The organism is Sphingomonas sp. YR710, from assembly GCF_900101455.1.
Lineage (GTDB): Bacteria > Pseudomonadota > Alphaproteobacteria > Sphingomonadales > Sphingomonadaceae > Rhizorhabdus.
This window is the reverse complement of record NZ_FMZJ01000009.1, coordinates 115,343-172,266: the sequence shown is the minus strand read 5'-3', so window position 1 is coordinate 172,266 and position 56,924 is coordinate 115,343. Positions and strand designations below refer to the sequence as shown.

Below are 56,924 nucleotides of genomic sequence, written 5' to 3'. Positions count from 1 at the left end.
CTGGCGGGTCTTCCAGTTGTAGCGCAGGGGCCCCGCGCCATAGGTGGTGCCAAGGCCCCAGCCCACATGGGCCGAGATGATGTCGAGCGTCGACAGCGGCCCCTTGACGATCGGCACGATCGCATCGCCGACCGCGACATCCTCCCACCAGCGCGGGGTGGCACCGCGGATTTCCTCGGCGGCATAATATGCGTCGATCTTGGCGATCTCTTCGGGCGTATAGACGTGGCGCTCGGTCTTGGCGTGCTTGCCGACCTTCTTCGAACCGCCGCGCTCGGCATTGATGAAATTCTCGTAGCGCACCGCGACCGGCACGCCGTCGCGGTCGACATAGAGGTGCCGGATCGTATCGAGCACGGTGCGGGCGCCCGAAAAGGAGGATTGCTGCTTCACCTCGACCTTGGAGACGGCACTGTCATGATAGATGACGTCGCCGGGCCGGATCGGGCGGAACAGCTCCCAGTTGGTACCGACATTGTAGCGGCCGACGCCGCGGTACAGACCCTTGAACAGCGCCTTCAGCTCGGGCGTGTCATATTTGGGGGTTTCGTTGATCCCGGCCGTGGTCAGGAAGAGCGGCGGCGCGATCAGCCCGCGCCAGCGCGTCGTCTGGCCATAATCGGGCTCGTGCCAGAGCGGATTGTCGTCGGCCACGAAGCCGAAGGCGAAATGCCGGATGCCGTCGTCCGACACGAGCCGGTTGAAGCAAGGGCCATGCTCATATTGCGAGACCCCGATCTGCCGGCGTTCGCGCGCGATATCCTCGTCCGTGATCCTCGCATTGTCGATCTCGGCCGGGGGCTTCGTGGTGGCGGCGGTGGACATGGAACTTCTCCTTGAATGTGTTTTGTCGGGCCCTGGCGCGGTGTTTGCCGGCAGTGTCAGCCCTTTGCGATGGCCAATATGTCGGGCCGGCTGATTTTCATCGAAACGGTACGCGGAAGCTGGTCGACAAATTTGAAGGCGACCGGCACCTGATAGGGGGTGAGATGCTCGCGGGCGAGCTGCTTGAGCTCGGCCTCGCCGGGCACGGTGTGCCCGGGCCGGGTTTCGATCACCGCGACCGGCACCTGGCCGAGGCGGTCGTCGGGGATGCCGATGACGGCGGCGTCCTGGACGGCCGGGTGGCGGCGCAGCACGCGGGCGACCTCGTCGGGCAGCACCTTGAAGCCGCCGCGGATGATGGCGTCGTCGGCGCGGCCGCGGATGAACAGGAAGCCGTCCTCGTCGATCGTTGCCAGGTCGGTGGTCGCCAGCCAGCCATCGGTCTTGTTCTCGACCTGGACCTCGAGGATGCCCATCCGGCCGTCGGTGACGGGCTCGCCGCTCTCCTGGTCGACGATCCGCAACTGCGCACCGGCCACCGCGCGGCCGACGCTGCCGCGCTTGGCGGCCGCAAAGCTCTTATGGTCGGGCAAGGTCCAGCATGCAGCCCCACCGAATTCGGTGGCGCCATAGTCGACGAGGATCGGGATGCCGTAGCGTTCCTCGAAGTCGGCCTGGAGCTGCGGATCGAGCGGGGCGGTGCCGCTGCGCACCGCGAGCAGGCTCGACAGCGCCTCCTTCGGCACATCGGCTTCGACGATCATCCGGATCATGGCGGGCACCAGCGACATCACCTTCGGGCGGTGGCGGCGGACCGCGTCGATCGTGTGCTCGATCGAGAATTTCTGCTGGAGCGCGACCGGGCGCGCGGAAAAGAGCGCGAGCATGACGCCGAACGAGCCGGCATGCGCCAGCGGGCGAAAGATGATCGACGGCGAACTCTTGATGCGCAGTTCCCCGCCGCCCGATTTTTCGGAGCGCTGGCCGACCGCGAGCGCGCTCACAATCGCCTCTTCGGATTGCGGCGAGCGCTTGGGCGGGCCGGTCGTGCCGCTGCTGAGCCGCTCGATGGTGATGCCGGGCATCGGATCGCGGTGCGGGCCGGGCACCAGCTTTTCGAGGCCGGGGATCGCCGAGACGGTTCCGCCGGCCGCATCGAGGGTGACGAGCAGGCCGGCGGTGCCGGCGGTCCGGGCGGCATCGACGAGGCCGTCGATATCCCAGAAATGCCGGCTGCCGACGATGACCGGGAAACGCTGCTCGCGGATTTCCTGCGCCAGGATTTTCGGCGCCATATGCGGATTGAGCAAGGCGATGCAGTGGTGGTGCAGGACGAGGCCCGCCATCGCCGCGACCGCGCCGGGGGTGTTTTCGGCCGCCCAGCCCACCACGTCATGCTCACAGGCGCCGGCATCGCGGATCGCAGCCCCGATCGCATCGCCGAGCGCCTCGAGCTGCGCCCAGCTGAACTGGGTTCCCTCGAATTCGAGGGCCCAGCTTTCAGCGCCCAGTTTCAGAATCTGGCGAAGTCGTTCGGCTAGCTGCATCAACCATCATCCTCACATGACCGGGCCACTTCTGGTTTTCGGCCTGCCGTCCGGACGCGAGCCCGGACTTTTCGGAGCCGTGCGGAGATTTTTTTCCGCAAACGCCCGGACAGGCATGGGGCTCGGATCGAATTCCATCCTCGCGCGACCATCATGGAAATAGCCGCACGAGTATAATCCCGCTTCACGCCATGGGAGGTTTGACGGCAAGTGAGAGTATCGCATGCCATCAGGGCGAATAAGGTATGGTGTGCAGATTGTCCTGTGGCGGTCGGTGCCGTAAATGCTTCAGCCCAAGCAAACGATTGGTCAAGCAAATGATGGTGCGGCAATCACCGCATCCATGATGCCGCCAACTAAGGGGTATGGCGATGTACGAGGGTCTCGACGCGATCAGGGTCGAGCGTCGCGGCTCGGTGCTGTGGGTCAGCATGGACAAAGAAGAGCGTCCCAATGCCGATCTCACGCGCATTTTCCGCGAGGTCAACAATGATCCGGATACGCGGGTCGTGGTGCTCACCGGTGCTGCGGAGAAGGTGTTTTGCGTCGGCGCCGGCGGCGGCGGTCACCTCGACAACAGCGAGGCGGGCCGCAACGCCTATTGGTATCATGGCATGCAGCTTGCGCGCGACGTGATCGTCAGCGCACTCGAATGCGAGAAACCCATCATCGGCCGGATCAATGGCCATGCCGTCGGCAAGGGATGCTCGATCGCCTTGTGCTGCGACATCACCGTCATGGCCGAAGAGGCCAAGATCGGTGACACGCACGTCAAGGTCGGGCTTGCCTGCGGCGACGGCGGATCGCTGCTGTGGCCCTATATCGTCGGGCCGCTGCTCGCGCGGCGCTTCCTGCTGACGGGCGATCTGCTGACGGGCCGGGAAGCCGAGCGCATCGGGCTGGTCACCGAGGCGGTGCCGCGTGCCGAACTCGACGCGCGCACCGATTATTGGGCAGGCCGCCTGATGGAAGGATCGCCTTCGGCGGTCACGATGACCAAGCGCGCGCTGAGCGCCTGGATCCGCAGCCAGGCCGGCGAACATCTCGATATGTCGCTCGGTCTCGAAACGCTGAGCTTCCTGACCGAGGATCATCGCGAGGGCGCGGCCGCGCTGGGCGAACGGCGTCCGCCCAATTTCACCGGCCGCTGAAAGCCGATAGGTTGCACAAGCGATGACAATGTCTGGCGATAAGGTGTGTGAATGAGCAAGCTTGACGGCCCGCTCGAGGGTGTTCGGGTTCTGGAAATGGGGCGGCTGATCGCAGCGCCGTTCTGCGGGCAGACGCTGGGCGATCTCGGTGCCGATGTGATCAAGATCGAACGCGTCGGGGCCGGCGACGACATCCGCGGCTATGGCCCGCCCTTCCTGGGCGGACGCGAGGGGCCGGGCTCGGAATCGGCGTCCTATCTGACGTTCAACCGCAACAAGCGCTCGATCGCGATCGACTTCGCTCACCCCGAAGGCGTCGAACTGATCCGCCGCCTGGCCGCCGAATGCGACGTCTTCATCGAAAATTTCAAGGTCGGCTCGCTTGTCAAATATGGCCTCGACGAAGCCAGCCTGCGCAAGGTGCGCCCCGACATCGTCTATCTCTCGGTCAGCGGTTTCGGACAGTCCGGCCCTTATGCCGGCCGGCCGGCAACCGACGTCGTCGTCCAGGGGATGAGCGGGCTGATGAGCGTGACCGGCGAAGCCGATGGCCCGCCCAATCGGGTGGGCGTGCCGATCGTCGACATGTTTACCGGGCTCTATTCGGCGATCGCGGTCGTATCCGCGCTGCTCGGCCGGGCCAAAGGCGAACGCCATGGCGATTGGGCGCGGGTGTCGCTGCTCGATGCCGGCATGGCGATGATGGGCATGCAGGCGATGGTTGCCGAACTGAGCGGCACGGTGCCGCTGCGCACCGGCAATGACGGACAGGGCTCGGCGCCTTCGGGGCTGTTTGCGTGCCGCGATGGCCAGGTGTTGCTGCAGGCCGGCAAGGATGCCGATTTCGCCAAGCTGTGCGCCGTGCTCAAACTCGAACATCTCCTCGACGATCCGCGCTTCGCCCTGCGCTCGCGCCGCGTCGAAAACTACCTGGCGCTCCAGCCCATCATCAACGCCGCGACCAGCCAGTGGGGACGGCAGGCGCTGTACGATGCGCTGGTCGGCGTCAGCGTGATCTGCGGCCCGGTCAACACCATCACCCAGGCGATGGCCGATCCGCAGGTGGTCGCCAACGGCGCGGTGGTGCCGGCCGGCCATCCGGTCAATCCCGAGCTGACGCTGATCGCTTCGCCCATCCGTTTCGGCGATGCGGTCGTGCCGGTCCGCCGTTATCCGCCGCGCATGGGCGAGCATAGCCGCGAGGTGCTCAAAGAACTGCTCGATATGGATGACGACCGGATCGCGCAGCTCGCCGAGATGAAGGCGATCCAGCTCGGTTGAGGGGTTGGGAGCGGGCCGGTGCCGCACATGCGCCAAAGGCGCATTCTCACACAGGTCGATTGACAAAGCGGGCCGAAAGGGCCGCTAAGTCAGACCGACACATGAAGTCATGTGTGACTCCCCCTAGAGAGGGGAGGCGACATCCCCGACCGTCGATTGCGTGATACGCGATCATGTCGGCGATGGCCGGGGTGTGGATTTTGCGTGTTTTAAACAGGTCGAGAGGAGACCGGGTCGTATGGACTTGTCCTACTCCCAGGAGAATGAAGATTTTCGCGCCGCGGTTCAGGCCTTCCTGAAGGCGAACTGGCCGCTGCCCGAATCGCTTGGTGACATGGAAGCGCGCAAGGAGGAATTCCGCAGGCGCGCAACCGAAGCGGGGTACATGTACCGCGCGATCCCCAAGCAATATGGCGGATCCGAGCAATCGCTCGACTTCCTCAAGGGCGAGATCATCCGCGAGGAGATCAAGAAGCACGGCGCACCGACCGAGCCCGTCCACATGGGCACCGGCCGCGTGATTCCCGTGCTGCTCGAATGGGGCACGCAGGAACAGAAGGATTACTGGATCCCGCCGACGAAGAGCGGCGAGTATCAGTGGTGCCAGGGCTATAGCGAACCCAATGCCGGCAGCGATCTGGCATCGCTGCGCACCCGCGCCGAACTGGTCGGCGACAAGTGGATCATCAACGGCCAGAAGATCTGGAGCTCGGGCGCACACAAATATCCGTTCATGGTCGCTTTGATCCGCACCGAACCGGAAGATATCGCCCCGCGCCACAAGGGCATTTCCTATTTCCTGCTCGATCTGCGCCAGCCCGGCGTTGAAATCCGCCCGATCAAGCAGATTTCGGGCGAGCCCGAATTCAACGAGGTGTTCTTCACCGATGCCGAAGCCCCGCTCGATGCGATCATCGGCGGACGCGGCAATGGCTGGGCCGTCTCGCGCATGTTGCTGCGCTACGAGCGTGCAGCATTTTCGGGAATCAACTGGGCGGACTCGCTGATCCGCCGGCTGATCAAGACCGCCAAGGAAACCATCCGCGACGGCAAGCCCGCACTCGAGGAGCCGGCGCTGCGCGCCGACATCGCCCGGCTGCAGGCCCGCGCCATGGCGATGCGCTATTCGGCCTATCGCGACATGTCGATGGAAGCCGTCGGCGAAGCCTCGGGCGACTATATGATGCTCCAGAAACTCTATCTGACCGATATGGTGCACGAGCTCGACCGGCTGACCCGCGACCTGCTCGCCGACGACCTGATGATGCTCACCCCCGGCGAAGGCCGCGACGGCCTCAAGGGCAATGCCAAGTGGGCCGATGCCTCCTTGCAGAGCATGAAGATCGCCATCGGCGGCGGATCCTCGAACATTCAACGCAACATTATCGGCGAACGTGTCCTCGGCCTGCCACGCGATGGCGTCGGCGTGAACGCCCGTTCGACCACGGAGGCCGGACGATGAATTTTCGTCTCAATGAAGATGAGCAGGAGCTGCAGAACACGATCGCCCGCATCCTGGCGGCCGATCGCATCCAGCCCCGCGTGCGCGCCGTCCTCGACGGCAAGGCCCGCTGGGATCCGGAAACCTGGCGCGAACTGGTCGATTTCGGGCTGACCGCGCTCATCGTTCCTGCCGAATATGACGGCATGGGCATGTCGATGGTCGAACTCGCTCTGTGCGCCGAGGAACTCGGCCGCTCGGCCGCCGCCGTGCCGTTCCTCGGCCATGTGCTGGCGACGATCGCGATCGTCGAAGGCGGCAGCGACGAACAGAAGGCCCGGCTCCTGCCCAGGCTGGCCAGCGGCGAACTGCTCGGCTCGGTCGCGCTCTCCGACGCCAACGACAATTGGGCGCCGCAGGACTGGACGATGGCGCCCGACGGCACCACCATCTCGGGCCGCAAGCGCAACGTGCCGAACGGCGATCTGGCCGGGCTGCTGGTGGTCGGGCTCGCCGGCGGCCAGCTCGGCATCGTCGAGGTCGCAGCCGGCGGGGTCAGCGTCGAACAGTTCGAAGTGATGGACATGACCCGGCCGATCTGTTCGGTCGACTTCGACAAGGCCCCCGTCGAACTGCTCGCCAACGGCCCCGCCGGCGCCGAGCGCATGTGGGATGCAGCGCTCGCGCTGCTCGCCGCCGATGCCTATGGCGGCGCCTGGCGGATCCTCGCGATGACGCGCGATTATGTGCAGGTGCGCGAGGCGTTCGGCGCCAAGCTCGCCGAATTCCAGGGGATCAAGCATCAGCTCGCCAACCTCGTCCTCGAGGTCGAGCCGACCCGCGGCCTCTATTGGTATGCAGCCTATGCCTTCGCCCGCCTGCCCGAGAAAGCCGCTCACGCCGCCTCCCTCGCCAAGGCGCAGACCGCCGAAGTCTATATCCAGACCGCGCGGCTGTGCACCGAGCTGCACGGAGGCATCGGCTTCACCTGGGAATATGACTCGCACATCTGGCTCAAGCGCGCGATGTTCGACCTCGCATGGGCCGGCCGCCCGCAGCGCCTGTTCATGCGCGCCGCGGATCTCGCGGGCTTGTGAAATGCGCCTTTGGCGCATTTGGAGTGGACCGGTGCCGCCTCGAAATGCGCTCTTTGGCGCATTTCGAAACACCATCAGGATGACACGACACGATGAGCAATTGGGACGAAACCGCTGACTTCGTAATCATCGGCAGCGGTGGCGGCTCGATGTGCGCAGCACTCGCCTGCCTCGATCATGGGCTGCGCCCGCTCATCCTCGAAAAGGAACCGCTGGTCGGCGGCTCAACCGCCATGTCGGGCGGCATATTGTGGATCCCCGGCAACGCGCTGATGGCCGAGGCCGGGGTCCCCGATTCGCCCGAACTCGGTCTCCAATATCTCCAGGGCCTCGTGCCCGACCAGCCCGGCTCGACGCTCGCGCGCAAGCAGGCCTATATGAACACCGGCCCCAAGATGATCGACTGGCTGCGCGCCAAGGGCATACCCTTCGTCTATTGCCGGGGCTGGCCCGATTATTATGACGAACGTCCCGGCGGGCAGCCGCAGGGGCGCTCGCTCGGCATGGCGCTGTTCGACGTCGCCAAGCTCGGCACCTGGAAAGACAAATTGCGCCGCAACTTCCTGCGCCTCCCCGTCCAGGGCGTCGAAGGCCACAAGATGACGCTCGCCGCGCGCACCCTCACCGGCTTCTTCACCGCCCTCAAGGTCGGCGCACGAATGCTGCGCATCCGCCTGCTCGGCACCGAATATGCCGGCAGCGGCGCCGCCATCCAGGGATGGATGCTCCACACCTCGCTCAAGGCCGGCATCGACATCCGCACCGAATGGCCAACCGTCGACCTCGTCACCGAAGACGGCCGCGTCACCGGCGTCATCGCCCGCCACAACGGCCGCGACGTCAGGATCGGCGCGAACAAGGGCGTGCTCATCAACGCCGGCGGCTTCGCCCGCAACGCCGAGATGCGCAAAGCCTTCGGACCGCAGCCCTCCTTCACCGAATGGACCGCCTCCAACCCCGGCGACACCGGCGAAATGCTGCAGACCGCGATCAAGCTGGGCGCCGCCACCCACGGCCTCGACCGCGCGATCTGGTGCGTCGCCTCGCGCCAGCCCAACGGCAATCTGGGCATCCACGCCAACGAACTCGCCAAGCCCCACCTCATCCTCGTCGACAAAAACGGACAGCGCTTCACCGACGAATCGTGCAGCTATATGGAAACCGGCCAGAACATCTACAAAGCCGGCGCCGTGCCCTGCTGGGCGATCATGGATAACCGCCACCGCACCCGCTACGCCTGGGCCCTGACCCCGCCGCGCTACACGCCGTCCGAATGGATCTCGAGCGGCTATATGAAGAAAGCCGGCACGATCGAGGCGCTCGCCGACATGTGCGGCATCGACAAAGCCGGCCTCGCCGCCACCATCACCCGCTTCAACGGCTTCGTCGCCGCCAACCGCGACGACGACTTCCACCGCGGCGAACGCGCCTATGACCGCTATTTCGGCGATCCCACCCATCGCCCCAGCCCAACCCTCGGCACGCTCGGCGAAAAACCCTTCTACGCCGTCGAACTCTATCCCGGCGACGTCGGCACCTATGGCGGCCTCGTCACCGACGAGCATGGACGCGTCGAAAAAGCCGACGGAAGCATCATCCCCGGCCTCTATGCCACCGGCAACGTCACCGCCGGCGTCACAGGCAGCGTCTATCCCGGCGCCGGCGCCAGCATCGGCGCCTCGTTCATCTTCGGCTACCGAGCCGCAAAACATGCCGCAGGCGCAAACAGCTGACGCTGACGCCCGCCACCCATGACGGAGACCCTTACCGCGATGCCATCCTTCAAATATCTGCGCACCGAACTCGACAGCAGCGGAATCCTCACCGTGATGCTCGACCGGAACCCGGCCAATGCCGTCGATCGCGACATGTACATAGAGATCGCCGAGCTGTTCAATCATGTCGACCGGATCGGCGAGGGCGTGCAGGTCATCGTGTTCGGCGGCATCGGCAAACATTTCTGCGCCGGCAATGATCTCGAAGAGTTCGCCAACATGACGCCTGAAAACGGCACCGAGCGGATGTGGCGCGTCCGCGAGGCCTTCTACGCAATCTCGGGATGCGCAGTCCCCGTCATCGGCGCCATCCACGGCGCAGCCCTTGGCACCGGCCTCGCTCTGTCGGGCTCGTGCGATTTCGTCGTCGCCGATCCCGATGCCAGCTTCGGCCTGCCCGAGCTCACCGTCGGCGTCATGGGCGGCGCCCGCCATCTCGCCCGCATCGCCCCCTTCCCGCTCGTGCGTCGCATGTATTTCACCGGCATGCCGATGTCCGCGCGCGACCTCGCCGCCGCCGGCGGATGCATCATCCTGTCCGAACCCGGCAAGCATGTCGAGGAAGCCAAAAAGCTCGCCGCCCGCGTCGCCGCCTACAGCCCGACCGCGGTCCGCGTCTCCAAGCGCATTCTCGACCGCATCGAAAATATGGATCTCGAAACCGGCTATGCCTTCGAGCAGGCCGCCACCGTCCGCATGAGCGGGCACCCCGATTCCAAGGAAGCGCTCGCCGCCTTCCGCGAAAAGCGTCCGCCGCGCTACCGCCCCGAAATCGATCGGACGATGTTCGACTGATCCTCCGGCCTATCGTAGCGCCCGTACGGGCCACCCTGAATTTCCTAACATCTTCATGGAGAATCCAATGAAACTGCAAGACAAGGTCGCCCTGATCATCGGCGGATCGTCGGGCCTCGGCCGCGCGTCGGCCGAATCCTGCGCCGCCGAAGGCGCCAGGGTCGTGATCGCCGACATCAACGAGCGCGGCGCCGAAGAGGCGCTCGCCGGCATCCGTGCCGCAGGCGGCACCGGCATCTTCGTGCACACCGACGCCACCGACGACGACGCCGTCAAGGCCGCCGTCGACGCCACCGTGCGTGAATATGGCAAGATCGATATCCTCGTGAACAGTGCCGGCGGCCGCCACGCCAACGATGCCGCAGGCTGGCACCGCGCGATCGACATGTATCTCAAGGCCCCTTATTACGGATGCCGCCACGCCATCCCCGAAATGGAAAAGACCGGCGGCGGTTCGATCATCAACATCGCATCGCTCTCCGGCGTCACCGGTTCGATGGCCAAGACCCCCGAAGGCACCGGATACCCCGCCGCCAAGCATGGCGTCATCGGCATCACCAAGACCCTCGCCATCGCCAACGGCAAGAAGAACATCCGCGTCAACGCCATCTGCCCGGGCTATATCAAGACCGAACTCACCCGCAGCCTCTTCGAGGCCGCAGACGGCGGCGAACAGCTCATCAACGAAACCCTCAAGGTCCCCATGAACCGCTGGGGCGAGGCACACGAAATCGGCACCGTCGCCGCTTTCCTCGCTTCCGACGACGCCTCCTTCATCACAGGGCAGTCCATCATCGTCGATGGCGGGTTCATGGCTCGATAAAATCCACCGCCCAAACGGCACCGGCACTCCCCCCAAAGGGAACCCGCCGGTGCCAGCCATGGACAACGCCACGCGCAAAGCCCTGTACGGCAAGCCGGCGCCGTCAAAATCGGCGTCGCTTTCCAAGAGCAATTCTGACCCAAAGACCTCCCGGTTTCCCAAAATAGGGAAGCGCTGGGGAAGTTTTTTCCTCAATCAGCGAGCACATTCGCTTCCGCGGTGACATCCCTTCGGCCACCCTTGAGGAACATTGCAACGAACATTGCGGCAAAGCTTGTCGCGGCTATCCAGCCCATCGTAATCCGGTAGCTGTCCGCCGACGGGAAATGCGCGCCGCCGTCCGGGGACAGCACGGTAAAGCTGGAAAGCGAGATCGCGATGAACTGGGCTCCCAGTGCCAATCCGATGCTGCGGATCACCGCCATCGTTCCGATAGCTTCGCTCGTCCTTCTTTCCGGCACGACGTCGACGATGACATTGGCGGTGGCCGTCACCACCATCGTCGTGCCGTATGAGGTGACGCACAGCAACAGCATGATCTTCACGAGACTATCGGGCAGCGTCAGCGCATAGACCCAGCCCAAAGCCGCGATCAGGCAGGACATGACGAATGTCTTGCGATGGCCGATCCGCAGCGCAAGCCAGCTGGCAAGCGGTCCCGCAGTCACGGTGACGCCATGCGACGGCAATTTGGCGAGGCCTGCGGCCATCGCGGTCAGGCCAAGCCCGACGCCGGTCCAGCGCGGCGATTGAACGTAGGTCGAGGCGATATAGACGATCTGCATCGTCCCCATGGCGAGCAGGAGCGTGGCGGCATTCGAGATTGCGAAATCGCGCACGGCGAACAATCTGAGATTGATGAAGGGGTCCCGTGCGGCGAGCGTGCGCCGGCCCCAAATCCACATGACCACAAGGCCAGCAGCCGATGTGGCCATGACCTGCGGGGAAAATACGCCATATTGCTTGATCATGCCGATCGCGAGCATCACCGCCACGATACCCGGTATCGGCAGAAGGCCCTCGATCCAGTCGATGGGGGCGCCCTTCTCCGCGGGTTTGGTCGCGGGCAAATAGCGCCAGCAGGCGATCAGCGAGATCAGGACCAGCACGCCACTGGCCAGGAATAGAAATTGCCAGTTGAAATGGTCGACGATCGCGCCGCCCAGAACAAGGCCGAGCGCGGAGCCCACGCCTTGCGCCGTCGTGAGCAGGCCGATGCTCATCCGCAACCGATCCCGCGACATCGTTTCGCGCAGCAATCCGATGGAAAGCGGCAACACGGTGACGGAGAGCCCCTGCAGCGCCCGTCCCAGCATGACGAGTGCGAAATTGTGAGACAAAGCGCTGAGCAGAGATCCCGCCAGCGCGGCAGCCAGCAGGATGACAATCATCGACTTGCGGCCACGCATGTCGCCAAACCGGCCCACCACGGGCGCGGTTGCAGCGGCGATCAGCGGATGGACGGCCACGAGCTGCCCGGCCAGGAACGGATCCCCGAAGGTTCGAATCAGCGTCGGAATGGCCGCGTATATCATCGATGTTTCGAAGGTCACGGTCGACTCCGCGAGGCAAAGTCCCAGGAGCATGGCGATCGGAAAGGCAGGCCGCTCTTGCACCAATTCGAATCCTCAATTTTGCCGGGCTGAAGCGGACCGGTCGTTTATCCCAAGCCGGAAGGCCGAATGATCAAGCTGTGTAATGCACAGATCAAGGCGTCAACATCTTTCCCCGATATGGCTGGCCGCGACCGCGAATCGGAGGTTCCAAGGGTCTTACCGCGCGCGACGCTGTAACATTTTCGCCGGGCCGCCCTTCCCGTGGGGATGCGGGAAGATGCATGGGGCGTCGCGATAAGGCTTCCCGTCCGATGTAAATTGTTTGCCCGCAACGGCTTCGTTCGAACGCCGGCGCGTCCGTGACGATAGACCAACATATTTTACAATGAATAATTAATTGCTCTAAATCAAATTTGAGGGCAGGATAATCGCGTTAGCCGATCCGTCCGTGATTGCATCGGGCGCAAGTGCGGGCGGCATCAGGCATTGTCTGGAGAGAGTGATCCGATGAACCAAGAGCGCAAGATCAAGGCGGCTGTTGTTCGGGAAAAGGGCGGTCCGCTGCACATCGAACAGGTGACGCTGGGCGCGTTGCGCCGTGACGAAATTCTGGTGCGAATCGTTGCCACGGGTGTGTGTCACACCGACATGGTGGTGCGCGATCAGCTATTCGAATCGCCGCTTCCGGCGATCCTTGGACATGAAGGCGGTGGGGTGGTCGAGGCCGTGGGCGAGGGCGTGACCTCGGTGGCGCCGGGCGACCATGTGATCATGAGCTACATGTATTGCGGCGATTGCTATCTGTGCGAATCCGGGCATCCGGCACACTGCCAGCATGTCGGGCCCATCAATTTCGGCGGCGGCCGCCTCGACGGATCGACCTCGGCGACGGGCGCGGGCGGTGAAGAGGTACATGATCACTTTTTCGGACAGTCGTCGTTTGCGGAATATTCGATCGCCAGCGTGCACAATGTGGTCAAGGTTCCCAAGGATCTGCCGCTCGAGATTCTGGCGCCGCTCGGTTGCGGGTTACAGACCGGATCGGGCGCGGTGCTCAATGCATTGAAGGTTCGTCCTGGCTCGTCGTTCGTCGCTTTTGGTGCGGGAGCGGTCGGCCTTGCAGCGGTGATGGCAGCGAAGATCGCCGGGGCCACCCGGATCATTGCGGTCGATGTCAATCCTGCACGATTGTCGCTTGCGCTCGAACTGGGGGCAACCCATGCGGTCAACGGTGCTGAGGGCGATCCCGTCGCGCAAATCCTGGAAATCACAGGCAAGGGGGCGGACTTCTCGCTCGAATGCAGTGGCATAGGCCGCGTGCTGCGCCAGGCGATCGACTGTCTCGGCTTCTTTGGAACGTGCGGCATCGTCGGCGCCACTCCGATGGGCACCGAAGTGCCGATCGACGTCAACGGCGTGATGATCCCGGCCAAGCGCATCATGGGCATCGTCCAAGGCGATGTCATCGCCCACACGTTCATCCCGACGCTGATCGAGTTCTACCGGCAGGGAAAATTCCCGTTCGATCGTCTCATCAAGCATTACGACTTCGCAGACATCAACCAGGCCATCGAGGACAGCGAATCCGGCCAAACCATCAAGCCTGTCCTGCGCATCGGCAATCCGTGACCAAACCAAGGGGTATCGGGCGACGATCGAAAGCATCGCGCGCCGCTTCCTCGGGCTGGCTCCCGCACAGTTGGGAAGGCGCCGGGGCGGTATCGATCGCTGGAGTATATGACCCAGGTCGAACGGCCGGCGAGCTCAGCCCGAGCCCGGCCGATTCACGTCGCCGAAGGCATAGGCATCCATTCGCAGGACACCGTGGGTTGTACTGCTGTGCAGGCGGCGTGCCGCTCGATCCTGCCCACCCGCGCCGAGCGCCACGAACAGCGGCAGCAGATGCTCTTCCGTCGGATGGTTCCGCCCGGCATGCGGCGCCAGCTGTCGATAGCGGAGCAAGTCCGACGTGCGCCCATCCGCCAAAGCGCGATCGAACCAGTTGGCGAAGTCGCTGACCCATTCGGGCTCGGGGTGGGCGATCACCTCCCGATAGAGACGGAACTGGGACAGATCGTGCGTGAACGAGCCCGAGCCGATGATCAGGACGCCTTCGCGCCGCAGCGGTTCGAGCGCCCGGCCAAGTGCAAGATGATGTGCGGGACCAAACTGACTTTGGACCGATAGCTGGGCAACCGGGAGTTCGGCATCGGGGTACATCAGCATGAGCGGCACCCATGCGCCGTGATCGAGGCCCCGCTGCCTGTCGATCCGGCCTGGCAGTCCGGCTGCGGCCAGGAGATCGCCGACATGCTCCGCCAGCACTTCGGCACCTGGTGCAAGATATTGTATCTCGTACAATTTGCGCGGAAAGCCCCCAAAGTCGTGGATCGTCCGGTTAATCTCGACCGCGTTTGCGGTGGGTATCGCGGTTTCCCAATGCGCCGAGATCATGAGGATGGCACGCGGCTTTTCCGGGAGCAGTGTTGGCAATTGGGTGAGGAACGTCCTGGCCGGCGCGTCCGTCAGCGGCAGTGTGGGCGCGCCATGGCTTACAAAAAGGGTAGGGAGCATCGGTTATCTCCAGGATCTGGCTGCGGGCGCCGAACTCCGGCGCCCGCAGGGCGAGCCGAGTTCAGGCCGCGACTGCTGCCTGGCGCCGAACGGTCTTGCTGCCCGTGACTGAGAATGCGCCCTCACCAATCATTGCCTGCGCAAGCAGGGCGACGATCCAGAAGGCCGGATATTCCCAGCCCCCATTGGGCGAATCGAAGAAGAAGCCGCTGTGAATGTGCACGGTGGCAATGGCGCCGAGCAGGATCAGGCTGAGCGCCACGGCGACGTAACGCGCATAGATGCCGAGCAGCAGCGCCGTACCGCCCAGCACTTCGGCCAGGATCGTCAGGTAGGCGACCGGGCCGGGCACGCCCACGCTTTCGAAGAACTTTGCTGTTCCCGCCGGCGTGAATACGAAAATCTTGAGGGCGGCATGGGCGAGGAAAAGCGAACCGGACGAGGCCCGCAGGGCGAGGGCGCCATAAGGTGCAAGGCGAGTGTCGATCATGGATTGGTTCCTTTCGTGGACAACGGTTCATCACCGAAGTGCACGGTTGAAATGGCCCCGAACGCGCATCGGCGCTATTCGAACCTTTCGCCCACCGGCTATGCAAAAATGTGGAGCTGGTAACCCCCAGCCCGGTACCGGAAGTCTGGCGATGATAGGAATGCGATGGTTTTTCATATAGTCTGTCGCCGTTCCCGATGTCGCAAATCGTAACGGAGTCACGGGCTGCGCGAACGCTTAGGAATGACTATCTCTGCAAAAATGCATTGATGGTTGCTGGTAAGGAATGCGTCCGATGCTCGATTGGGATGAACTGCGCAGCTTTCTCGCCATCGCGCGGTACGGAAATCTATCGGCGGCTGCACGCGCGCTCAAGGTGACGCAGACGACCATGGGCCGAAGGCTTGAGGCGCTGCACCATCGCGCCGGCGCCCGGCTTCTTCAAAAGACGCCGACTGGCTTCATACTCACCGCCGCAGGTGAGCGTGTGTTCGCCAACGTCGAGCGCATGGAGGCCGAGGTTCTGTCGATTGAACGGGCGATTTCCGGTGAGGACGCGGGCATTGCGGGCGAAGTGCGGATCACGACGGTGGAAACCTTCGGTGCGCGGATTTTGATACCGTTGCTGAAACCGTTGATCGACAAACAGCCCGAACTGCAGATCGAACTCATCACGGATACACGATCGCTGTCGTTGTCGCGGCGCGAAGCCGACATCGCACTGCGCCTTGCGACGTTCGAGCAGCATGAGGCGGTGGTGCGCCGCATTGGCGATATGGCGTTCGGGCTCTATGCGAGCCGCCAATATCTGGAGACATCTGGCGCACCGGATTTCGGGCGCGGGGCGCCCGATCATGCCGTCGTCACATTGCAGGACGATCTGGCGCTTCTGCCGGAGGCCCGGCACCTGGCGAACATCGCGTCAAAGGCGCGATCCGTGCTTCGTGCCAATAGTCGCGATGCCCAGTTCCAGGCCGCGATCGCGGGCTATGGCTTGGCGATGCTGCCCTGTTACCTTGCGCGAGAATCCGATCAGCTTGTCGAACTTGCCGCGTCGGCCGCGCGGTTGGTTCGGGGGATCTGGCTCGGTGTACACCGGGACACGCGCCATGTGCCGCGCATAAGGATGGTGCTCGATCACTTTGTCGAGGGTGTCCGACAAATGGCGCCTGTGCTCTCGCCGCCCATCCCGGCCCAATAGCGCCAGCAGTGGGCGGCAACGGTCCGGTCAGATCGGCGAGGCGAGACATATGCTTTATAAGCGGGATCATCTGTGCCAGTCGTTAAAGCCAGTTTTTCATGACATCGCGCTCTCCGGAGCGACGCAGTCGAGATCCGGACGAGAAGATGACGAAGGCGGTTGCGGAAGGCGAAATTAAGAAGCGGGCGGGAATCCAGTCGGTCGAGATCGGCATGCGCGTTCTCGAAGCGCTGGCGGATCTTGGCGTGCCCAGCCCGCTTGCGGCGGTGGTCAGGAAATGCGGTCTGTCCCCGCCGCAGACGCACCGTTATCTCGCCAGTCTGGCCGAAAGCGGCATGGTCCGGCAGAATTCCAATGGCAGCTATGACCTCGGCCCCGCCGCGCTGAAGCTGGGCATGAGTGCGCTGGCCCGTCTCGATATCTACAAGATTGCCGACGAAGAGATCGGGGCCTTTTGCGCCGCCACCGGATCGACCGTGCTGGTTGCGGTCCTTGGCCCGGGCGGGCCGACGATCGTAAGATGGTATGTCGGCCGGCCGCCGGTGGTCACGTCGCTGGCAGTGGGTTCTGTCATGTCGATTCTCCACTCGGCGACGGGACAGGTCTTCCTGGCCTTTCGCCCGGAGCAGGAGACCGAAGACCTCGTAAATGCCGAACTGGAGCGCGACCCCGCATTCGATCGGGCGAAGATCGAGGCTCTCCGGCAAAAGGCCCGCGCCGACGGAATGGCCGAAGTGGGGGGAACGCTGATCCCGGGCCTGTACGCGAAGGCCTATCCCATTCTCAACCTTCAGGGGGTCGCGATACTCGTCGCGACTCTTGTCACCACGTCGGGGCGGTCCGAAAAGACAAGCCCCGATGCGGCGAGGAAATTGCGCAGGGTGTGCGACAAGATCAGCGCGATCGTGGGGGGACATCCCGAGAAGCGCGACTGAATTCGTCCTGACCATCCCGATCAGCACGGGGCGTCGAGCAGGTCGCTTATACCGGATATTGCTGGTCGGCGGGTTCGATCGTGAGCCACTTGAGTTCGGTGAATTCGTCGATGACCGCGCGACCGTCAAATCGGCCATAGCCGCTGTTCTTCATGCCGCCATAAGGTGCCTGGGGCTCATTCTGGACGGTCGCGCCATTGACGTGGACGTGACCGGCGTCGATCTGGCGCGCGACGTTGATGGCACGGGCGACATCCTTGCCGAATACCGCGGCCGCCAGTCCATATTCGGTATCGTTGGCGATGCGGATGGCTTCGTTGACGCCCCTGACGCGGACGATTGTGGTGACGGGGCCGAACGTTTCCTGATCGTAGATGGTCATGCCGGGTCTGACATGATCGACGATCGTCGCCGGCATGGTCACGCCATCGGCATGTCCGCCGGTGGCGATGGTGGCGCCTTTGGCGATGGCATCGTCGAGCATGGCGTTGATGCGCTTGCCCGAGCTGGCATCGACCATGGGGCCGATGACGCAGCCGGGATTGTCGACCGGATCGCCGGCGGGGAGCAGGGCGGCGCGTTCGGCAAAGCGGCGGACGAACTCGTCTGCGACAGCCTCATCGACGACGAAGCGCTCGGTCGACATGCAGATCTGGCCTTGGAAGAGATATGAGCCGAAGATGGCGGCGTTGACGGCGCCGTCGAGGTCGGCGTCGTCGAGGACGACCAGCGGGGCCTTGCCGCCAAGTTCGAGCAGGCAGCGCTTGAGGTGGCGCCCGGCCTTTTCGGCGATGATGCGGCCAACCCGCGTCGAACCCGTGAAATTGATACGGCGCACGGCGGGGTGGGCGATCAATGCCTCGATGATCTCAGGGGCATCTTCTGGTGCATTGACGACGAAATTGAGCACGCCATCGGGCAGGCCGGCTTCGACAAAGGCTTCGGCGATCAGCGCATGCGTGCCAGGGCTGAGTTCGGAACCGCGGAAGACGACGGTATTACCGCAGGCAAGGGGGTAAGCGATCGCGCGGGCGGCGAGGATCACGGGGCCGTTCCAGGGCACGATGCTGAGGATGACGCCGACAGGCTGCCGCAGGGTCATCGAAAGGGTGCCGGGTTTGTCGGTGGGAATGGTCTCACCCTGGATCTGGGTGGTAAGGGCAGCGGCCTCGCGCAGCAGGCCGACCGAAGCCATGACATTGAAGCCGCCCCAAAGGCCGGACGCGCCAGTCTCGGAGGCCATGGCCTGGGAAATTTCGCCAATCTTCGCTTCGAGCCGGTCGGCGGCGGCGAGCAGGATGCGACGGCGTTCGGTCGGGCCGGTGCGAGACCATGTGGCAAAAGCGCGGGCCGCGGCATCGGCGGCGCGATGGGCATCGGCGACACTGGCAGCGGCGGCGGTGGTGACGACTTTGCCGGTGACGGGGTTGCGGCGTTGGAAGGTTCGGGCGCCTTCAGCTTCGACCTGGCGATTGTCGATCACGAGCTGGATGTTCATCAACTTCTCCGGCGGGATTCTGGTTGTGGTTTTCGGTCTGGCACCGGGTGGAACGGCCTCGTTCTGACGTGTGAGTCGGCCCGTATCCGGCTGCTAGGAGTCTTTTATAATAAATAATGAATTGCGTAAAATCAAATTTGAGGGCAGGATATATCGACTTGGCCGATCCGCCCCGAGTCCCTCGGGCGCAACTGCGGGCCGTGTCAGACGCGATCCGGAGAGAGCGATGCGATGAGTGGGGAGCACAAGATCAAAGCGGCTATTCATGATCATCGACCAAGGCCGTCGATGACTCCGAATGCGGCAAACCATCCCGCGCATCGCCAAAGCCCGATGATGGTCCCGCGACAGGCGCAACAAGCTAGATAGAGGCCGCAGCATGCAAGAGTTGCTCACTCCGTGGACGAGCGCTGGTTCGAGCCGGATTCCTTCGGACGTCTATACGAGCGCCGACATTTATCGTCGGGAGCTCGATCGGATATTCTATGGTCCGCACTGGAGCTATGTCGGGCTCGAAATCGAGGTGCCCGACCCGGGTTGCTTTAAGCGTACGAGCGTAGGCGAACGCTCTGTCATCATGATCCGCAACCGCAAGGGTGAGGTCAATGTTCTGGAAAATCGCTGCGCGCACCGCGCGATGCGCTTCTGTCAGGAACGGACGGGCAAGGTGAAGACGCTCGTCTGCCCCTATCATCAGTGGAATTACAATTATGACGGCAAGCTGCTCGGCGTGCCGTTTCAGCGCGGCGTGAAAGGCAATGGCGGTATGCCGGCCGATTTCGCGCTTGATGACCATGGCCTCAATCGCCTGAAGGTCGCGGTCCGCAACGGCGTGGTCTTCGCCTGTTTCGATGATGGGGTGGAAAGTCTGGAGGATTATCTGGGCCCGGAGATCCTCGGCTGCTTCGACCGGACCTTCTCGGGACGCGAACTCGTGCTCCATGGCTATTCGCGTCAGCGGATTCCGGGAAACTGGAAACTGATGATGGAGAACATCAAGGATCCCTATCATCCGGGCCTGTTGCACACCTGGTTCGTCACCTTTGGCCTGTGGCGTGCGGATAACCAGTCCCAGCTCAGGATCGATGCAAAGGGGCGGCATGCCGCAATGCTTTCGCGTCGGCCCGAAAAGGTGACAGCCAATGTTGAGGAGGGGGTGTCGAGCTATCGCAGCAATATGAAGCTGCACGATATGCGGCTGCTCGACATCGTCGCCGAGCCATGGTGGGGCGAACATACGGTCTGCATGACCACGGTTTTTCCAAACGTCATCTTCCAGCAGCAGGTCAATTCGCTGTCCACCCGGCAGATCATACCGAACGGACCCGGTTCGTTCGACTTCATCTGGACCCATTTCGGCTTCGCAGACGATGATCCGGCGATGGTCGAAAGGCGGCTGCGCCAGGCCAATCTGTTCGGGCCGGCGGGCTTCGTGTCGGCCGACGATGGCGAAGTGATCGAGTTCAGCCAGGAAGGTTTCGAACAGGACAAGGCGTTCGCCACGCTGTGCGAGCTCGACGGCACGGGCGTTGGCCCAACCGATCACGCGGTGACCGAGACGCTGATCCGCGGAATGTATCGTTATTGGCGGGAGGTGATGGAGCTGTGACCGCGCAGGAAATGCAAAGAGAGCGACTGATCGAATTGTACGCAGCTTATGCATCGTGCGTGGATGCAGGCAAATATGACGAGTGGCCGGATTTCTTCACCGACGACGCTTGGTACCGGATTGTTTCGCGCGAAAATCTGGATCGCAACCTGCCGCTGAGCACCTTGTCCCTCCACGGCAAGCCGATGATGCGCGACCGAAATTATGGCATTGAAAGCACGATCTTTCATGCGCCTTATTATCAGCGCCACATCCTCAGCCCCACGCGAATTCTCTCGCGGGGCGACGGCGCCCTGGAGACCGAAACCAATTATCTCGTGATTCGGACGAAGCGAGATATGCCTGCCGAGATATTCAATACCGGCGTCTATCTCGACACGGTGGTCGAAACGCCCGCCGGCCTGCGTTTTGCGCGCAGATTCTGCGTGTTCGACAATGATCTCATTCCCAACTCGCTAATCTACCCGATCTGACGGCCGCCGGGCGATCGGCGTCGAACACTCAGCTCGCCGCAACAATGCCTTCCCGGGGTTGAACGGTACGGGTGCATCGCTATTTCGCGGCAAGGGAGAGATCCTATGCCGTCGCTCGTTACGCAGCATCTGCTCAGCCTGCTCCGGATCGATCTTCCGATCATCCAGGCGCCGATGGCGGGTGTCTCGTCTCCCGCGATGGCCGCGGCGGTTTCGGAAGCCGGCGGACTGGGATCGATCGGCGTTGGCGGCGTGAATGTCGATGGCGCTCGTGCGATGATCCGCGACGTCCGCGCGCGCAGTTCGCGATCGTTGAACGTCAATGTCTTCGTCCACGCGCCCGCACCCGCCGATGCGGCGGTCGCGTCCGCATGGATCGATCGCTTTCGACCTCAGTTCGAAGCGATCCGGGGTGCGCCCCCCGCGCGGCTTACCGAAATCTACACGAGTTTCCGCGACGACGATGCGATGCTGTCGATGCTGCTTGCCGAAAAGCCCGAGGTCGTCAGCTTCCACTTTGGTTTGCCCGATCCGTCGCGAATCCGGGCACTGCGCGATGCGGGCATCGTCCTTCTCGCCTCCGCCACGAGTCTTGCCGAAGCGCGCCTGGCCGCGGCAGCAGGCGTCGATGCGATCGTGGCGCAGGGCTATGAGGCGGGCGGCCATCGCGGGATATTCGATCCGGATGCGCCAGACGATCGGATCGGCATGGCGATCCTCGTGCGGATATTGGCGCGGACGTTGCGCGTGCCCGTGATCGCCGCGGGCGGCATCATGGACGGGGCCGGCATAGGGGCTGCGCTCCAGCTGGGCGCGGCCGCTGCAATATTGGGCACGGCCTTCATCGGGGCCGATGAATCGCTCGCCGATCAGGGCTTTCGCGACGCGCTGTTCAGCGATGCTGCGCAGCATACGGTGATGACGCGGATCATTTCCGGCCGCCCCGCCCGTTGCCTGGCCAACCGGTTCACCGCGCTGGCCGCGGGCATCGCCGCCACCGACGTTCCATCCTATCCGATCGCCTATGATCTCGGAAAGGCGCTCAACGCCGCGGCCAAGGCGGCCGGCGAGCCGGGGTATGGTGCGCAATGGGCGGGGCAGGGTGCGCCCCTGGCGCGTGCGCTGCCGGCGGCCGATCTGGTGCGCTTGTTGGCGGACGAGATGCGCTACAGGTGAGCGCGATCAGGGGCCGGGTTCACGCCTCGCCGTCGATCTCGCGATCGATCATGTCCATGAAATCGCGCGCGGCATCGCGATCGGCGGCATCCTTGAAGGCGACATCCAGATCGGGTGCAATGCCGAGCATGTACATCAGCGACCATAAGGCGAACCGCCGGCCCGAATCGCGCTCCAGCCCGAATTGCAGCCGCAGCCGCTCGGTTCCCCCGACAAGCTGATCGGGCTGGAGCGAGGCGATGTCTTCGGTGCCGAAGAATTGCATGAGGAGCTGATCGAAATCCATGCGGCATCATAGAGCGAAGCGGCGCGACGCCAAGGCCCCGTAACAGGCCCGACTCGCGCAGGCGCTAGCGCACGGGCGTAGGCAGCGGACTACCGGCGAAGAAGGCGGCCAGATTGGCGAGCAGCATCTGGGTCATGCGGGCGACGGCCGCGTCCGTGGCGCCGGCGGTGTGCGGCGTGAGCAACGTGTTGGGCACATCGGCCCAGCGGGCGGCCGATGTCGGCTCTGTGGCATAGACGTCGAGCGCCGCGCCGCCGATCCGGCGCTCGCGCAGGGCGGCAATCAGCGCATCCTCGTCGAGCAGCTGGCCGCGGGCGACGTTGACGAGCAGACCGTGCGGCCCCAGCGCATCGATCACCTCGGCCGAGACCAGCCCGGCATTGTCGTCATGCGCCCGGGCCGCGATCAACAGAATGTCGCTGGCACTGGCGAGTGCCATGAGGGTATCGGCGCGGGGCCAGGCGCTGCTGGGTTTGGGTGTCGGTCCCCACCAGCCGATCCGCATGTTCATCGCTTCGGCGCGGCGCGCTACCGCGAGGCCGATGCTGCCCAGTCCGACGATCCCGATCGCCGCCCCGCCCAGCGATCGGCTGATCATCTTCCGGTCCGCGCTCCAGCCCCCGGCGCGCAATATGCGATCACCCTCGGCAATCCGCCTACGCTGCGCGATAATCATGCCGATCGCGTGATCGGCGACATCCTCATGATTGGCATCAAGCGCGTGGCTGACCTCTATCCCTCGCGTTCGCGCCGAGCCTACATCAATCCCGTCATAGCCTACGGTGAAACAGGCGATCAGCCCGAGTTTCGGCATCGCGTCGAGGAGATCAGGCGCGAGGCGAAATTCGCCCGCCGTGACCAGAGCGCACGCATCGGCGAGCTTCGCCTTGCCGGCCGATTCCCACAGCGGCAGCGCCTCATATTGCGGGGTCAGCACGGCGATGAGCGGCGCGAGATGCGGTTGGGCGACGATGACGATGGGACGCGCGGGCATGTGACCGGGAATGCTGCTTCTGCGGTTCGGAGTAAAGCATGGCGATGTCCTCTTGGCCGCGGCATCGCGCTCGTCCATGGTCGGCACATGACCGCAAAACTCCTCCAGTCAGAGCTCGTCTATGATCGCTGGTTGAAACTCTATCGCTGTACCTTGCTGATGCCCGATGGGCGGACGGAGGAACGCCATGTCGAGGATCATGGGCGGGCGGTGGCGATATTGCCGTATGACGAGGTGGCGCGGGTCGCGATGCTGATCACGCAGCCGCGCGCGCCGGTGTTGCGGGCGGGTGCCGATCCGGTGCTGGAGGTCGTCGCGGGCCTTGCCGAGTGCGACGATCCTGCCGACGACGCGCGGCGCGAGGCGCTGGAGGAGGCAGGCCTGCTGTTGACCGAGGTCCGCTTCGTCACCGCGATCTGGTCGATGATCGGTATTTCGACCGAATATATGAGCCTGTATCTCGCCTGCTATCGCCCCGGGGATCGCATCGCCAGCGGCGGCGGCGCAAGCCATGAGAATGAGGCGATCACGCTCCACGAAGTCCCGTTGGCGATGCTCGGGGCGATGGTGCGGGGGGGCGAATTGCGCGATGCCAAGACATTGATCCTCGTCCAGCGGCTGATGCTGGAGCGGCCCGACCTGTTTGCCTGAAGTGGGCAATATTCGCCCGATTCATCCGCGCACATGTTTGACGGAACCGGTATGGCCGCCAAGTGTTGGCGATAAGCGCAGTTTTGTATCGAATTGGCGCTTTAGGGTTTTTTCCATATGCCGATCCCGTTGAGGCGCTTTCAATGTCCGTAATTCTTGTGGTGGAAGATGACGCGTTCATCCGCCAGGCTGCGTTATGGATGATCGAGGATCTCGGGCACGATGCCCTGTTCGCCGAAGATCTCGCCGGCGCGCTTTCCCATCTCAACGCAACCGCGCCGATCGATGCGCTGTTTGTGGACATACGCCTCGCAAAGCTCGCCTTTGGCGGCTATGATGTTGCCAATCAGGCGGTCGGCATCCGCCCGGGCCTTCGAATTCTCTATACGTCGGGCAGTCCCATCACGGCCGCAATGATCGACATGTTCGTCGACGACGGTCAGTTTCTGCAAAAGCCATATTCCCTGGAGCAGCTGGGCGTGTCGGTTGGCAGGCTGCTGCAATAGTCTTCGACGTCCGGCAATGTGGGGCGCGTCCGTGTAAGATCATCTGGTCAGGAACATGTATCGACATTCCCGCTGAAGCCTCCGGTGCCCGCCCATTCGATCGGCTGCCCGCTTCCGCCGGGCACGGCCAGACCGAGGAATCGGTGCTCAAGGCCGGCGCACTGCAAAGCGCAATCTTCAACAGCGCCAATTTTTCGAGCATCGCCACCGACGCCAAAGGCGTGATCCAGATCTTCAACGTCGGTGCGGAACGCATGCTCGGCTATACCGCGGCCGAGGTGATGAACCTGATCACGCCGGCGGACATTTCCGATCCGGACGAACTGATCGCGCGCGCGCTGGCGCTGAGCGCTGAACTGGCGACGCCGATCACGGCCGGCTTCGAAGCGCTGGTGTTCAAGGCGTCGCGCGGTATCGAGGATATTTACGAGCTGACCTATATCCGCAAGGACGGCACGCGCCTGCCGGCGGTGGTTTCGGTCACCGCGCTGCGCGACATTCATGACGTGATCATCGGCTATCTGCTGATCGGCACCGATAATACCGCGCGCAAGAAAGCGGAGGAAGCGCTGCTTCAGGCAGGGGCATTGCAGAGCGCGATTTTCAACAGCGCCAATTTTTCGAGCATCGCCACCGACGCCAAAGGCGTGATCCAGATCTTCAACGTCGGCGCGGAACGGATGCTCGGTTATACGGCGGCCGAAGTGGTGGACACGATCACGCCGGCCGACATTTCCGACCCGCAGGAACTGATCGCGCGGGCGCAGGATCTCAGCACCGAACTGGCGACGCCGATCACGCAGGGTTTCGAGGCGCTGGTGTTCAAGGCGTCGCGTGGCATCGAGGATATTTACGAGCTGACCTATATCCGCAAGGACGGCACGCGCTTTCCCGCGGTCGTTTCGGTCACCGCGCTGCGCGACGCGCAGAACGCGATCATCGGCTATCTGCTGATCGGCACCGACAATACCGCGCGCAAGCTGGTGGAGGAGGAACAGAAGAAATCCGATCAGCGGCTGCGCGATCAGCAATTCTACACCCGTTCGCTGATCGAATCGAACATCGATGCATTGATGACCACCGATCCGGCCGGCATCATCACCGACGTCAACAAGCAGATGGAGGCATTGACCGGCTCTACCCGCGACGAGCTGATCGGCGCCCCGTTCAAGGATTGCTTCACCGATCCGGCGCGTGCCGAAGCCGGGATCCGGCGGGTGCTCAGCGAAAAATCGGTGACCGATTACGAACTGACCGCGCGCGCCCGCGATGGAACGCAGACCGTGGTCTCCTACAATGCGACCACCTTCTACGATCGCAGCCGCACCTTGCAGGGCGTGTTCGCGGCGGCCCGCGACGTCACCGAGCGCAAGCGGGTCGAGGTGGAGTTGCAGCTTGCCAAGGCCGCGGCGGAAAGCGCGAGCCGCACGAAATCGGATTTCCTGGCCAGCATGAGCCATGAGATCCGCACGCCGATGAACGCGATCATGGGGATCGCCGATCTGCTCGCGCAGACCGCGCTCACCCCGGAACAGGACAAATATGTCCAGATCTTTCGCCGTTCGGGCGACAATCTGCTGAACCTCATCAACGACATTCTCGATCTCTCCAAGGTCGAGGCGTCGCAGCTCGATCTGGAGCGGACGGGCTTCTCGTTAAGCGACCATCTCGAAAAGGTGATCGAGATGGTCGCGCCGCGCGCGAACGAAAAGCGCCTTTCGCTGGTGTGCGAGATCGCGCCGGGGGTCAGCAACGATCTGGTCGGCGATCCCACCCGATTGCGGCAGGTGCTGCTCAACCTGCTCGGCAACGCGATCAAGTTCACGCAAGATGGCGGCATCGTCCTGAAGGTCGAACCCGACGCGAATTGTGCGGTGCCGACCGCCTTGCGCTTCACCGTATCGGACAGCGGCATCGGTATCGCCGCCGACAAGCTCGCGCGCGTGTTCGAACGATTCACGCAGGCCGATTCCTCCACCACGCGCCGGTTCGGGGGCTCCGGGCTGGGGCTGACCATTTCGAAACGCCTCGTCGAGTTGATGGGCGGGCGGATCTGGGTGACAAGCGCGGTCGACATCGGCAGCACCTTCGCTTTCGCGGTGCCGTTCGAGATATGGCCGGAGGCCGGCCGGCCGGTGACAGCGCCCGTCGGCGTGGATGACGGCGCGCCGTTGCCGGCATTGCGCATCCTGATGGCGGAGGATTCGCAGGATAATGTGACGATCGCTTTGGCCTATCTCGAAGACCAGCCCTATCTGATCGATGTCGCCGAGACCGGCTTGATCGCCTGCGAAATGTTCAAGGCGGGCCATTATGATCTGGTGCTGATGGACAGGCAGATGCCGGTGATGGACGGCCTGACCGCCACGCGCACCCTGCGTGCCTGGGAAAAGGCCAACGGCCTGTCGCCGACCCCGATCATCGCGTTGACCGCCTCGGCACTGAAAGGAGACCGTGAAACGTGCCTGGCTGCGGGCTGCACCGCCTATCTGACCAAGCCGATCAAGCAGGATGTACTGCGGCAGGCGATCCGGGATTATTCCGCGGCGGGACAGCGTTCCGCAGCCGAAAACGCAAATTCTGCGAGGATCGCACAGCGGCTGGCGCAGCAGATCCCGGCCTATCTCGAAAACTGTCGGCGCAATGTCGTGCTGATGGGCGAGGCGCTCGATCAGGGCGACTTTGAAGCCGTGACAATTCTGGGACACAATATGCGCGGATCGGGTGGAAGTTTCGGATTTCAGGCGATCACCGATTTGGGCGGTAGCCTCGAACAGGCCTCTGGCGAAAGCGATCTCGACGAAACGCGCAAGCTGGTCGGCGATCTGTCGCTCTATCTGGAGCAGGTGTAGGCGGCTGCGGCTTCAAAACGTTCTTTCGCTTGAGCTTTGGGCTGGAGCGACTACGAGGCGCCGACAGGCGTTGGACGGGCATTTCGCGCTCCACGTCCTTTTGCGACAGGCCACGACATGACAGACGCCATTATCTCGATCGATCCCGCGACGGCCGTCGTCGAAAAGCGGATGATCGCTTTTTCCGGTGTCGTCGATGGCGATCCGCGCAAGTTCATCATGAGCATCGCGGACTTCGCGCATTTTGGCGTGCAGGAAGCGAAGCTCGATCCGATCGGGGCGGTCGCTGCAATATCGCCGAACCTGTCGGCGCTGATCGAGGCAAAGGCGCGCAAGTCCGAACTGCTGGCAACAACCAAACTCGCGGCGCTCTGACTTCGGAGAAGTTGTTCCGCCCGCTTTTAATCCGATGCGGGCTTCGACTGTAGCTGGACATAATTCTGGATGCCCATCCGTTCGATCATCTCGAACTGGCGTTCGAGCGTGTCGACATGCTCCTCTTCGGAATCGAGGATCGATTGCAGCAGATCGCGGCTGATATAGTCGCGCACCGTCTCGCAATAGGCGATGCCGTCGCGCAGTTGCGGGATCGCATCATTTTCCAGCGCGAGATCGGCGCGCAGGACTTCCTCGACGCTTTCGCCGATGCGCAACCGACCGAGCATCTGGAAATTGGGCAGGCCATCGAGGAACAGGATGCGTTCGGCGAGCCGATCGGCATGCTTCATCTCGTCGATCGATTCGTCATATTCGAACTTGGCGAGCTTCTCGACGCCCCAATGGCCGAGCATGCGATAGTGCAGGAAATATTGATTGATCGCGGTCAGCTCATTCTTGAGCGTTTCGTTCAGAATTTCGATGACCTTGGCATCGCCCTTCATATTCGCCTCCATATGCTGATCGTGTCAGCCTAGGGTAGGATGGCGGCGAAGGACATGAAAAAGGCGCGACGACGTTCAGGCGGCGACTGCGGATTCGACGATCTCGCGAGCGAAGGGGATGCATTGGCCGCAGCGCGGGCGACGGCCAAGCTGGGCATAGGCGCTGCGCGGGCAGGTCGCGCCGTTACGCACGGCATCGCGGACTTCCGATTCACGAATCGCGTTACAGATACAGACGACCATCAGCCTCTCCAGTTTGCGAATCATTATCTACAGCTATTGCGAGTGACTATCAATAGTAATTCCATCGGGGCGGGCGGGTGAGCGCTCGAGCATGGTGACCAACTCGTCATTCCCGCGAAAGCGGGAACCCACGGTTGCGGAACACAGGAATCGGGAGGTGCCGCCGTCCATGGGTCCCCGCTTTCGCGGGGATGACGGTTGGGGTGTCGCGTTGGGCACAAAAGCGCGCCATCCCAACCGTTCCGCTGGCCCCTCCACCGCTCGCGCCGCCATCAGCCGTCGATCATCGCCTGCAGCGCGGGCGTGATCCGTTCCACGACGCCGGCGTCCGCCCGCCAGAGGAAGCGCGCCGCCAGGTGCCGTTCGGTGGCGAGCGCGAAGCCCTCGTCGGGGCCGAGCACGGTGAGCGCGGTCGCCCAGGCGTCGGCCTGCATCGCGCGATCGTGGAGCACGCTGACCGACGTCAGGCCGTGCGCGGTCGATCGGCCGGTGCGCGGATCGATCGTATGGGCGCCGCGGCGATAGTCGCCCGACGTGGCGACGGCGAGGCTGTGTAGGGCGATCCGCAGGCGGGGGAGCGCGGCACCGGGCGGGTCTTCGAGATCGACCCACCAGGGATCGCCATCCGGCCGGATGCCCGCCCCGCGCAATTCGCCGCCGATTTCGATCAGGCCGTGGCGGATGCCGAAATCCTCGAGCAGGCCGGCGACCGCGTCGACGGCATAGCCCTTGGCGATGCCCGACAGATCAAGCGCGACGCCGCCCGGCTGGCGCAAGCGTTGCGCCCCCCGATCATAGGCCAGCCGGTGCCAGCCGGCATCGGCGCGCGCGCGATCGATCGCGGCCGCGTCGGGCGACGCCGGAGCCGGCTCGGCGCCGAATCCGCGCATCGCGACGATCCGGCCGATCGTGGGATCGAAGGCGCCGCCGCTCGCCTCGGCAATGTCAAGCGCGGCCGCGATCACCGCGGCGAAATCGGGCGGGAGCCTGTGCCACGATCCAGCCGGCGCGCGATTGAAGGCCGACAGCCGCGATGCCGCTTCCCAATGGCTCATTTCGGCGATGATCGTGCCCAGCCGTGCGACGATCGCGACGCGGAGTTGCGCCGGATCGACGCCGGGCGCGGCGGCGAAGCGCAACTGCCAGGTCGTGCCCATCGTCTCTCCACCCAGATCGACGATCGCCGCGGTCCGATCATGGCCGGTCAGCACCGAAGGCGATATGCCCGGCGGCAGGGCGATCCTCGTCACGCTACGGCCTGTCAGGGCGCGAGCACTTCCAGCGTCGCGGAATAGCTCATCCGCCGTTCTGTGGCGCGCGGCGCGCTCGGCTTGTCGTCGGTATAAGTGGCGTTCATCCAGTACATGCCGGCTGCCGGCCAATCGATGCTGACGACGCCGTCGGCACTGGTGCGCAGCTCGGCGGCATTTTCGGAGTTGCGATAGCGTTTGCCGCCGGGGGTGATCGTGACCTTCAGCGCGGCCGCCGGCTGGCCGTCGACAAGGAAGCGGAAGCGCGCAGGCTCACCTGCGACCAGTTCGTCGGGGTGGGTGAGCGGTTGCAGCTCGAGGCCCTTGCCGGTCGGCTGGAAAAGGGTGGTGGTGGGCGCATCGGCCGTCACGAAGATTTCGTTGCGGCTCGATATTTCGGCCAGATGGACATCGGTGGCATCGGCCGGGATATCGGCGACCGTTAGCATCGGCGGCCGGGGTGCGGCGCCGGGCGCGGGGGGCGGCGGTGGTCCGCCACGCCCGCCGACGCGGCGTTCCTCGCCCTTGACCTTGAAACTGCCGACCACGCCGTTCATCTGCATGCCGATCTTCCACGTGCCGGACCGATCGAGCCGCACGTCGAAGGTCGAGCGATAGCGGCCGGTCGATCCATTCTCGATCGTCGCCGCGCTGCCATCGGGCGCCCAGGCCCTGATCGCCTCCAGCCGGATCGGTTGGTGATCGGCGAAGAACAGATCGTCCGAGGCGGCGGCGTCGACCGTCACCCAATTGCCGTTGCCCGAAAAGACGGTGGCGTTGGGGAGCAGCCATTGGCGATGCGCGGAGGCGGCCGCGGGAAGCGCGAACAAGGCGGCGGCGATCAGCCAGCGGGCGGGGAGGCGAGCGGGAGCGTGCATGACGGGCCTTTCAGCGGGCGGACAGGGTGATGGCGCCAAGCTCGGCATGGCCGGTGGCGCGGGCGTTCGCGGCCGGCACCGCGATCGGCAGCGAGACGATCTCGCGGCCGCCGGCTTCGCGTGCGGCCTCGACGCTCAGCACATAGGCGCCGGGCCGGATGTCGGCGGGCATCGGGATGGTATAGGTGCCCGGAGCGCGGGTGGCGCCGCTGATGCCGTCGGCCGGCATCGCCAGGCTGCGGCCGCCCTTGCGCCACCAGCTGCGCAGATCCGCGAGCCATTTGGTGCCGGGTTCGTTGCCCGCCTTCTTCCCGTCATACCAGACGGCGAGCGATCGCGCGGGTCCGCCGCCGGCCGGCTCGATCCAGACGGCGACATAAGGGCGGTGATATTCGGCCACCCTGATTTGGGGAAGGGTGATGCTGATCGTGCCGGCGGCGGCGGGCGCCGCGATCAGGCCGCCGAGAAGTGCGATAGGGCTGGCGCGCATGGAACAAACCTTCAGTGGATGAACAGGATGATGACGAGCAAAGGCGCCGCGAGCCCGAGCCCGACCAGCGGCCAGGTCAGCCGCCGGTTCTTTGCCAGGATCTGCAGTAGCAGCAGGCCGGTGGTGGTGAAGATGATGCAGGCGGCCGCGAACAGATCGATGAACCATTGCCATGCCGCGCCGGTGTTGCGGCCCTTGTGGAGATCGTTGAGATAGGAGATCCAGCCGCGATCGGTCCGCTCGGCGGTGATCGCGCCGCTGTGCCGATCGATGCTGACCCACGCATCGCCGCCGGGGCGCGGGAGCGCGACATAGACATCGGCATCGCTCCACTCGCCGGGCTTGCCCGCCGGATCGAGCCCGATCGCGCGCGCCAGATGCGCGGCGACCGGCGCGGGCAGCGCGGCCTTGTCGCTGGCGGGGCGCGGGGCGAGCATATGCAGCAGCGGCGCCGGCAATTGCCCGCCGCGGCCGATCACCGCAGGCTTCGCGTCGATGCTTTCGGCGTGATTGAGCGTGATGCCGGTGGCCGCGAAGCCGGCCATGCCGATCAGCGATATCGCGGCGCTCATCCAGTGCCACATATGCAATTGCTTCATCCACCACCCGCGCGAGCGAAGTTTCGGCCGGGGCATTTGGGCCCGCGCAAAGACGGCAGGGTCGGGACGACGATTCATATCCGCCCGGTAGCAAGCGACGACATCCGACACAATAGCTAATGATAATAATTTGCAATAGCTATTGTTGGATAAAAAGGCTGCAACATTGGACTGGGCAGACTCGCCGATTCTTGCAAATAGTTCCTGCAATGATAGGAATTGCCCAACGCGACGCGGATGCTTCGCTGCGGTTTTACCTCGTTGAGCCCGAGGTTCCGCCGGATGAATAAGACGTCAGCCAACGCAGCGCCGGGAGAGTATCGTGACCGAAGTCCAGACAGCCAGCGGCCCCATAGATTCGAAAGCGCTCGGGCGGGTGCTCGTCCATGAGCATATTTTCTGCATGGACATGGAATTTACGCTGAACTACCGGCCCGATTTCGTCAAAGACGAGATGATCGCCGAGGCAGCGAAGCGGCTCGATGCGGTCAAGCACGCGGGCGTGGACACGATCATGGACCTCACCGTGCTCGGCCTCGGCCGCAACGTGCCGCTGATCGCCGAAGTCGCGAGCCGCACCGCCGTCAACATCATCGTCGCCACCGGCTGCTACACGTTTGACGAGGTTCCGAAGTCGGTGGCGCTTGTCGGCCCCGGTCGCATGTTCAATCGCCCCGATCCGCTGGCCGACATGTTCGTTCACGACATCGAGGTCGGCGTGCATCGCACATCGGTGAAAGCTGGGGTCCTGAAGTGCGCGATCGACCAGCCGGGGCTGAAACCGGGCGTCGAGCGCGTCCTTCGCGCAGTCGGTCAGGCCAATGTGCGGACCGGTGCACCGATCACCGTGCACACATCGGCACATCATGGTACCGGGTTGGTGGCGCAGCGCGTGCTGAAGGAAGAGGGCGTCGATCTGCGCGATGTCATCATCGGCCATTGCGGCGATTCGACTAACATCGATTATCTGATGCAACTCGCCGACGAGGGCTCGATCCTCGCAATGGATCGCTTCGGCATGAATGTGATGTTACCGCTCAAGGATCGGGTCGCAACCGTCGCAGAAATGGTGAAGCGTGGTTATGGTGATCGGTTGACGCTATCGCATGACTGCTTCTGCTGGAGCGATTTTTTCCCGACCGAAGAAGACCGGGCGCGGATGTTCCCCGAGCATTCCTATTGCTATGTTCCGCAGATCGTGGTGCCCGCCTTGCTTGAGGCCGGGGTGAGCCAGAGCCATATCGACATCATGCAGATCGATAATCCGCGACGGCATTTCGAGGATGCCGCGCGACGGGTCGCCAGCCGTGCCCGAGGCGAGGTCCCGGCCGTTCCGGCGTGAGCGGGCTACAACGTGTGAACGGTTCAAGCGTAGCCACCGATTTGGGGGGGCTCAGGATCGGCAGAATAAGATATCGCATCGGGTGACGGGCGCGCCGCATCTGGCGTGGCAGCCTCAGTTCCTTCTACCGGAAAATACCCCCACTGCGGTCACGCTTCCATTCGGAGCGGAGAGCGTGAATGCGCCGCCAAGTTCGGCGGCCTGTGGACCATAAAATGTTCCGCTCAGGCTGCCGCTGTAGCCGTCGCCCGTCACCGAGGCAGCGAAGCTGCTGTGGGCGGAATCGATCGTGCCCGTCCCGCTCAGATTGGCGAAATAGCTGATGCGAAGGGGGCTGTAGACTTGGGTCGGCGCCAGTGAGGCTCCGATCGTCCCGGCGGCGAAGTCCGCAGTGATGGCGCCTGTGCCGCTAATGGGCGCCCCGCCGCCGTCTCCTGACAGCCCCAGCCTATAGCTTGCCTGGCCGGTCTTCGGCATATCTTGCGGGAGCGTTCTAACGCCGTAGCTGAAGTAGAGTGTATCGAAACGCTGGTCACCTCCCTCGGTCAGCCCAGTCGTCCACCGGCCGAAACTGGCATAGGTAAAGCCGGAGGTCGGCCCCGCAGTCAGCTTTGCAATTTCGGTCCTGCCGGCTGTCGTGGTGATGCGTGCATAGCTCCCTGCCCCGTCTGTAGAGACATCGCTCGGCCCGAAACTTTGGTCGATGACCGTTGTCGAGCCGTTCGAGGGGGCGCCGCGCACGCGATAGACCTGGCTCGACGGATCGTAGCTGATTTCGATGCTGGCAAATTGTCCACTACTGGTCGGTATCGGGACATTATGCAGCGAAACATATTCATAACGGGCGGCCTGGGTTGCAAGCGGCGTGGATGAGGTCGCGTTGGCGAGCGCGGTGTAGCTCGGCGGCGGCGGTGCCGAACTCACCCCCTCGCCCCCACCCCCGCCGCACCCGCCGAGCATGGCAAGGATCGGCAGCAAAATTGCGGCGCGGCGCTTCATTTTCATTACCATGTCCCTTTTGGCCAATTCATGCGTGGGAATAGCCGGCAAAGCCGCGATCGATCTGATCACGATGAGCCTTTTGTCAGTCGCATCCAGATGCCGCGACAAGAACTTCGTGAGCGGGCGAATGGGCGAACGGGTAAACTGGCAAGCAAACCGCCAGACATACCCTTCGCGAGGCGTTGGCCGTTCCGGGCTCGTCAAAAGGCCGATACCACGCCGACATCCACTGCAACGCGCCGATAGTCATAGATGCCAACGGTCGATTGGTTGCGTTCATAAGCGATGCGCAAAATTGGGGCCAAACCTAGCAGCGATAGCCGGCGCCAGGAGATGCCGCTTCCGACCCTTACGAAATTATCAGTACGGGTTTTCGGGTAGAGAAACAGGCGAGCGTCTGATCCGAGATGCCGGTAGGTCGCCGATACATAGAGCGTCGCCGGCCCGAGATCGTGCCACAGCAGGAGGCCTCCCGCTACCGAAGCTGTCGCATAACCGGGATCGCGCGCGGTTTGACGATTGGCTGATAGCGTAAAACTGCCCCCGATGCGTGGCCTGAAACCATGCTCGATCGAGGCTGACGCGTCATAGCTCGAACCGTCCTGAAGCCTGTTCTGTGGATAGGTTGCGCGGGTCGCGGAGAGATCCGTGATGATCTGGCTGCGGTGGCCGATCGGATGCAGCCAGTTGAAGGCCGCGGAGCTGGTACGCGCATAGGTGAGGCCGCCATATGAGCGCCAGCCAAGGCCTCCGGCGGGACGGACGCGATCGTCGCCCAGTCTGAGCTCCGGGCCAATCAGTATTGAGCCTGAGACATCGTTGAACCTGCCCCGTCCATAGAAAAGGCCGCTGCCGAAGCCGCGAACGAGCAGCGCGGTATCCTGGGCAAGCGGCAGCCGACCATAGGCTTCGCCACCGATCTTGAGCCCGAGGCCGGAGCGCGCGCGCGCATCCTTATCCAGAGTGAGGGGGGCGATCACGGTGTCGAGCGTCGCGGCCCGTGTCGCGCGATTGATGTTGCTATCGGGGATCAGCGCGATCTCGGCCGAACCTCCAAAGGGACGCATTGAGCGCAACGCATTGGAGAATCGGCCGACCACGATGGCAACGTCGGGCGGAAGCCCCGCGGCCTGGGCCTGCCGCAACTGCCGGCGCGCGAGCTCTTCCTCACCCATCTGGGCGAGCACCCAGGCAAGCTCCAGCCTTACGCGACTCGCGGTCGGCTTCTCGTCGAGCAGCGCTCGAAACAGGCTGGCGGCGTCGCGATATCGCCGTTGTTCGGCCAGTATCATTCCGAGACGGAAGCGAGCTTCGGCGCGTATCTCAGGATCATGATCCGATATGAGCGCCCGATAGATCAGCTCGGCATCGTTCGTCCGGCCGCCGGATCGGGCGCGTTCGCCAAGCATGAGGAGATCGGCAGGCGATAACGCCTCCCCTGGCGGAGTAGCACTTCGCGCGGCCGCCTCGCCAAGGATGAGGGCCAGGATCGGCAGAATAAGATGTCGAATCAAGAGACGTGCGCGCCACATCTGGTGTCGTCGCCTCAATTTTTCTTACCGAGGAACGCCCCCACTGCCGCAACGCCGCCATTCGGCGCGGTGAGCGTGAAGGCCCCGCCGACTTCTGCCGCCTGGGGGCCATAGAATGATCCGCTCAGACTGCCGCTGTAGCCGTCGCCCGTCACCGACGCGGCGAAGCTGCTGTGAGTGGAGTCGATCGTGCCCGTCCCGCTCAGATTGGCGAAATTGCTGATGCGAACCGGGCCATAGTTGTAGGTCGGAGCCAGAGAGGCTCCGATCGTCCCGGCGGCGAAATCCGCGGTGATGGTGCCTTTGCCGCCGACGAGCGTACCGCCGTCTCCTGACAGCTCCAGGCTATAGCTGGCCTGGCCGGTCTTCGGCAGATCTTGAGGGAGCGTCCCAACGCCGTAGCTGAAGTAGAGCGTATGGAAATTCTGGTTAACGGAATCGGATTGGCCTGTGGTCCACTTGCCATAGCTGGCATAGGTGAAGCCGGAGATCGGCCCCGCGGTCAGCCCAGCGGATTCGGTCGTTCCGCCGCTCGTGGCCAGGCGCGAATAGGTTCGCGGAATGTCCGCAGAGGCATCGCCGGGCCCAAAACTTTGGTCGATCGTTTTCGTCGACCCGTTCATGGGGGCTCCGCGCACCCGATAGACCCCGCTCGATGAATCATAGGAGATTTCGATGCTGGCGAGTTGTGCGGTGATGGTCGGTATTCCGGCATTGTTCAGCCGAACATATTCCTGGCGGGCGGCCTGGGTCGCAAGCGGCGTGGACGAGGTCGCGTTGGCGAGCGCAGTGTAGCTGGGAGGAGGCGGTGCCGAATTGACCATCTCGCTCCCGCCGCCGCAACCACCGAGCGAGGCAAGGATTGGCAACAAAATTGCTGCGCGGCACCTCATTTTCATCACCCAAGTCCTTTTGCCCAATTCGTGCGCGCGAATATTCGGTCAAACCGTGATCGATCTCTTCGCGATACGGTCTTCTGGCAGTCTCATCTTAATGCCCGCGACAAGAACTTCGTGAATGGGCGAATGGGTGAACGGGTAAGCTGGCGCGCGACTCCTTATGCCACTTGCCGAAGCTTTACCGTTCATACACTAAGGCATCATGGAACTTGACGAATTCCTCAGACGACCCGAGCGCTGGGCCAGCCTATTGGGCTGGGCGACGCTCGCCGGGCTGGAATTCGGTCTCATCGGCCCGTTCGGGAGCTACGCATCCCACCTCTTTACGCGAATCGCCTATTGGACGATCCTGTTCTGGGCTGGAAGCCTGCTGCTTTGGCCCAGCGTCGTTGCCGCACTCCTGCTGGGACCGCGCAGAGGCTTTCCGCCGCTTTTTTCGGGCGTCGTTGTCATCCTGATCGCCTGCATTCCGCTGGCGGCTCTAGGCGCCGCCGAAACCTACGCATTCTGGCCGGTACACGCCTCCGGGATGCGGATACTGGATTGGTACGGCCTGACGATCGTTGTGGCATTACCCGCCATAGGCGGGCTTGTCTGGCTCGATCATGGGAAGGCCAAACTCATCCCGGCGCGCTTCCGATTCGCATTGGATAGTGGCCCACGAAGCGATGGAAAGATTGGACCCGTTCCCGACGCGGAAACGAACGATTTGGCTTTGCCGGAGCATATTCTCTCCACGGCCTTATGCCTGCAGATGGAAGATCACCATGTCCGCGTCCATCTGCAGGGTAGATCCTTCCTGCATTTCGCGGTGATGCGAGAGGTTGTATCAGGCCTGGATCCGGAGCGTGGGCTGCAGGTGCATCGCTCCTGGTGGGTGGCGCGCCGTGCGGTCCAGGGTTGGTACAGGGACGATCGCTCGGTGACCTTGATCCTGATCAACGGCCTGCGCGTGCCCGTGGCACGCAATCGCATTGCCATGATCCGAGCCCAAGGCTGGCTTGACGGCGAAGAATCGCGACCCTGGGGCAAGCCGGCTTTGGAGTCTTTCCGCAGTTGAATCAATAATATGAGGTCGTTCGGGGGAGTTGGCTCGCGACGAATCGACCATTTCATGGTGATTCCATGAGAGAGCGATGCTCGGGGTAATATAGGTATGTGGGAAGATAGGGGTTATGACCAACCCGGCGCGCGATGGGTTCTGACCGCGCCCCATGTCGATAAGCCGAGGATGATTCCGGGGTCTCGACCGGTTCCGCTGCCGGACGGAAGGCGACATCGCTTCACTGTCATCGTGAAAATAAGGATGAGGAATGGCGTCATATCTGGGCGACTTGCGGAACAACTGGCGGCCTGTGGCGGCGGTGTTCATGGGGCTATCGGGTGGCCTGATGACGAGCAGCTACGTCATCGGGATCATGGCGCCATATCTGATCAGGGAACTGCACTGGTCCAGGGCCGATTTTGCGACGGTCGGCGCATTGGGGTTGAGCTCGGTGATCTTCTTTCCCGTCGTGGGGCGGCTCGCCGATCGCGTGGGAGTGCGCCCGACCGCGATGATCGGGGCGGTCACCTCGCCGCTGATCTATCTCGCGTTGAGCCAGCTTCACGACCTGCGCACCTATGCGATATTGTTCGCTCTGCAATGCCTGTTGCTGGTGACCACGACGCCGCCGGTCTACTGCCGGATCATCGTGCAATATGTCGTGCGTGCGCGCGGGCTGGCACTCGCCATCGTCGCGTGCGGCCCGGCACTGGTGGGCGCGATCGGCGGCCCGTTGCTCAATAATTTCGTCGCAGAACATGGCTGGCGATCGGGCTATCTCGTGCTGATGGTATTTTCGGGCGTGACCGGGCTCTGCTCGATCCTATTACTCCCCGGGAAGGCCGGCCCTGCTCCGACAAGCCAGGTGAAGGCACGCACCGCGAAGCAGGATTATGGTGCAATCGTCCGCCTTCGCCCTTTCTGGATCATGTTCGGCGCCGCTATCCTGTGCAGTCTCCCTTCGGCGATGATGATGACGCAGCTCAGCCTTGTCCTCGCCGAAAACGGCGTCACGGGCAAATCCGTGTCGATCATGATCGGGGGAATGGCCGGGGGCACGCTGCTCGGCCGCATCATGAGCGGGGTCGCGCTCGATCGTTTTCCCGCGTCGATCGTCGTGATGGTCGGCTACGGCTTGTCGGGTATCGGCATGCTGACGATTTCAGCGGGCTTCGATAGCCATATCGTGCTGCTCATCGCCGTCGTGCTGATCGGCCTGTCGGCGGGTGCCGAGGGTGATCTTACGGCTTATCTCGTCGTTCGCAATTTCGGCCTCCGGTTGTACGGTAGCATCTTCGGAATTTTGGCGGCGACAACCGCAATCGGAGCCAGCATGGGTGCAGTTTTGCTGGGGGTCATGCTGACCGCGTTCGGTAGCTTTGCCCCCTATTTGCGGTTCGCCGGCGTGCTCGTGATCATCGGTGGGGTCCTGTACACATTGCTACCTGGCAATCCTGTGCTTGGCGATGATGATGAAAACGACGTGGAAGAGGAAAGGCGCGTCGTCGGACCCCTTGCCGATATCGTCCTCAACCCATCGGCCTAGGCTGCGGCTATGGCTGTGCGGCATCAGTCGCTTCATCGGTTGCACGGTCGCCATCGTTAAGTCGGCGTGGCGGACGACGACGCTTGCGTATGCGGGCGATGCCGGGCTTCAATGGGCGCCGGATCGGGGTCTGTACCGCTATTCACTCGTGGGGAGCGCCGCCTTCATCATATCCGGCGACCGTGGCATCTCAGACCGCGACATATCGCGAGGGCCGAGCGGTTGCAGTCAAAATACTCGATCCACATCGCATGCGACGGCCCACCGGTCGGACCGAAATGCTGTGACATCCGACGGCCATCACGCCCTTCGGCTGGCGGTTGGAGGAGCGCCCACTGTCTGAGCCAATGACCGCGAACACCTGCGTTCGGCGCTTGAGACCCGACATCTCAAGCGCGGCGGGGGCCAGAAACGACAAAGGCCGCGGCCCGGATGATCCGGACCGCGGCCTCTGCTGTACAGCTTTCGCTGCTTATTTGTCGGCGCTGAAACGCACCTTCATGCGGACGCCGTACATACGCGGCGCACCGAGATTGCGCGTATCGAAACCGAAGTTGTTGAACAACGGGGTGATCAGCGTCTGGGTGAACTGATTCGTCAGGTTCGACCCGAAGAAAGCCAGATCAATCGGCTTGCCAGCAACGTTGCGCCAATCGAGGTTGAGATCGAGCTGGCTGACCGCCGATGCCCGGATCGAAGTCGTGCTCGATGCCGATGTCGCGTACGACGCATTGTACCGGTAGGCGACGGTGAGTTCGACCTTTCCGATCTCCGCCGGCGTCGGCAACGTGACGGTGCCGCTGATGTTGGTTCCCCATTTCGGCGAGTAGGCCAATTCATCGCCAGCGAGCGCCGACGGCTGAATGACGTCAAAGCCGGGAAACGTCGTCGGAGCGTTGATGGTCTTGAGCTTGGTGTTCAGATAGGTGCCCGAACCATCGATGCGGAAGAAACGCGAGAAGATCAACGTTCCGTCAAATTCGACACCGTAAATGCGCGATTTGCCGGCATTGAAGATGCTGGTTGCGGTTTGGCCCGTCTGCGAACTCAGCAAACCGATCTGCAGCTGCTGATTCGTCAGGTTCGAATAGAAGCCCGCCATATTGAAGTGGCCCGACACCGCGCCCTGGAAGCTCGCCTTGGCGCCCAGTTCGAAATTGTCGACCTTCTCCGGCCCGAACGTCACATTGCCGCCGGCCGAGAAAGGCGATGAGGCGCCCTGACGATAGCCACGCGAATAGGTGCCATAGACCATCACGTCCTGCGTCGGATTGTAGGACGCATTCAGCGTCCAGGTCGGCCGCTTCGACGACGTCCGCTCGGAGACGGTGCAGGTCGCGGACGCAACATAGGCAGCCTGGCAGCCTACGATAGTCGCCACGCCATATGCGCCCGGAATGGTGCTGCTAAACCGGGCGAGCTGCCCGGTCGCGCTGCCGCGCGAACGATCGTAGGTGTAACGGAGGCCGCCGGTCAGCTTGAACTTGTCGGTGACCGCATATGTGGCCTGCGCGTAGCTCGCCATGTTGATATATTCGATCGTGCCGGTCGTGAAGTTGACCGTGCCCTGCAGACAGCGCTGCTGCGCCAGCAAGTCATATGGGCCAACCTGGCACGGTGCGCCGTTGCTCGGCGACATCGATCCGCTGCGTCCGCCCGGCGTGCTATGCTCGAAATAGAGCCCGCCCTGATAGTTCAGCTTGCCGTCCAGCGCGTTGCCCTGCGCCTGCAGTTCCTCGGTGAAGTTGCGCTGATCGTTCGTGTACAGATTATCTGCGTTGAACGAAATCGAGGTGGAGAGGAAAGCGGGAGGGTTGAGCGGCAAGCCGAAATTGGTCGCGAAGATATCCTGGCGGAGAATCTGCTTGAACGTCGAGTAAGACGCGATGTTCTTGACCGTCAGATTGTCGGTTGCGTGCCAGGCCGTCGTATTGATGATCTGGAGCTGCTTGGTGAGCGACAGCGGATTGCTGAGATGTTGCTCGATCTGATAGGGATCGCCGCTTGCATTGAGGCGATTGACCTGGGGTACCGCAGCGCGCCCGAAGGTTCCGGCAGCGCCCGGGATATTGCCATTGGCGCGGAAGAGCTGGGCGCTCGAACCGTTATTGCTCGAATGCAGGTACGACACGATCGTGTAGTTTTCGATGTCCGGCGTCACGTCGAGGACGAGGCTGCCGCGCGCTGCGGTATAATCGACATTTGCGAAATCGCGCGGGCCGATACCGGAGACATTGTGCTCGAAACCATCGCGCGTCTGGCGATCGATGCCGATACGCAGGCGTGCCCATGAGGTTACGGGTGCGTTGACGACGGCCTGGATGCGCCGCATGTCATAATTGCCGTACGATCCTTCGACATAGCCTTCGAAGCGCGATGTCGGCTTTTTCGGCGTCAGGAGGACGGCACCGCCGGTCGTGTTACGGCCGAACAAGGTGCCCTGCGGGCCCTTCAAAACCTGCACGCTCTGCAGGTCGAACAAGCTGCCGGGACCGGCGCCGTCGCCGCCCTGAAGCGATACGCCGCCGCCGCGTGGTGCGACGACTTCACCGAAATAGGTGCCGACCGACGATGACGTTCGCAATTCCTGCGAGAAGCCACGGATCGAGAAGGTCGATTGTTCCGCCGAATAGCGCGACTGCACGTTCAGGCCGGGTACAACCCTGGCGAGATCTTCTGCGGACACGATGTTGGATTTGCTGAGGCGTTCCTGGTTCACGACTGCGACCGAGATCGGCACATCCTGCAGACGCTCTTCCGTCCGGCGTGCCGTCACGATGATGGCGTCGGTTGTGCCGGCCTCTGGTGCGGCCTGCGCGAACGCTGCCTGACCGCTTACAATGAATTGAATCGATGCCGTGGCGAGCAGCGCCATGCGATATTTCCGGCCAATCATAAAAATAACTTCCCTCTCACCTGAACATATTCGGCCGCGGCTTATTATTCTCGTCCGCCGCCGGTTATGACCCTTCAGCTCGAGCCCAACGGGGCAAGCTGATCGCGCCGTTTACAGCGGACCCGAGTTGAAGCAAGGGTTTTTCGGAGTTTTCTGGGGTTTTCTGGGGAAATATGACATAGCGGCAGAGAAAGATGGCATAGCGCGCTATGCAAGACGGGGTAACAAAGCACTTGTAGCGCGATTCGCGGAAATCTGCGGTTGTGGGTGGCAAGGACTGAAGATTGTGCCGAGGGGTGGCGATACCGGCGCAATTTTGGGTTACAGATCGCTTTCCGACGCGGCAGCGCGCAAAATCGGCATTCGGTTCGGCTGATGTCGGGGCGCAATTGGCGCGCAAATCGCTGTGCGATGGGTCATCTGCCGATGCGGGCAGCCATAGGAAGAGATGGCGCGCCCGACAGGATTCGAACCTGTGGCCCCAAGCTTAGAAGGCTCGTGCTCTATCCAACTGAGCTACGGGCGCGCACGCAGAATCGCATAGCGTGGATTGACAGGCGATGGAACTGCTTCACTTTGCACGCCCATGAACGATGCTCATAGCCACGCGCCGGTTGCGCTCGATGCCGCGAAACTTGGATCGCGGCCCTTTCGCTATTTCGATTTCATGATGGCGGCGTTCGTCACGATCATGCTGCTGTCCAACGTAATCGGGGCCGAGAAGCGTGCGATCGTCGAAGTCGCCGGCTTTGCGCAGCCGATCATATTCGGCGCGGGCATCCTCTTTTTCCCGATCGGCTATGTGCTCGGCGACATATTGACCGAGGTTTATGGCTATGCGCGCGCGCGGCGCTGCATCTGGGCGGGGACGGGCGCGCTGCTGTTCATGGCGCTGATGAGCTGGGTGGTGGTGTCATTGCCGCCGGCGCCGGGCTGGGATGCGCAGGCAGCCTATGAGCGCGTGTTCGGGCAGGTGCCGCGGATCGTGATCGCGTCGATCACGGCCTTCTGGGTCGGCGAATTCGCGAACAGCTTCGTGCTGGCCAAGATGAAGATATTGACGCGGGGCAAGCATCTGTGGACGCGCACGATCGGGTCGACCGTGGTCGGGCAGGGTGTCGACAGCCTGCTCTTCTATCCGCTCGCTTTCTTCGGAGCCTCGGGCTGGACGACGGGGCAGATCGTGCAGGTACTGCTGACCAACTGGCTGCTCAAGGTGAGCTGGGAAGTGGTGCTGACGCCGGTCACCTATGTGGTGGTGGGCTTCCTGAAGCGCCATGAGGGCGTCGACATCTTCGACGAACACACCAATTTCACGCCGTTCCGGACGCGGATCTGATTTCGATCAGGCGATCGGCGGCGGCTGGCGTTCGATGGTCGGGATGGCAGGATCGAAACAGGCCCAGTCGGGCGCGGCCGACGTCCAGATGGTTGCGGCGGGCCTGATCATATTCGGATCGTCGAGCGTGCCGGCGCGGGCGAAGATCAGGTGCGGGCGGCTCTCGGCAATGCTGAACATCGGCGTTCCGCATGTCGGGCAAAAGCCGCGCCGCATCGCATTACCGCTATCGGCAACGCTTTCATGCCACTTCACCTCGCCGCTGATCGTAAAGTCTTCGGAATAGAAACCGGCATTGGTGGTCGCACCGCCGCCGCCCAGATATTGGCAGAGCCGGCACCAGCAGGTGCGCGCGCCGATCGCGGGCCGCCCCGCCTCGTAGCGGACCGCGCCGCAGAGGCAGCCGCCCGCCGCCGCGGTCACGCCACCGCTTCCAGCAGGCCCTCGAACAGCCGGCGTCCGTCGACATTGCCATGCGCGCTTTCGATCACGCGCTCTGGGTGCGGCATCATGCCGATCACGTTGCCGGCATCGTTAAGAATGCCCGCGATGTTGCGCGCCGATCCGTTGACGGCCTCGGCATAGTGGAATGCCACGCGGCCTTCGCCTTCGAGCCGGTCGAGCGTCGCGGCATCCGCCGTGTAATTTCCGTCATGATGCGCGACCGGGAAGTGCACCGTTTCGCCTGCGTCATACCGGTTGGTGAAGATCGACTGATTGTTGGCAACCGTCAGCGCGACATCGCGGCAGACAAAGTTGAGCCCGGCATTGCGCATCAGCGCGCCGGGCAGAAGCCCGGCCTCGGTAAGCACCTGGAAGCCGTTGCAGATGCCGAGCACCGGCACGCCGCGTCCCGCCGCATCGGCCACCGCGCGCATCACCGGCGATCGCGCCGCCATCGCGCCCGATCGCAGATAATCGCCATAGGAAAAGCCGCCGGGCACGGCGATCAGGCCGATCCCGTCGGGCAGCGCGGTCTCGCCATGCCATAGCATGATCGGCGCGGTGCCGGTCACGTCGCGGATCGCCACGGCCAGATCGCGGTCGCAATTGGAACCGGGGAAGACGATGACCACGCTCTTCATGGCTCAGGCGCTCCGCTCGATCCGGTAATTTTCGATGACGGTATTGGCCAGCAGCTTGCGGCACATCGCATCGATATCGGCGTCCGAGACGCTATCGTCGAGATCGAGTTCGATCAACTTGCCCTGGCGGACATCGTTGACGCCGGAAAAGCCGAGCCCGTCGAGCGCGTGATGGATGGCTTTGCCCTGCGGGTCGAGGACGCCGCCCTTCAGGGTTACGTAGATGCGGGTTTTCATCGCGGCCTCACCGGTTTCGAATGCGGGGCTCTATGGCGCGGGATGGGGAGGAGGGCAAGTGACTCCCTCGCCCCCGCTTGCGGGGGAGAGGGAAGAGCCGCGTGGCGGCGAAGGGAGAGGGGGCAGTGGGGGAGGCTCTGTCGCGAACCTCTTCCCCACTGCCCCCTCTCCCAACCCTCTCCCCCTAAAGGGGGTGAGGGCTCTTTTTAGATCACTGATCCAGAAAGCTGCGCATCTTGCGGCTGCGGCTCGGGTGCTTGAGCTTGCGCAGCGCCTTCGCCTCGATCTGGCGGATGCGTTCGCGGGTCACCGAGAATTGCTGGCCGACTTCTTCCAGCGTGTGATCGGTGTTCATGCCGATGCCGAAGCGCATGCGCAGCACGCGTTCCTCGCGCGGGGTCAGGCTCGCCAGGACGCGGGTGACCGTTTCCTTCAGATTGGCCTGGATCGCCGCGTCGACCGGGATAATCGCATTCTTGTCCTCGATGAAATCGCCGAGATGCGAATCCTCTTCGTCGCCGATCGGCGTTTCGAGGGAGATCGGCTCCTTGGCGATCTTCATCACCTTGCGGACCTTTTCGAGCGGCATCGACAGCCGCTCGGCGAGTTCTTCCGGCGTCGGCTCGCGACCGATCTCGTGAAGAATCTGGCGGCTGGTGCGGACCAGCTTGTTGATCGTCTCGATCATGTGGACCGGGATGCGGATCGTGCGCGCCTGATCGGCGATCGAACGCGTGATCGCCTGGCGGATCCACCAGGTCGCATAGGTGCTGAACTTGTAGCCGCGGCGATATTCGAACTTATCAACCGCCTTCATCAGGCCGATATTGCCCTCCTGGATCAGATCCAGGAACTGCAGGCCGCGATTGGTATATTTCTTGGCGATCGAGATCACGAGCCGGAGATTGGCTTCGACCATCTCCTTCTTGGCGATCCGCGCCTCGCGCTCGCCCTTCTGCACCATGTTGACGATGCGGCGAAACTCGCTGAGCGCCATGCCGGTCGCCTGCGCGATTTCGCTGACCTCGTTGCGGATGCGATCGACCGGCTCGGCCTCGACGGATGCGAAAGCGGCCCACTTCTTGTCGATCTTGGCGACATTTTCCAGCCAGCCTTCCTCCATCTCATGGTTGATGTAGGAATCGAGGAAGGATTTGCGCGGCACCTTGTGGCGCTCGGCCAAACGCAGCATCTGGCCGCCCAAAGCGGTCAGCCGGCGGTTGAACGAATAAAGCTGATCGACCAGGAATTCGATCTTGGCATTGTGGAACTGGACGCTCTCGACCTCGGCGGTGAGCTGTTCGCGCAGCGCCTGGTAGCGATCCTCCTCGCCGGCCGGGAAATCGTCGCCGACGCCGAGTGCTTCGAGCCGCGCTTGTTGCAGGGCCGAAAAGGTCAGGTACAGATCGGTGATCGTCGCGAACTTCTCGAGCGCGGAGGGCTTGAGCTGCTCCTCCATCTGCGCGAGGCTCAGCGTATTGTCTTCTTCCTCGTCGTCCGATGGCCGCGGCGTGCGGCGCTCGGTCATCGAATCTTCGTCTTCCTCGGCGGCGGGCTCTTCCTCGGGCTCTTCTTCTTCCTTGAAGCTGGGGCCCGCGGTTTCGGCCGAAATCTCGGCGCCATCCTCGTCGCCTTCGACCTGCTCGAGCGTCGGACCCTTGGAGAGCATCGCATCGAGATCGAGGATCTCGCGCAGCTGCATCGTGCCTTCGTTGAGCGCGGTCGACCAGTCGATGATCGCGTTGAAGGTGATCGGGCTTTCGCACAATCCCAGGATCATCGTGTCGCGGCCGGCTTCGATGCGCTTGGCGATGGCGATTTCGCCTTCGCGGCTCAGCAGCTCGACGGCGCCCATTTCGCGCAGATACATGCGCACCGGATCGTCGGTGCGATCGACGGTTTCCTTCTTGACGGTGGTCGTCAGCGTCGGGCCGGCATCGACCTCGTCGGCCGCGACATTGGCTTCGTCGGCCTGATCCTCATCAGCCTGATCTTCCTCGCCGACATCCTCATTCTCGACGATGTTGACGCCCATTTCATTGAGCGCGGCCATGACGTCTTCGAGCTGATCCGAAGACATCTGATCTTGCGGCAGAGCCTCGTTGAGCTGATCATAGGTGATATAGCCCTTGCGCTTGGCGCGGGCGATCAGCTTCTTCAGCGACGCTTCGTTGAGATCGATGAGGGGGGCATCGCCGCCGCCAGTACCTTCTCCGCCAGCATCGCTCATGTTCTTCGCCATCTAGGACCAGCCCTCAATCAAAGTCACACGCAATAGTTCAAGCGCCCTGTTCGTCCTCACCATCGGCAAGGGCGGCCAGAGCGCGATCCGATTCGTCCCGCGCCGATCGCAACCGAAGCTGTTCGGCCAAACCGGCGTCGTCCGTCATACTTCGCAGTCTTTCGGTGACCTCCGCGAGCGCGGCATCCAGCACAGGCCGGGCCGCCATCGCGTCAATCGCCGCCGAAAGATCCCGCTCGGCACGTTCCGGATCGGCATTGCCGCGTAAAAACGAAAAGGCAAGTCCGTTCGTAGCCCGCAGCTCCTCTGCCACGACCCCCAGACCCGCATTTTGCAATATGGTCTCCAAAGCGGCCTTTTCAAGCGTACCACTGGCAAAGGCGGCATCAAGGGCGACAGAGCGAAGGCGTTCGAGTCGCGAAATTGAGTAGGGGGATCGAATCATCAAAACCCATGAGTTCAAGCTGTGGCTGACGCAGCGCTTTGCCCAGCCGCTCCGCCCAATTCCTCTTTATCCGCCTCGGCGTCGGTGGCACCGCTCTCATATTCCTGATCCCGGATCACCTTGATCTTTGCTCGAACGTCAGCGCGCATCTTTTCAAGGGCTACGTAGTTTCCCATTCCCGTATCATTGATGACTCGATGATTGAGTTCGTCGAGAGCCTTTGAGAGAGCCTCATTCTCGACCAGAAATCGAATGATTCTTGTGAGCCGAGCGGTGCCTACTTCAGGTGATACGTTCAAGGAGAAGCGAAGATCGCGTGTGATATCAAATTTCTGAGGTGGACTGATCATATCGGCTTCCAGGATGGCAATGACGCCATCGTCTCTCAGAAATGGTCGAGCCGACACGCTATCGACGATCTTTTCGCGCCAGATTTTTAATACGTCATCGTCAAAATCGATTTTGCAGATATCCTCTAGGGACCGCAATAGGGTTTGAGGAAAGCGAAAGCAGCCGTACAATGCCGAGCGAGCAATGCTTTGATAGGTTTTTATGTCGCGCCGGGTACGAGAAATGGCATCGCCGACCACCGTCCGATCGCGACCTTTCCAGCCAAAATCTTCGAAGAATAATGATGTGAACGAGCGGCGATATTCCTCCTGCAATATCTTGTCAGTGCAGCTCTTTGCCAAATCATCCAGGCGATGGCGTAGGCCAGCTCGGTCTTCCGGGTTTGATCTATCGATTTCACTTAGGCGCGAATTGTAAAGCACTCGAACGAGCGGGCTCGGCGCAGCAAGAAACGGTTCGATGGCGGCACTGCCGCCTTCCCCCACTATATCGTCGGGATCTTTGCCGGGCGGGAGCATTGCGAAGCGCAAAGTTTTGCCGACGGTTAAAACGGGCAGCGCCCTTTCGCCAGCCCTCACCGCTGCCTTTTGACCAGCCTTATCTCCGTCGAAGCAAAGAATGGGGGCGTCGACTAGGCGCCAAAGCTTTTCCATTTGCTGCTCGGTTAAGGCGGTGCCAAGCGGCGCTACGGCTTCATCAATGCCCGCTTTGGCAAGGGCAATGACATCCATATAACCTTCGACGACGATGGCGCGTCCGCTTTTGCGGGATGCTGGCGCTGCACGATCAATGTTGAAGAGCGTGCGGCCCTTGTCGAACAAGGGCGTCTCGGGCGAGTTCAGATATTTGGGCTCACCGTCACCGATGATTCGCCCGCCGAACGCTATCACTCGCCCGCGCTGATCACGGATCGGGATTATCAGCCGCCCGCGGAACCGGTCATAGGGTTCCTTGTCGTCGACCTGGATCAGCAGGCCAGTTTCAATGAGCTTGTCATGGCCGTGAGTAGCGAGCGCCATCTTGAGTTTGCCGCGCGAATCAGGCGCGAAGCCGATGCCAAATGCACGGACTAGCTTGTCGTCGAGCCCGCGCTTTTTCACATAAGTGCGCGCCTCGGCGCCCTCGATCCCAGAAAGCTGTTCCTCGAACCAGCGAGCGGCCCCTGCTGTGACGTCATACAGAGTTGCCTGAATTTCCTGTCGCTGAGCGGAACGCGGATCCGAAGCTGGAACCTCTATGCCAGCAGCTTGAGCAAGTTCTTTGACGGCATCCATGAAGGGCAGTCCCTTCGCCTCCGTCAAAAATCTGATGGCGTCTCCATGCGCGCTACAGCCAAAACAATGATAAAATCCTTTATCATCGTTGACGTAAAAGCTTGGCGATTTTTCATTATGAAACGGGCAGCAGGCTTTGAATTCGCGCCCGGCCTTCATGAGCTTTACCGATCGTCCAATGACGCCGGAGAGCGTGATTCTCGAACGCAATTCGTCGAGAAATTGGGGGGAAAGGCTCATAATTTAAACCCCCAAACCTTCTCATTCATTCAGGCGAGCTTGCCTCCAATGCGTGCTAATCACCAATATCACATACCACGCATTATGCGTATGCGCATCTCAAAACGGCACCCGATTCTACTCCTCCTCCCGCTTGCGGGAAGGGGCAGGGGGGTGGGCCCTCGCCTCTCCGAGCGCTTCCGAGATTCGGATCAGCACGCCATCCAGATTCTCGTTCACATCATTGTTCCAGAAACGGATCACCCGATAGCCTTCCGCCTCGATCCGCCGGGTCCGAATCTCATCCTCGGCAGTGAGCCAGCCATGCTGACTCCCATCGACTTCGATGACAAGCCGGGCCGATCGGCACAGGAAGTCGCAGATGAAGCCGGCGATCGGCATCTGGCGGCTGAACTTGTGGCCACCGAGCTGGCTGCCGCGCAGATGCTGCCAGAGCTTGCGTTCGACATCGGTGGCATTGTTGCGGAGGTCGCGCGCGCGATCGGTGGGGCGGCGTGGGCGGAGAGGGTGGCCCACCCCTCGGTCCCCTCCCGCAGGCGGGAGGGGAGGCGCAGGATCGCCTCCCTCGCTCAATTCGCCAGACGCGCCTTCACCAGCCCGCTGGCCTTCGCAAAATCCATCTTGCCCGCGAAGCGCTCTTTCAGCGCGGCCATCATCCGGCCCATATCCTTGACCGATGCCGCGCCGATCTCGGTGGCGAGCGCGTCGATCGCGGCTTTCGCTTCATCCTCGGACATTTGCTGCGGCAGGAATCGCTCGATCACCGCGACTTCGGCGGCTTCGGCGGCGGCCAGTTCGGGGCGGTTGCCCTTTTCGTACATCTCGATCGATTCGCGGCGCTGCTTGATCATTTTCTGCAGCACCTCGGTGATCAGCAGATCGTCGTCGGGCTGGACGCTGGCGGTGCGCAATTCGATATCGCGATTTTTGATCGTCGACTGGATCAGTCGGATGGCCGCGGTTGTCGTGGTATCGCGCGCCTTCATCGCGACGACGAGCGCCGTCTTGATATCGTCTCGAATCATGGTGGTGTCCGATAAGGAAACTGGAAAGGCGGGCCTGTATCCGATCTGTAAAAATTTTACTAGATTGACCCTGCCGGGGGAGCCACCTAGTTACGCCGCCGTTTGCCCGATACTCGAAAGAACAGGAGCCCGTCTGTGGCCGAAACCGATCACGCGCGTCTGAAGCCGGAAGGGGCGACCGGCGTATTGGTTCTGGCCGATGGCGCGATCATCTGGGGCCGCGGCTTCGGCGCCGAGGGCGATGCGGTGGGCGAAGTCTGCTTCAACACCGCGATGACCGGCTATCAGGAGGTGATGACCGATCCGAGCTATGCCGGGCAGATCGTGACATTCACATTCCCGCATATCGGCAATGTCGGCACCAACATCGACGATATCGAGGCGATCAATCCCCACGCTCTGGGCATGATCGTGCGCGAGGACGTCACCGATCCGTCCAGCTTCCGCTCGACCCAGCATCTCGATGTGTGGCTCAGGTCCAACGGCCGCATCGGCCTCGCCGGGGTCGACACCCGCGCTTTGACCCGCGCGATCCGGATCGGCGGCGCCCCCAACGGCGTGATCGCGCATTCGGCGGCGGGTGCGTTCGATATCGATGCGCTGATCGCCAAGGCGAAGGCATGGCCGGGGCTCGAGGGGATGGATCTCGCCAAGAATGTCTCCGCGACGCAGAGCTATACATGGGGCGATGGCTTGTGGACGCTGGGCGAGGGCTATGCGGTGAATGCCGCGAAGTCCGATGCGCCGCATGTCGTGGCGATCGATTACGGCCTCAAGCGCAACATCCTGCGCAACCTTGTCGCCGCCGGCGCGCGCGTGACGGTGGTGCCGGCAACGGCGACCTTCGACGAGGTGATGGCGCATAATCCTGACGGCGTGTTCCTGTCGAACGGTCCCGGCGATCCGGCCGCGACCGGCGCTTATGCGGTGCCGGTGATCAGGCAGTTGCTCGAGATCGGCAAGCCGATCTTCGGCATCTGCCTGGGCCACCAGATGCTGGGCCTCGCGGTCGGCGCGACCACCTACAAGATGCATCAGGGCCACCGCGGCGCCAATCATCCGGTCAAGCGGAGCAGCGACGGCTGCGTCGAGATCACCTCGATGAACCACGGTTTCGCGGTGAATGCGGAAACGCTGCCGGCCAATGCCGAGGTGACGCATGTGTCGCTGTTCGATGGCTCGCTCGCGGGTCTTCGGCTGACCGACAAGCCGGCTTTTTCGGTGCAGTACCACCCCGAGGCAAGCCCGGGTCCGCAGGACAGCCATTATCTGTTCGAGCAGTTCGTGGGCCAGCTGGGGAAGAGCGCGTGACGCTTCCGCCCGTCGATCCGGATCGGCTGGAACAGGAATGGCTCGCCGATCGCGACGTGCTGGCCAATTTGCGCGAGAATGGCGACCGGCCGGAACTGGCCCGGGCGGTCGATGTGAGCTTTCGCGGGCCGGAGGATGTGCTGGAGCGGCTGACCGAGGCGGCCGAGGAACTGGGCTTCGATTTCCTCGAGATCGAGGAATCCGACGATGGCGATCCGTGGGTCTTCCTGGTTCGCGAGCAGGGTACGGATGATGAGTCCATCCGCGCGCTCACGACGGTCTGCCTGCAGCTCGAAGCGGCGTTCGGCGTGGAGTATGACGGCTGGGGCTGTCCGGCGCAGACGGTGTCGGTGCAGTGATGGCTGGAGCGCTTCACGCCCTCGCCCCCTTTAGGGGGAGAGGGAAGAGCCGCGTAGCGGCGAAGGGAGAGGGGGCAGTGCGGGAGATCGTCGCAAACCTCTCCAGCACTACGCCCTCTCCCAACCAGCAAGGCGGCTCTTTGGTTCATCCGGGGGATGAACCTGCCGCCTTGCTCCGCCTAAAGGGGGCGAGGGCTTCAGAAGTCTTTGCCCATCGCAATGAGGATCGCGCGAGCTACGCCTTCGATGTTCGTCATAACCTCACTGTTCGTGAATCTGATCACGCGCCAGCCTTTCGCCTCCAGCGCCGCCGTACGCGCTGCGTCGTAAGCCTCCCGTCCCGCATGGCTGTCACCATCGAGCTCGACGATCAGCCGCTCGCTGCGCGCGGCAAAGTCGGCGACATAAGGCGCGACGACCATCTGGCGGACGAATTTCACGCCGAGGCGATTGCCGCGCAAAATATTCCACAACGCCTGTTCCGGCGGCGTCTGGTTCGTGCGAAGCGATTTTGCGTTGGCGCGGGTTTCAGCGTTCCGTTTCATCCTTCCCGTATTCCCCCTCTCCCCAACCCCTCTCCCCCTGAAGGGGGAGAGGGGCTTTCAGGTATCGCATAGATATGCCCAAACGCACCGACATCTCCTCCATCCTGATCATCGGCGCCGGCCCGATCGTCATCGGCCAGGCGTGCGAATTCGATTATTCGGGGACGCAGGCGTGCAAGGCGCTGCGCGAGGAGGGCTATCGCATCATCCTCGTCAATTCGAACCCGGCGACGATCATGACCGATCCGGACATGGCCGATGCGACCTATGTCGAGCCGATCACGCCCGAGATCGTGGCGAAGATCATCGAGAAGGAGCGGCCCGATGCCGTGCTGCCGACGATGGGCGGGCAGACTGCGCTCAACACTGCGCTGGCCTTGTTCAACGACGGCACGCTCGAAAAATATGGCTGCCAGATGATCGGCGCCGATGCCGAGGCGATCGACAAGGCCGAGGATCGGATGAAGTTCCGCCGGGCGATGGACAAGATCGGGCTCGAAAGCCCGCGCTCCGATGTCGCGCATACGCTCGATGAGGCGCTGCGCGCGCTGGAGATGGTGGGTCTGCCCGCGATCATCCGCCCCAGCTTCACGATGGGCGGCACCGGCGGCGGCATCGCGTACAACAAGGACGAATTCGTCAAGATCGTCACCGGCGGGCTCGATGCCTCGCCGACCACCGAGGTGCTGATCGAGGAATCGGTGCTCGGCTGGAAGGAATATGAGATGGAGGTCGTTCGCGATAAGAACGACAATTGCATCATCATCTGCTCGATCGAAAATATCGATCCGATGGGCGTCCACACCGGGGACTCGATCACCGTCGCGCCGGCGCTCACGCTGACCGACAAGGAATATCAGATCATGCGCAACGCGAGCATCGCGGTGCTGCGCGAGATCGGCGTTGAAACCGGCGGATCGAACGTCCAGTTCGCAGTCAATCCCGCCGACGGCCGGCTGGTGGTGATCGAGATGAACCCGCGCGTGTCGCGTTCCTCGGCGCTGGCGTCGAAAGCGACCGGCTTCCCGATCGCCAAGGTCGCGGCCAAGCTCGCGGTCGGCTATACGCTCGACGAGATCATCAACGACATCACCGGCGCGACCCCGGCTTCGTTCGAGCCGACGATCGACTATGTCGTCACCAAGATTCCGCGCTTCGCGTTCGAGAAGTTCAAGGGTGCCGAGCCCTTGCTGTCGACGGCAATGAAGTCGGTCGGCGAGACGATGGCGATCGGCCGCAACATCCACGAATCGATGCAGAAGGCGCTGCGGGGGCTGGAGACCGGGCTGGTCGGCTTCAACGTCGTCGACGAACTGGTGGGCGCACCGCGCGCGACGATCGAGGCCGCGCTCGCGCGGGCCACGCCGGACCGGTTGCTGGTCGCGGCGCAGGCGCTGCGCGAAGGCTTCACCGTCGATCAGATCCACCAGATTGCCAAGTTCGATCCGTGGTTCCTCGAAAGGCTCAAGGAAATCGTCGAGGCCGAGGAGTCGGTCTGCCGCGAAGGCCTGCCGCAGGAAGCGGCCGCGATGCGCAAGCTCAAGGCGATGGGCTTTTCGGACAAGAGGCTCGCCTGGCTGGCGATCAAGTCGGTCAATCTCGCGGGCATGGAGCGCGAACAGGCGCGCGGATCGGGGATCGTCCACGATTTCGCCAAGGCGACGACCGGCGGCGTGACCGAGAAGGAAGTGCGCGCGTTGCGCCACAAGCTCGGCGTGCGGCCGGTGTTCAAGCGGATCGACACCTGCGCGGCCGAGTTCGAGGCGAAGACGCCCTATATGTACTCGACTTATGAGGCCCCGGCCTTCGGCGCGCCTGAATGCGAGAGCCAGCCGACAGGCCGCGAGAAGGTGGTGATCCTCGGCGGCGGCCCGAACCGGATCGGGCAGGGCATCGAGTTCGATTATTGCTGCTGCCACGCCTGCTTTGCCTTGGCCGATGCCGGCTATGAGACGATCATGATCAACTGCAATCCGGAAACGGTGAGCACCGACTATGACACGTCGGACCGGCTGTATTTCGAACCTTTGACCGCCGAGGACGTGCTCGAGATTTTGCATGTCGAGATGTCGAACGGCACGCTTAAGGGCGTGATCGTCCAGTTCGGCGGGCAGACCCCGCTCAAGCTCGCGCAGGAACTCGAGGATGCCGGCATCCCGATCCTGGGCACCAGCCCCGATGCGATAGACCTCGCCGAAGATCGCGAGCGCTTCGCCGATCTCATTTCCAGCCTGCAGCTGCTCCAGCCGCGCAACGGCATCGCGCGCAGCCGCCAGGAAGCCCTCGCCGTCGCCGAGCGCGTGGGGTATCCGGTGCTGATGCGGCCATCCTATGTGCTGGGTGGGCGCGCGATGGAGATCGTCGAGGATCCCGCGCAGCTCGAGCAATATATCACGACGGCGGTGCTGGTATCGGGCGACAGCCCGGTGCTGATCGACCAATATCTGCGCGACGCGATCGAAGTCGACGTCGACGCGATATGCGACGGCGACGATGTCGTCGTGGCGGGCGTGCTCCAGCATATCGAGGAAGCCGGCGTCCATTCGGGCGACAGCGCCTGTTCGCTGCCGCCCTACAGCCTGCCGCAGAACATCATCGCCGAGATCGAGCGTCAGACCGATCTGCTGGCACGCGCGCTGTCGGTGCGCGGGCTGATGAACATCCAGTTCGCGGTCAAGGATGGCGACGTCTATCTGATCGAGGTCAATCCGCGCGCCAGCCGTACCGTTCCCTTCGTCGCCAAGGCGATCGGCCAGCCGATCGCCAAGATCGCGGCGCGCGTGATGGCCGGCGAGAAGCTGGTGGCGTTGCCGACGATCGATCGCGCGATCCCCTATATCGCCGTCAAGGAAGCGGTCTTCCCATGGGCGCGCTTCCCGGGTGTCGATCCGGTGCTGTCGCCCGAAATGAAGTCGACCGGCGAGGTGATGGGCATCGACAGCGATTTCGCGACCGCTTTCGCCAAGGCGCAGCTCGGTGCGGGCACGCGCCTGCCGCTTGCCGGCACGGCGTTCGTCTCGGTCAAGGACAGCGACAAGCCGCATATCCTGCCGGCCGTTCGCCAGTTGCTCGAAATGGGCTTCAAGGTGATCGCGACCGGCGGCACGGCCAGCTATCTGCAGGGCGAGGGGCTGGCGGTCGACGTCGTGCGCAAGATGCAGCAGGGGCGGCCGAACATCGTCGATCGGATCACCGACGGCAATGTCGACCTGATTTTCAACACCACCGAGGGCTGGCAGTCGCTTCAGGACTCGCAGGCGATCCGTACGTCGGCGCTCTACGGTCGCGTTCCCTATTTCACCACGGCGGCTGCCAGCGTGGCCGCGGCGCAGGCAATAAGCGCCCTTCGGGAGCGCAAGCTTGAAGTTCGGGCCCTTCAATCCTATTATTCAGGTTCGAACGCCTGATCCCCCCAAGCGCCGGATGAGTGCGGGCTGCCCTTTTCCGGGTGCGCCTGGGGATCAGGATTTTTGACGAAGGGGTTTTGGTTCGATGGCGAGCGTGGAAAAGATGCCGATGCTGAAGGAAGGGTATGAAACCCTGACCGAAGAGCTGTCGCGTCTGAAAACCGAACGCCCCCTGATCATCGATGCGATCGAGGAAGCCCGCGCGCATGGCGATCTTTCCGAAAATGCCGAATATCATGCGGCCAAGGAGCGGCAGGGGCAGATCGAGGCATCGATTTCCGATATCGAGGATCGGCTGAGCCGCGCGCAGATCATCGATCCGCGCGACCTTTCGGGCGACAAGATCGTATTCGGCGCAACCGTCACCCTGCTCGACGATGACGAAAAGCCGGTGCGTTACCAGATCGTCGGCCAGACCGAAGCCAATGCCAAGGCCGGCCGCATCTCGTACAACAGCCCGCTGGGCCGCGCGCTGATCGGCAAGAAGGTCGATGACGAGATCGAGGTCACCGTGCCGTCGGGCGAGCGTTTCTACGTGGTGTCGAAGATCGAATTCATCTGATCGACCGGCGTTTTTCCGGTATGCGCATGCCACCCGCCCGGGTCACCAGCTTCATTGCCGCGGCAACGATTGCGACATGGATGCTGCTGACCCTGTCGGGTTTCGACAGCAACGCGGACATGATCGGCGGCTTCGTGCCGGCGCGGCTGGCCGGATTGGTTCAGCCGGGCGCGTTACCCGTCTGGCTTACGCCGCTCACCGCGACGTTGCTCCATGGCGGGCTGATCCACATCGCCTTCAACATGGTCATGCTGATTTTCTGCGGCAGGCTGGTCGAAGGGGCGCTGGGGCCGGTGGCGCTTGGTTTGCTATATGTGATCGGCGCCTATGCCGCTGCCGCCGCGCAATTCGCCGCCAATCCGT

53 protein-coding genes and 1 tRNA gene (2 of these 54 running past the window's edge) are annotated in these 56,924 nt (G+C 63.0%); 26 read left to right on the top strand and 28 right to left on the bottom strand.

Annotated features, from left to right (window positions below; genetic code table 11):
• On the bottom strand, positions 1–825 hold the 5' portion of the coding sequence (locus tag BLS13_RS12505) for an FAS1-like dehydratase domain-containing protein (RefSeq protein WP_093452532.1). 474 nt of this gene lie to the left of the window's left edge; 825 of the gene's 1,299 nt are visible here — the first part of the coding sequence; it begins with the start codon at positions 823–825; the stop codon falls past the left edge of the window.
• Between the two features lie 56 nt (positions 826–881).
• Positions 882–2,372 (bottom strand): class I adenylate-forming enzyme family protein, encoded by a 1,491-nt coding sequence (locus tag BLS13_RS12500; protein WP_093452530.1) that lies wholly within the window; start codon positions 2,370–2,372, stop codon positions 882–884.
• A 371-nt stretch (positions 2,373–2,743) separates the two neighbouring features.
• On the opposite strand from BLS13_RS12500, the gene BLS13_RS12495 reads away from it, so the two are divergent.
• From BLS13_RS12495 to BLS13_RS12465, 7 genes are all read left to right on the top strand, one after another.
• Positions 2,744–3,523 (top strand): enoyl-CoA hydratase/isomerase family protein, encoded by a 780-nt coding sequence (locus BLS13_RS12495; RefSeq protein WP_176943574.1) that lies wholly within the window; start codon positions 2,744–2,746, stop codon positions 3,521–3,523.
• Between the two features lie 51 nt (positions 3,524–3,574).
• Positions 3,575–4,804 (top strand): CaiB/BaiF CoA transferase family protein, encoded by a 1,230-nt coding sequence (locus BLS13_RS12490; RefSeq protein WP_093452526.1) that lies wholly within the window; start codon positions 3,575–3,577, stop codon positions 4,802–4,804.
• A gap of 238 nt (positions 4,805–5,042) precedes the next feature.
• The gene (locus BLS13_RS12485; RefSeq protein WP_093452524.1) at positions 5,043–6,266 is read left to right on the top strand and encodes an acyl-CoA dehydrogenase family protein; all 1,224 of its coding nucleotides are present in this window, start codon (positions 5,043–5,045) and stop codon (positions 6,264–6,266) included.
• Positions 6,263–7,342, top strand: coding sequence for an acyl-CoA dehydrogenase family protein (locus BLS13_RS12480; RefSeq protein ID WP_093452522.1), 1,080 nt, complete (start codon positions 6,263–6,265; stop codon positions 7,340–7,342). The genes BLS13_RS12485 and BLS13_RS12480 overlap by 4 nt, the downstream gene beginning before the upstream one ends.
• A 92-nt stretch (positions 7,343–7,434) precedes the next feature.
• The gene (locus BLS13_RS12475) at positions 7,435–9,075 is read left to right on the top strand and encodes an FAD-binding protein (protein ID WP_093452521.1); all 1,641 of its coding nucleotides are present in this window, start codon (positions 7,435–7,437) and stop codon (positions 9,073–9,075) included.
• Positions 9,076–9,093: 18 nt separating this feature from the next.
• On the top strand, positions 9,094–9,912 hold the full coding sequence (locus BLS13_RS12470; RefSeq protein ID WP_256325845.1) for an enoyl-CoA hydratase-related protein: 819 nt from the start codon (positions 9,094–9,096) through the stop codon (positions 9,910–9,912).
• Between the two features lie 55 nt (positions 9,913–9,967).
• Positions 9,968–10,735 carry an SDR family NAD(P)-dependent oxidoreductase gene (locus BLS13_RS12465; protein WP_093452519.1) on the top strand — a complete coding sequence of 256 codons (768 nt, stop codon included), beginning with the start codon at positions 9,968–9,970 and terminating at the stop codon, positions 10,733–10,735.
• Between the two features lie 191 nt (positions 10,736–10,926).
• On the opposite strand, the gene BLS13_RS12460 is transcribed toward BLS13_RS12465, so the two are convergent.
• Entirely contained in the window at positions 10,927–12,321 is a 1,395-nt protein-coding gene (locus BLS13_RS12460; protein ID WP_256325851.1) for an MFS transporter, read from the bottom strand.
• Between the two features lie 477 nt (positions 12,322–12,798).
• Between BLS13_RS12460 and BLS13_RS12455 the strand changes: the two genes are divergently transcribed.
• Positions 12,799–13,920, top strand: a complete 1,122-nt coding sequence (locus BLS13_RS12455) for an NAD(P)-dependent alcohol dehydrogenase (RefSeq protein ID WP_093452516.1) — start codon at positions 12,799–12,801, stop codon at positions 13,918–13,920.
• 135 nt (positions 13,921–14,055) lie between these two features.
• Here the strand turns inward: BLS13_RS12455 and BLS13_RS12450 are convergent, their stop codons facing one another.
• Positions 14,056–14,865 carry a DODA-type extradiol aromatic ring-opening family dioxygenase gene (locus tag BLS13_RS12450; protein ID WP_093452515.1) on the bottom strand — a complete coding sequence of 270 codons (810 nt, stop codon included), beginning with the start codon at positions 14,863–14,865 and terminating at the stop codon, positions 14,056–14,058.
• A gap of 61 nt (positions 14,866–14,926) precedes the next feature.
• Positions 14,927–15,355, bottom strand: coding sequence for a DoxX family protein (locus tag BLS13_RS12445; RefSeq protein ID WP_093452513.1), 429 nt, complete (start codon positions 15,353–15,355; stop codon positions 14,927–14,929).
• Between the two features lie 295 nt (positions 15,356–15,650).
• On the opposite strand from BLS13_RS12445, the gene BLS13_RS12440 reads away from it, so the two are divergent.
• Together BLS13_RS12440 and BLS13_RS12435 are read left to right on the top strand one after the other, a co-directional pair.
• Positions 15,651–16,556, top strand: coding sequence for a LysR family transcriptional regulator (locus tag BLS13_RS12440; RefSeq protein WP_176943571.1), 906 nt, complete (start codon positions 15,651–15,653; stop codon positions 16,554–16,556).
• A gap of 146 nt (positions 16,557–16,702) precedes the next feature.
• Positions 16,703–17,491 (top strand): IclR family transcriptional regulator, encoded by a 789-nt coding sequence (locus BLS13_RS12435; protein WP_176943570.1) that lies wholly within the window; start codon positions 16,703–16,705, stop codon positions 17,489–17,491.
• Between the two features lie 46 nt (positions 17,492–17,537).
• On the opposite strand, the gene BLS13_RS12430 is transcribed toward BLS13_RS12435, so the two are convergent.
• Positions 17,538–18,989 carry an aldehyde dehydrogenase gene (locus BLS13_RS12430; protein WP_093452508.1) on the bottom strand — a complete coding sequence of 484 codons (1,452 nt, stop codon included), beginning with the start codon at positions 18,987–18,989 and terminating at the stop codon, positions 17,538–17,540.
• A gap of 379 nt (positions 18,990–19,368) precedes the next feature.
• Between BLS13_RS12430 and BLS13_RS12425 the strand changes: the two genes are divergently transcribed.
• The 3 genes from BLS13_RS12425 (at position 19,369) to BLS13_RS12415 (ending at position 22,247) form a co-directional block, all read left to right on the top strand.
• A complete protein-coding gene (locus BLS13_RS12425) occupies positions 19,369–20,598 on the top strand; it encodes an aromatic ring-hydroxylating dioxygenase subunit alpha (protein WP_093452507.1) in 1,230 nt (409 codons plus the stop codon).
• Positions 20,595–21,071 carry an aromatic-ring-hydroxylating dioxygenase subunit beta gene (locus tag BLS13_RS12420; RefSeq protein WP_256325844.1) on the top strand — a complete coding sequence of 159 codons (477 nt, stop codon included), beginning with the start codon at positions 20,595–20,597 and terminating at the stop codon, positions 21,069–21,071. The genes BLS13_RS12425 and BLS13_RS12420 overlap by 4 nt, the downstream gene beginning before the upstream one ends.
• 105 nt (positions 21,072–21,176) lie before the next feature.
• Positions 21,177–22,247: an NAD(P)H-dependent flavin oxidoreductase gene (locus BLS13_RS12415; protein WP_093452505.1), complete on the top strand. Its 1,071-nt coding sequence runs from the start codon at positions 21,177–21,179 to the stop codon at positions 22,245–22,247.
• Between the two features lie 19 nt (positions 22,248–22,266).
• Here BLS13_RS12415 and BLS13_RS12410 read toward each other — a convergent pair whose 3' ends face one another.
• Together BLS13_RS12410 and BLS13_RS12405 are read right to left on the bottom strand one after the other, a co-directional pair.
• Positions 22,267–22,533: a hypothetical protein gene (locus tag BLS13_RS12410; RefSeq protein ID WP_093452504.1), complete on the bottom strand. Its 267-nt coding sequence runs from the start codon at positions 22,531–22,533 to the stop codon at positions 22,267–22,269.
• 64 nt (positions 22,534–22,597) lie between these two features.
• On the bottom strand, positions 22,598–23,527 hold the full coding sequence (locus BLS13_RS12405; protein WP_093452502.1) for a 2-hydroxyacid dehydrogenase: 930 nt from the start codon (positions 23,525–23,527) through the stop codon (positions 22,598–22,600).
• Between the two features lie 87 nt (positions 23,528–23,614).
• Between BLS13_RS12405 and BLS13_RS12400 the strand changes: the two genes are divergently transcribed.
• From BLS13_RS12400 to BLS13_RS12385, 4 genes are all read left to right on the top strand, one after another.
• Positions 23,615–24,178 (top strand): NUDIX hydrolase, encoded by a 564-nt coding sequence (locus BLS13_RS12400; protein ID WP_093452501.1) that lies wholly within the window; start codon positions 23,615–23,617, stop codon positions 24,176–24,178.
• A gap of 143 nt (positions 24,179–24,321) precedes the next feature.
• Positions 24,322–24,684, top strand: a complete 363-nt coding sequence (locus tag BLS13_RS12395) for a response regulator (protein WP_093452499.1) — start codon at positions 24,322–24,324, stop codon at positions 24,682–24,684.
• A 143-nt stretch (positions 24,685–24,827) separates the two neighbouring features.
• Positions 24,828–27,536 carry a PAS domain-containing hybrid sensor histidine kinase/response regulator gene (locus BLS13_RS12390; protein ID WP_218123282.1) on the top strand — a complete coding sequence of 903 codons (2,709 nt, stop codon included), beginning with the start codon at positions 24,828–24,830 and terminating at the stop codon, positions 27,534–27,536.
• 117 nt (positions 27,537–27,653) lie between these two features.
• Complete coding sequence (locus tag BLS13_RS12385; protein ID WP_037525862.1) at positions 27,654–27,911, top strand: hypothetical protein; 258 nt, start codon at positions 27,654–27,656, stop codon at positions 27,909–27,911.
• Positions 27,912–27,937: 26 nt separating this feature from the next.
• Here the strand turns inward: BLS13_RS12385 and bfr are convergent, their stop codons facing one another.
• The 6 genes from bfr to BLS13_RS12355 form a co-directional block, all read right to left on the bottom strand.
• Positions 27,938–28,417 carry a bacterioferritin gene (gene bfr / locus BLS13_RS12380; protein WP_093452581.1) on the bottom strand — a complete coding sequence of 160 codons (480 nt, stop codon included), beginning with the start codon at positions 28,415–28,417 and terminating at the stop codon, positions 27,938–27,940.
• A 75-nt stretch (positions 28,418–28,492) separates the two neighbouring features.
• Positions 28,493–28,660 carry a (2Fe-2S)-binding protein gene (locus BLS13_RS12375; RefSeq protein WP_093452579.1) on the bottom strand — a complete coding sequence of 56 codons (168 nt, stop codon included), beginning with the start codon at positions 28,658–28,660 and terminating at the stop codon, positions 28,493–28,495.
• Positions 28,661–28,932: 272 nt separating this feature from the next.
• Positions 28,933–29,817 (bottom strand): FAD:protein FMN transferase, encoded by an 885-nt coding sequence (locus BLS13_RS12370; protein ID WP_093452578.1) that lies wholly within the window; start codon positions 29,815–29,817, stop codon positions 28,933–28,935.
• A 104-nt stretch (positions 29,818–29,921) separates the two neighbouring features.
• Positions 29,922–30,788: a DUF4198 domain-containing protein gene (locus BLS13_RS12365; protein WP_093452496.1), complete on the bottom strand. Its 867-nt coding sequence runs from the start codon at positions 30,786–30,788 to the stop codon at positions 29,922–29,924.
• A 10-nt stretch (positions 30,789–30,798) separates the two neighbouring features.
• Positions 30,799–31,278, bottom strand: coding sequence for a DUF2271 domain-containing protein (locus BLS13_RS12360; RefSeq protein WP_093452494.1), 480 nt, complete (start codon positions 31,276–31,278; stop codon positions 30,799–30,801).
• An 11-nt stretch (positions 31,279–31,289) separates the two neighbouring features.
• Entirely contained in the window at positions 31,290–31,913 is a 624-nt protein-coding gene (locus BLS13_RS12355; protein ID WP_093452576.1) for a PepSY-associated TM helix domain-containing protein, read from the bottom strand.
• Between the two features lie 286 nt (positions 31,914–32,199).
• On the opposite strand from BLS13_RS12355, the gene BLS13_RS12350 reads away from it, so the two are divergent.
• Positions 32,200–33,219 (top strand): phosphotriesterase family protein, encoded by a 1,020-nt coding sequence (locus tag BLS13_RS12350; RefSeq protein ID WP_093452493.1) that lies wholly within the window; start codon positions 32,200–32,202, stop codon positions 33,217–33,219.
• A gap of 114 nt (positions 33,220–33,333) precedes the next feature.
• On the opposite strand, the gene BLS13_RS12345 is transcribed toward BLS13_RS12350, so the two are convergent.
• From BLS13_RS12345 to BLS13_RS12335, 3 genes are all read right to left on the bottom strand, one after another.
• Positions 33,334–34,224: a transferrin-binding protein-like solute binding protein gene (locus tag BLS13_RS12345; RefSeq protein ID WP_143011947.1), complete on the bottom strand. Its 891-nt coding sequence runs from the start codon at positions 34,222–34,224 to the stop codon at positions 33,334–33,336.
• A gap of 197 nt (positions 34,225–34,421) precedes the next feature.
• Positions 34,422–35,630 carry a surface lipoprotein assembly modifier gene (locus BLS13_RS12340; protein WP_176943569.1) on the bottom strand — a complete coding sequence of 403 codons (1,209 nt, stop codon included), beginning with the start codon at positions 35,628–35,630 and terminating at the stop codon, positions 34,422–34,424.
• Positions 35,631–35,767: 137 nt separating this feature from the next.
• Positions 35,768–36,622: a transferrin-binding protein-like solute binding protein gene (locus BLS13_RS12335; protein ID WP_143011946.1), complete on the bottom strand. Its 855-nt coding sequence runs from the start codon at positions 36,620–36,622 to the stop codon at positions 35,768–35,770.
• A 232-nt stretch (positions 36,623–36,854) separates the two neighbouring features.
• Between BLS13_RS12335 and BLS13_RS12330 the strand changes: the two genes are divergently transcribed.
• Together BLS13_RS12330 and BLS13_RS12325 are read left to right on the top strand one after the other, a co-directional pair.
• Positions 36,855–37,712: a LytTR family DNA-binding domain-containing protein gene (locus BLS13_RS12330; RefSeq protein ID WP_093452487.1), complete on the top strand. Its 858-nt coding sequence runs from the start codon at positions 36,855–36,857 to the stop codon at positions 37,710–37,712.
• 253 nt (positions 37,713–37,965) lie between these two features.
• Positions 37,966–39,243: an MFS transporter gene (locus BLS13_RS12325; RefSeq protein ID WP_093452485.1), complete on the top strand. Its 1,278-nt coding sequence runs from the start codon at positions 37,966–37,968 to the stop codon at positions 39,241–39,243.
• A gap of 472 nt (positions 39,244–39,715) precedes the next feature.
• On the opposite strand, the gene BLS13_RS12320 is transcribed toward BLS13_RS12325, so the two are convergent.
• Together BLS13_RS12320 and BLS13_RS12315 are read right to left on the bottom strand one after the other, a co-directional pair.
• Complete coding sequence (locus BLS13_RS12320; RefSeq protein ID WP_093452484.1) at positions 39,716–42,139, bottom strand: TonB-dependent receptor; 2,424 nt, start codon at positions 42,137–42,139, stop codon at positions 39,716–39,718.
• A gap of 449 nt (positions 42,140–42,588) precedes the next feature.
• Positions 42,589–42,665 (bottom strand) — tRNA-Arg (locus BLS13_RS12315).
• A 60-nt stretch (positions 42,666–42,725) separates the two neighbouring features.
• Here BLS13_RS12315 and BLS13_RS12310 point away from each other — a divergent pair.
• The gene (locus BLS13_RS12310; protein WP_093452482.1) at positions 42,726–43,478 is read left to right on the top strand and encodes a queuosine precursor transporter; all 753 of its coding nucleotides are present in this window, start codon (positions 42,726–42,728) and stop codon (positions 43,476–43,478) included.
• A gap of 6 nt (positions 43,479–43,484) precedes the next feature.
• Here BLS13_RS12310 and BLS13_RS12305 read toward each other — a convergent pair whose 3' ends face one another.
• The 8 genes from BLS13_RS12305 to BLS13_RS12270 all read right to left on the bottom strand — a co-directional run bounded on the left by BLS13_RS12305 (position 43,485) and on the right by BLS13_RS12270 (position 50,377).
• Entirely contained in the window at positions 43,485–43,901 is a 417-nt protein-coding gene (locus tag BLS13_RS12305; RefSeq protein ID WP_093452481.1) for a GFA family protein, read from the bottom strand.
• Positions 43,898–44,563, bottom strand: a complete 666-nt coding sequence (gene purQ / locus BLS13_RS12300; RefSeq protein WP_093452479.1) for a phosphoribosylformylglycinamidine synthase subunit PurQ — start codon at positions 44,561–44,563, stop codon at positions 43,898–43,900. The genes BLS13_RS12305 and purQ overlap by 4 nt, the downstream gene beginning before the upstream one ends.
• A 3-nt stretch (positions 44,564–44,566) precedes the next feature.
• Positions 44,567–44,800: a phosphoribosylformylglycinamidine synthase subunit PurS gene (gene purS / locus BLS13_RS12295; RefSeq protein WP_037525842.1), complete on the bottom strand. Its 234-nt coding sequence runs from the start codon at positions 44,798–44,800 to the stop codon at positions 44,567–44,569.
• A gap of 211 nt (positions 44,801–45,011) precedes the next feature.
• Positions 45,012–47,042, bottom strand: a complete 2,031-nt coding sequence (gene rpoD, locus BLS13_RS12290) for an RNA polymerase sigma factor RpoD (RefSeq protein ID WP_093452478.1) — start codon at positions 47,040–47,042, stop codon at positions 45,012–45,014.
• A gap of 37 nt (positions 47,043–47,079) precedes the next feature.
• Positions 47,080–47,487, bottom strand: coding sequence for a hypothetical protein (locus BLS13_RS12285; protein ID WP_143011945.1), 408 nt, complete (start codon positions 47,485–47,487; stop codon positions 47,080–47,082).
• Between the two features lie 14 nt (positions 47,488–47,501).
• On the bottom strand, positions 47,502–49,352 hold the full coding sequence (gene dnaG, locus BLS13_RS12280; protein ID WP_093452475.1) for a DNA primase: 1,851 nt from the start codon (positions 49,350–49,352) through the stop codon (positions 47,502–47,504).
• A gap of 117 nt (positions 49,353–49,469) precedes the next feature.
• On the bottom strand, positions 49,470–49,868 hold the full coding sequence (locus BLS13_RS12275; RefSeq protein ID WP_093452473.1) for an endonuclease domain-containing protein: 399 nt from the start codon (positions 49,866–49,868) through the stop codon (positions 49,470–49,472).
• 53 nt (positions 49,869–49,921) lie between these two features.
• Positions 49,922–50,377 carry a GatB/YqeY domain-containing protein gene (locus BLS13_RS12270; protein WP_093452472.1) on the bottom strand — a complete coding sequence of 152 codons (456 nt, stop codon included), beginning with the start codon at positions 50,375–50,377 and terminating at the stop codon, positions 49,922–49,924.
• 135 nt (positions 50,378–50,512) lie between these two features.
• Here BLS13_RS12270 and carA point away from each other — a divergent pair, with 135 nt between their 5' ends.
• The gene (carA, locus tag BLS13_RS12265; protein ID WP_093452470.1) at positions 50,513–51,688 is read left to right on the top strand and encodes a glutamine-hydrolyzing carbamoyl-phosphate synthase small subunit; all 1,176 of its coding nucleotides are present in this window, start codon (positions 50,513–50,515) and stop codon (positions 51,686–51,688) included.
• A complete protein-coding gene (locus BLS13_RS12260) occupies positions 51,685–52,047 on the top strand; it encodes a ribonuclease E inhibitor RraB (RefSeq protein ID WP_093452469.1) in 363 nt (120 codons plus the stop codon). Before carA ends, BLS13_RS12260 begins: the two co-directional genes overlap by 4 nt.
• 197 nt (positions 52,048–52,244) lie before the next feature.
• On the opposite strand, the gene BLS13_RS12255 is transcribed toward BLS13_RS12260, so the two are convergent.
• A complete protein-coding gene (locus BLS13_RS12255) occupies positions 52,245–52,592 on the bottom strand; it encodes an endonuclease domain-containing protein (protein WP_093452467.1) in 348 nt (115 codons plus the stop codon).
• Positions 52,593–52,666: 74 nt separating this feature from the next.
• Here BLS13_RS12255 and carB point away from each other — a divergent pair, with 74 nt between their 5' ends.
• The 3 genes from carB to BLS13_RS12240 form a co-directional block, all read left to right on the top strand.
• Entirely contained in the window at positions 52,667–55,999 is a 3,333-nt protein-coding gene (gene carB / locus BLS13_RS12250) for a carbamoyl-phosphate synthase large subunit (protein WP_093452465.1), read from the top strand.
• An 85-nt stretch (positions 56,000–56,084) separates the two neighbouring features.
• Complete coding sequence (gene greA / locus BLS13_RS12245) at positions 56,085–56,561, top strand: transcription elongation factor GreA (RefSeq protein WP_037525827.1); 477 nt, start codon at positions 56,085–56,087, stop codon at positions 56,559–56,561.
• Positions 56,562–56,581: 20 nt separating this feature from the next.
• On the top strand, positions 56,582–56,924 hold the 5' portion of the coding sequence (locus BLS13_RS12240) for a rhomboid family intramembrane serine protease (RefSeq protein ID WP_093452464.1). 284 nt of this gene lie beyond the right edge of the window; only the first 343 of its 627 coding nucleotides appear in the window; its start codon is at positions 56,582–56,584; the stop codon falls past the right edge of the window.

Excerpts from the sequence above, each read along its gene's own strand:
- BLS13_RS12500 (WP_093452530.1), bottom strand. The coding sequence starts at position 2,372 with ATGCAGCTAGCCGAACGACTTCGCCAGATTCTGAAACTGGGCGCTGAA.
- BLS13_RS12495 (WP_176943574.1), top strand. The coding sequence starts at position 2,744 with ATGTACGAGGGTCTCGACGCGATCAGGGTCGAGCGTCGCGGCTCGGTG.
- BLS13_RS12490 (WP_093452526.1), top strand. The coding sequence starts at position 3,575 with ATGAGCAAGCTTGACGGCCCGCTCGAGGGTGTTCGGGTTCTGGAAATG.
- BLS13_RS12485 (WP_093452524.1), top strand. The coding sequence starts at position 5,043 with ATGGACTTGTCCTACTCCCAGGAGAATGAAGATTTTCGCGCCGCGGTT.
- BLS13_RS12480 (WP_093452522.1), top strand. The coding sequence starts at position 6,263 with ATGAATTTTCGTCTCAATGAAGATGAGCAGGAGCTGCAGAACACGATC.
- BLS13_RS12475 (WP_093452521.1), top strand. The coding sequence starts at position 7,435 with ATGAGCAATTGGGACGAAACCGCTGACTTCGTAATCATCGGCAGCGGT.
- BLS13_RS12470 (WP_256325845.1), top strand. The coding sequence starts at position 9,094 with ATGACGGAGACCCTTACCGCGATGCCATCCTTCAAATATCTGCGCACC.
- BLS13_RS12465 (WP_093452519.1), top strand. The coding sequence starts at position 9,968 with ATGGAGAATCCAATGAAACTGCAAGACAAGGTCGCCCTGATCATCGGC.
- BLS13_RS12460 (WP_256325851.1), bottom strand. The coding sequence starts at position 12,321 with ATGCTCCTGGGACTTTGCCTCGCGGAGTCGACCGTGACCTTCGAAACA.
- BLS13_RS12455 (WP_093452516.1), top strand. The coding sequence starts at position 12,799 with ATGAACCAAGAGCGCAAGATCAAGGCGGCTGTTGTTCGGGAAAAGGGC.
- BLS13_RS12450 (WP_093452515.1), bottom strand. The coding sequence starts at position 14,865 with ATGCTCCCTACCCTTTTTGTAAGCCATGGCGCGCCCACACTGCCGCTG.
- BLS13_RS12445 (WP_093452513.1), bottom strand. The coding sequence starts at position 15,355 with ATGATCGACACTCGCCTTGCACCTTATGGCGCCCTCGCCCTGCGGGCC.
- BLS13_RS12440 (WP_176943571.1), top strand. The coding sequence starts at position 15,651 with ATGCTCGATTGGGATGAACTGCGCAGCTTTCTCGCCATCGCGCGGTAC.
- BLS13_RS12435 (WP_176943570.1), top strand. The coding sequence starts at position 16,703 with ATGACGAAGGCGGTTGCGGAAGGCGAAATTAAGAAGCGGGCGGGAATC.
- BLS13_RS12430 (WP_093452508.1), bottom strand. The coding sequence starts at position 18,989 with ATGAACATCCAGCTCGTGATCGACAATCGCCAGGTCGAAGCTGAAGGC.
- BLS13_RS12425 (WP_093452507.1), top strand. The coding sequence starts at position 19,369 with ATGCAAGAGTTGCTCACTCCGTGGACGAGCGCTGGTTCGAGCCGGATT.
- BLS13_RS12415 (WP_093452505.1), top strand. The coding sequence starts at position 21,177 with ATGCCGTCGCTCGTTACGCAGCATCTGCTCAGCCTGCTCCGGATCGAT.
- BLS13_RS12410 (WP_093452504.1), bottom strand. The coding sequence starts at position 22,533 with ATGGATTTCGATCAGCTCCTCATGCAATTCTTCGGCACCGAAGACATC.
- BLS13_RS12405 (WP_093452502.1), bottom strand. The coding sequence starts at position 23,527 with ATGCCCGCGCGTCCCATCGTCATCGTCGCCCAACCGCATCTCGCGCCG.
- BLS13_RS12400 (WP_093452501.1), top strand. The coding sequence starts at position 23,615 with ATGACCGCAAAACTCCTCCAGTCAGAGCTCGTCTATGATCGCTGGTTG.
- BLS13_RS12395 (WP_093452499.1), top strand. The coding sequence starts at position 24,322 with ATGTCCGTAATTCTTGTGGTGGAAGATGACGCGTTCATCCGCCAGGCT.
- BLS13_RS12385 (WP_037525862.1), top strand. The coding sequence starts at position 27,654 with ATGACAGACGCCATTATCTCGATCGATCCCGCGACGGCCGTCGTCGAA.
- bfr (WP_093452581.1), bottom strand. The coding sequence starts at position 28,417 with ATGAAGGGCGATGCCAAGGTCATCGAAATTCTGAACGAAACGCTCAAG.
- BLS13_RS12375 (WP_093452579.1), bottom strand. The coding sequence starts at position 28,660 with ATGGTCGTCTGTATCTGTAACGCGATTCGTGAATCGGAAGTCCGCGAT.
- BLS13_RS12370 (WP_093452578.1), bottom strand. The coding sequence starts at position 29,817 with ATGGGCACGACCTGGCAGTTGCGCTTCGCCGCCGCGCCCGGCGTCGAT.
- BLS13_RS12365 (WP_093452496.1), bottom strand. The coding sequence starts at position 30,788 with ATGCACGCTCCCGCTCGCCTCCCCGCCCGCTGGCTGATCGCCGCCGCC.
- BLS13_RS12360 (WP_093452494.1), bottom strand. The coding sequence starts at position 31,278 with ATGCGCGCCAGCCCTATCGCACTTCTCGGCGGCCTGATCGCGGCGCCC.
- BLS13_RS12355 (WP_093452576.1), bottom strand. The coding sequence starts at position 31,913 with ATGCCCCGGCCGAAACTTCGCTCGCGCGGGTGGTGGATGAAGCAATTG.
- BLS13_RS12345 (WP_143011947.1), bottom strand. The coding sequence starts at position 34,224 with ATGAAAATGAAGCGCCGCGCCGCAATTTTGCTGCCGATCCTTGCCATG.
- BLS13_RS12340 (WP_176943569.1), bottom strand. The coding sequence starts at position 35,630 with ATGCTTGGCGAACGCGCCCGATCCGGCGGCCGGACGAACGATGCCGAG.
- BLS13_RS12330 (WP_093452487.1), top strand. The coding sequence starts at position 36,855 with ATGGAACTTGACGAATTCCTCAGACGACCCGAGCGCTGGGCCAGCCTA.
- BLS13_RS12325 (WP_093452485.1), top strand. The coding sequence starts at position 37,966 with ATGGCGTCATATCTGGGCGACTTGCGGAACAACTGGCGGCCTGTGGCG.
- BLS13_RS12320 (WP_093452484.1), bottom strand. The coding sequence starts at position 42,139 with ATGATTGGCCGGAAATATCGCATGGCGCTGCTCGCCACGGCATCGATT.
- BLS13_RS12310 (WP_093452482.1), top strand. The coding sequence starts at position 42,726 with ATGAACGATGCTCATAGCCACGCGCCGGTTGCGCTCGATGCCGCGAAA.
- purQ (WP_093452479.1), bottom strand. The coding sequence starts at position 44,563 with ATGAAGAGCGTGGTCATCGTCTTCCCCGGTTCCAATTGCGACCGCGAT.
- purS (WP_037525842.1), bottom strand. The coding sequence starts at position 44,800 with ATGAAAACCCGCATCTACGTAACCCTGAAGGGCGGCGTCCTCGACCCG.
- rpoD (WP_093452478.1), bottom strand. The coding sequence starts at position 47,042 with ATGGCGAAGAACATGAGCGATGCTGGCGGAGAAGGTACTGGCGGCGGC.
- BLS13_RS12285 (WP_143011945.1), bottom strand. The coding sequence starts at position 47,487 with ATGATTCGATCCCCCTACTCAATTTCGCGACTCGAACGCCTTCGCTCT.
- dnaG (WP_093452475.1), bottom strand. The coding sequence starts at position 49,352 with ATGAGCCTTTCCCCCCAATTTCTCGACGAATTGCGTTCGAGAATCACG.
- BLS13_RS12270 (WP_093452472.1), bottom strand. The coding sequence starts at position 50,377 with ATGATTCGAGACGATATCAAGACGGCGCTCGTCGTCGCGATGAAGGCG.
- BLS13_RS12255 (WP_093452467.1), bottom strand. The coding sequence starts at position 52,592 with ATGAAACGGAACGCTGAAACCCGCGCCAACGCAAAATCGCTTCGCACG.
- carB (WP_093452465.1), top strand. The coding sequence starts at position 52,667 with ATGCCCAAACGCACCGACATCTCCTCCATCCTGATCATCGGCGCCGGC.
- greA (WP_037525827.1), top strand. The coding sequence starts at position 56,085 with ATGGCGAGCGTGGAAAAGATGCCGATGCTGAAGGAAGGGTATGAAACC.